This is a genomic window from Nonomuraea sp. NPDC049655 (genome assembly GCF_044465465.1).
In the GTDB taxonomy this organism is placed as follows: domain Bacteria; phylum Actinomycetota; class Actinomycetes; order Streptosporangiales; family Streptosporangiaceae; genus Nonomuraea.
Genome location: NZ_JBITLS010000005.1, coordinates 1 through 56439, shown reverse-complemented (window position 1 = coordinate 56439; position 56439 = coordinate 1). Strand labels below are relative to the sequence as shown.

The window sequence follows — 56439 nt, the reverse complement described above, 5'->3', positions numbered from 1 at the left end:
CTGCGCGGGCGCGAGGAGTCGCTGCGGGACGTGCTGTACGCCATGAGCGCCTGATCCGGCGGCCTGCTCACTGGTCCTTGCGCCGGGCCTTGATGCCGGTGATGCGGCGGAACACGTCCCACCAGAAGGGGGCGCCGAACAGCAGGGCCACGTACGTCAGCAGGTAGCCGGGCCAGTGGCTGGGGGTGGTGAGCCGGCTCCACCAGGCGGCGCCGTTCCAGTGCAGCGTGGGGTCGCCCTCGGCCGGGATGGCGATGCTGACCAGCGCGTGCTGGAGCATCTGGACCATCGCGGGCTCGCTGAGCGTCTCGGTGATGCACGGCACGGGGTCGGACCCGCCGCACCGGGCCTTGAGCTCGTCGTAGGCCGCCGGGCCCGCCTCGGCCACGGCGGTCACCGAGGCGCGGAAGGCGTTGTCGCGCAGCAGCGTCTTGCCGTACTCCAGGCCGTCCATGGTGAACAGCAGCGTGACCAGGAGGCCGAGGACGGCCACCACCCACTTGACGTAGCGCTTGTACAACATCGACAGGCGTTCCATCTCGCCGTCGAACCAGGTCTCGACGCCCTGCCTGAACCGGTCGAGGTCGCGCTGCGCGGTCTCCCAGACGCCGCGCAGGTGGCCGTACAGGGGGCTGCCCATCTCCTTGAGCTTGGCCAGGAAGCCCTCGACGCCCTCGGGCTCGGCGGCCGCCATCTCCATCAGGGCGACGGCGAAGCGCCCCGGCGGGAGGTTGGCGATGCTCGTCCGGCCCTTCGTCGGGTGGTCGATCTCCTGGACGCGTTCGTACAGCAGCCTGACCATGGCGTCCTGCGCCTTGGGCTCGGCGACCGGCAGCGTGCCGGGCTCGGCGGGGGCGGGCTGGTCGCTGTGGACCGGCCGGGGATCACGGGTGAACGGCAGCGCGGCGAACACGTCGCGCACCTTGGCGGGCAGCCACGACCTGCCCTGCGCGTCGGCGCCGTCGAGGGTGTCCCTGAGGTAGGCCCACAGGAACTTGCTGCGGATCGCGAGCAGGCGCACGAACGCCTCGTTGACCCCGCTCACCAGCAGTGAGAGCAGCAGGAACGACACCACCAGGCCGAGGGCCAGGTCCACGTAAACGGATAACACCTGCGCCTTGATACACCCGGCCCTGGACCGGGATCAACCCCCGTAGAAGACGCGCTCGACGACCTGGCGGGCGCGGCGGGTGACGCGGCGGTAGTCGTCGAGGAAGTCCTCCGAGCCGTCCGGCGGGTAGCCGAGCGTACGGGCGATGAGCCGGCGCTCCCCCGCCTCGGCCGGCACGCTGTCCCCCGGCCTGCCTCTGACCAGCATGATCGCGTCGCGGACCCGGGAGGCGAACCGCCACGCCTCGGCCAGCACGCGCTCGTCGGCCGGGTCCAGCAGCCCCTCGGCCGCCGCCGCGCGCAGCGCCCCGATGGTACGGGTGGTGCGCAGGGCCGGCACTTCGCCCGCGTGGCAGAGCTGGAGCAGCTGGGCCACCCACTCCACGTCCGACAGCCCGCCGGGGCCGAGCTTGGTGTGCAGGGCGGGGTCGGCGCCGCGCGGCAGCCGCTCGGCCTCCATGCGCGCCTTGAGCCGCCTGATCTCCCTGATCGCGTCCTCGCGCAGCCCGCCGGCCGGGTAGCGCAGCTCGTCGATCACGGACGTGAACGCGGCGCCGAGCGAGGCGTCGCCGGCCGAGAAGCGGGCGCGCAGCAGCGCCTGCGCCTCCCACGGCGACGACCAGCGGGCGTAGTAGGCCCGATAGGAGGCCAGCGTGCGCACCAGCGGCCCCTGACGGCCCTCGGGGCGCAGGTCGGGGTCGATGAGCAGCGGCGGGTCGGGCGCGGGCAGCGACAGCAGCCGGCGCAGCTCGTTGGCCACGGCGAAGGCGGCGTCGGTGGCCTCCCGCTCCTCCACGCCGGGCAGCGGCGAGTGCACGAACATCACGTCGGCGTCGCTGGCGTACGAGCACTCCATGCCGCCGAGCCGGCCCATGGCGACGACCGCGAACCTGGTCACGTCGGGGGCCTTGGCCAGCGCGGCGTCGAGCGCGGCCTGCAGGGTCACGTCGGTGAGCGACGACAGGGCCGTGCCGACGGCCTCGACGTCGAGGAGCCCCGAGATGTCGGCGACGGCCGTGCGGAACAGCTCCCTGCGGCGCAGCCCGCGCACGGCCGCCACCGCGGTCTCCGGGTCGCCGGCGTGCCGGGACACCGCGGCCGACGCCTCGCCGCGCAGCGACTCGGGCGGGCGCACGGCCAGCTCCGCGTCGGAGCCGAGCATCGCGACCGCGTCGGGGGCGTGCATGAGCAGTCCGGTGGCGTAACGGCCGGTGCCGAGCACCCGGGCCATGCGGGCGGCCACCGCCGTCTCGTCGCGCAGCAGCCGCAGGTACCAGGGGGTGCTGCCGAGCTTGTCGCTGACCTGGCGGAAGCCGAGCAGCGCCGCGTCGGGGTCGGGCGTGTCGGCGAACCAGCCGAGCATGACGGGCAGCAGCGTGCGCTGGATGGCCGCGCGCCTGGACACGCCCGTGGTCAGCGCGGCGATGTGCCGCAGGGCGCCGTTGGGATCGACGTAGCCGAGCGCCTCCAGCCGGGCCGCCGCCGCGGCCGTGGACAGCCGCGCCTCCGACTCCGGCAGCCGGGCCACCGCCTGGAGCAGCGGCCGGTAGAACAGCTTCTCGTGCAGCCGCCGCGCCTCCATGGCGTGCCGGCGCCACCGGGCGGTGAACTCCCCCACCGGGTCGGCCTGCATGCCGAGGGCGCGGCCGAGCCTGCGCAGGTCGGCCTCGTCGGTGGGCAGCAGGTGGGTCCGCCGCAGCCGGTGGAGCTGCAACAGGTGCTCGACCTGGCGCAGGAACGAATACGCCTCGGCGAGCCCGCGCGAGTCGTCGCGGCCGACGTAGCCGCCGCGGGAGAGGGCGGCCAGGGCCGGGAGGGTGGCCCGGCGGCGCAGCAGCGGGTCGAGCCTGCCGTGCACGAGTTGCAGGAGCTGGACGGCGAACTCGATGTCGCGCAGCCCGCCGGGCCCCAGCTTGAGCTGCCGCTCCCCCTCGGCGCGCACGTGCGACTCGACGCGGCGGCGCATGGCCTGGACGTCCTCGACGAAGTGCTCGCGGGTGGCGGCCGTCCAGACCAGGTCGTTGACCGCCTGGACGTAGGACTCGCCGAGCTCCTGGTCGCCCGCCACCGGACGGGCCTTGAGCAGCGCCTGGAACTCCCAGGTCTTGGCCCAGCGGCGGTAGTAGGCCAGGTGGCTGGCCAGGGTGCGGACCAGCGGGCCGGACCGCCCCTCGGGGCGCAGGCCGGCGTCGACCTCCCACAGCGAGCCCTCCTGGGTGGCCGCCGTGCAGGCCCGCATCATGGCCTGGGCCAGCCGGGTCGCCGACCGCAGCGCCTTGGTCTCGTCGGCGCCCTCCCGCGGCTCGGCGACGAAGATCACGTCGACGTCGCTGATGTAGTTGAGCTCGCGCGCGCCGCACTTGCCCATGCCGATGACGGCCAGGCGCGCCTCGGAGTCGTCGACCTCGGCGCGGGCGATCGCCAGGGCGGCCTCCAGCGCCGCGCCGGCCAGGTCGGACAGCTCGGCCATGACCTCCGGGAGCGTGGCCTGCCCGGTGAGGTCGCGGGCGGCCAGGTGCATGAGCCGGCCCCGGTAGGCCACCCGCAGCGCCACCAGCGGGTCGGGGTCGCCGGCGCGCGGCTCGGGCTCGCCGGGCTCGGCGCCGACGGCGCGCAGCAGCGCGGCGCGCGCCTCGCCCAGCTCGGGCTCGGCCAGCAGGGCCGTCTGCCCGGGATGGCGGACCAGGTGCTCGCCGAGCGCGGCGCTGACGCCGAGCACGGCGAACAGGCGCGCCCTGAGCCGCTCGTCCTCGCGCACGGCGGTCAGGACGGCCGGCTCGCGCTCGGCCAGGCGGGTCAGCGAGACCAGGGCCAGGTCGGGATCGGCCACGGCGACCAGGAACTCCAGGAGGTCGTCGAGGTCGGCCGGGGTGCGGTCGAGCAGCTGGGCGGCTCTGGCACCGTCGGCGAAGCCGAGCTTGGCCAGGCGTGCGGCGGTCGATTCGATCCTGGGCACCTGCTCATCTTGACAGGTGGCTTCCGGAAAGCCGTAGAGTACAACGCAACGTAGCGTTGTGTTTTGTTGAGGAGGGGGACGACATGAGCCGGATGCCCGCGGCGGTGACGTGGGGACTGCTGGCGGCCTGGGCCGTGCACGACGCCGAGGAGCTGGCGACCATGGCGGGATGGGCGCGGCGGGCCCGTCCCCGGCTGGAGCGGCTGTACCCGGGGGTGCCGTGGGAGCGGCTGGAGGTGTCGCAGGCGCGGGTGAACGTGGCGATCGGGCTGATGGGCGGCGTGGTGGCGGGGGCCTCGGCGCTGGGGGCGCGCAGCGGCGGGCGCAGCCCGGTGTTCCAGGCGGTGCTGGCCGGGTTCGGGCTGCACGGGGTCGTCCACCTGGCGCAGGCGGCCGCCACGCGGGGGTACACGCCCGGGGTGGCGACGGCGCCGCTGGTGGTGATCCCCTTCTCGGCGTGGGCCTGGCGGCGGTTGCGGCGGGCGGGGGTGGTGGCGGCGCCGGGGCGGTCGGCCGCGTTCGGGCTCGCGGCGCTGCCGCTGACGGTGGGGGGCGTGCACGCGATCGCCCACCTGCTCGCCCGCCGCCGCGAGCGGGCCGCCGAGCCATCGGCTGCTGAGTCATCGGCCACGGACGGCCTCGGCCACGACCGCTGGTTCTGACCCGCGCCGGCGTCCGGCTCCTGGCCGGCCGGGCTGGGCTGTCAGACCGGGCGGGAGGCTTCGGCCGCCTGGGCGACCACCTGGGCGAACGCCTGTGCGACCGGGCGCCAGGTCGCGACCAGGGCGGGCTCGGCGGCCTCGACGGCGGCGTTCAGGTCCTCGGCCGCCGCCAGGTCCGACTCCGCCGTCCAGGAGGTGAAGATCTCCGGGGTGGCCTCGGGGTGGAACTGCACCGCCCAGGCGCGCTCGCCGACCCGGTAGGCCTGGTTCGGGTACTGGGCCCCGGTCATCAGCGGCACCGCGCCCTGCGGCAGCCGCGTCATGGCGTCCTGGTGGTACTGGATGGCGGTGGCCCGGGCCGGGACGCCGGACAGCAGCCGGTCGGAGGCGGCGGCGGGCAGCGCGACCACCTCGCACGCCCCCACCTCCAGGCCGTTCCCGCCGCGCTCGACCGTGCCGCCGAGCGCCATGGTGAGAAGCTGGGCGCCGAGGCAGATGCCGAGCGTGGGCGTGCCCTCCGCCACGGCGCGGCGCAGCAGGGCGCGGGTGGCGGGCTGCCAGGGGCTGCGCTCGTCCTCCCAGGCGGCCGCGGCGCCGCCGAGCACGATCAGGCCGTCGGCGGCCCGCTCCGGCACCGGCTCGCCCCGGTACGGCCGTACGACGTCGCAGGTCAGGCCCAGCCAGTCCGCCAGGTGGCCGAGCCCGGCGCCGGCCTCGTGCTCGATCACGGTGATGCGCATATCGGGTAATTTATCCGCATTTTTTGGTGAAAACGCCCTTACGCCCGCTGTGCGAAGTGCCCGCGCGACGGCCGGTGACTCCCGGCCCCGGACGGCGTCCCTAAGATCCGGCTATGAGATTCGACGAAGTGGACGGGCTCCGCGTCGCCACGTTCGGCACCGGCCCCCGCAAGGTCATCGCGGTCCACGGCATCAGCGCCTCGCTGATGGCCTGGGGCGCGGTCGGACGGCGGCTGCCCGAGGAGTGGTCGCTGATCGCGATGGACCTGCGCGGCCGTGGTCACAGCGCCTCCCTGCCCGGCCCGTACGGGCTGCCCCGGCACGCCGAGGACGTCCTGCGCGTCGCCGAGCACGTCGGCGCGGGCCCGGACGCGGTGCTGGCCGGCCATTCGATGGGCGCGTACGTGGCCGTGCTGGCCGGGGCCCGGCGCGACTTCGACCGGGTCGTCCTGGTGGACGGCGGCCTCCCCCTCCCCCTGCCCGAGGGCGAGGACCCCGACGCCGCGCTGGCGGCCACGCTCGGCCCCGCGCTGGCCCGGTTGCGCCGGACGTTCGCCTCGCCGGAGGAGTACGTGGACTTCTTCAAGGCCCACCCGGCCTTCGTCGGCCGCTGGAGCCCCGACGTGGAGGCGTACGTGCGCTACGACCTCGACGGCCCCGAGGGCGCGCTGCGCTCGCGGGCGGTCGGCGAGGCCGTGATGGCGGACGGGCGCTGGATGCGCACCGAGACCGCCGAGATCGGCGCCGCGCTGGCCGCGATCAAGGCTCCCACCTACCTGCTCAGGGCCCCGCGCGGCCTGCTGAACCAGGACATCGGCATGCTCCCCGACGAGGTCGCCCGCACCTGGACCGCCCGCGTGCCCGGCCTGCGCGACGAGGTCGTGCCCGACTGCAACCACTACACGATCCTGTTCGACGAGCAGCCGGTGACGACCGTCCTGGAACGGATCATCGGGGCATGAGAAAGGCCCCCGAGCCGAGCTCGGGGGCCGTTCGCAGAGGCGGGTCAGCGTGGAGCGATCCACGTGGCGCGGGCGGCGGCCACCAGGGTGCCGTCGTCCTCGTAGATGCCGCTCTCGCCGTACATCTTGCGGCCGTCGCGGCCGGTCGGACGGGCCACGACGGAGTAGCGGCCACCCGGCAGCACCGGGCCGTTGATCTGCACGACCAGGCGGCCGAGCAGGGCCGACTCGCCGGGGCCGAAGTGCGCCCAGCCGGTGATGCAGTCGAGCACCGCGCCCACGATCGAGGCGGGCACGCCGTCCTCGCCGCTCACCGTGAACGGCACCCGCCAGCCGGCGGCGACCAGGTCGGAGCCCTCCACCGGGCCGGGGAAGATGCGCAGGCCGTCGCCCGGCTCGCGCAGGCCGCAGGCGAAGCACTCGGCGAACGGGTGGGCCTTCAGGCCGACGAACCCGGCCTCGGCGCGGGCGGCGTCGGTGAACGGCACGAACCCGGGCCCGGTCAGGGTCTCGGCGACGGGGATGGCCTCGACCAGGACCTTGTCGCCGTCGGACAGCGAGACGCTGTTGGCGACGTGCTCCAGGCGCAGCTCGGTCTCCAGGGGCGTGGGCGCGTGCAGCGTGACCTCGACCGCTGATCGGCCGCCGTTCAGCGCCTCTGCCATGGTGCCCGCGATCCAGCCGCCGTTGGCGACTCCCACCGGGCCCCGGAAACGCTCGGGAACGGTCAACACGGTCTGCAGGGCAGCCGTCGTCATGCCACACCCTCCAATATCGCCCTAGAAGGCGAGAAGTCCGGAAATATCGTAAAGAGTAGGCCGATTTTACTGGACTCCCGGATTACCACGATGCTGGGGGTCCCTGAGCGACGGCCGACTCATGCCATAACGCCACAGGCGTGGCCGAAACTTCCCCGGCCGCCCCCGGCCGTCCCCTCCCAGGGTCGGCGCCGTCGATGGCACGGATGTGACTCGGGGGTGAGGAACAACGAAAATCGGCCCCAACCCGGAGCCGCATCTGTATCCGGGGTGAGACCGATCAAGGCGTCGGCAGTACCTTATCCCGTGATTTCCCCGCCCCGGGCCCATTCCCGGTGAATCCCGTCGGACCGTTCCGGCGGCCGGGCCCGCCCGCCGCCCGCCCCCGCGCCCTATGCTGGCGCGAACAGGGGTCGAAGCGAATCCGATCGGGCGGGGTGGGTCTGTGCAGCGGGCGACGTTACGCTTTCCGCCCGGGTCGCTGGTCGTGCTGACCGGGCTGCCCGGCGCCGGCAAGACCACGCTGCTGCGCCGCCTCTACGGCCTCCACGGCGCCGAGAGCGCGCCCGTCGCCGCCGACGCGGTCGTCGTGATCGACTCGGGGCAGTCCCGCCTGCGCTGGGACGGCCGGATCCTCTGGGCCCCCCGTCCGGTGCGCCGCGCCGTGGTGTTCGCCACCCACCTGAGCCGCATCAGCCGGGCGCTGGCCGGCGGTCGGGCGGTCCTCGCGCACAACCGGGGCTGCGCCACGTACGTGCTGAAGGGGTTCGCCTGGCTGGCCCGCAGGCAGCGGGCGAGCTTCCACCTGCTGCTGCTCGACGCGCCGCCGGAGGCGGCGGTCGCCGGGCAGCACGCCAGGGGCCGGGTGGTCGCGCCCCGCACGTTCGCCCGCCACCGCCGCCGCTGGGAGAGCCTGCTGGCGCGGGTGACCGGCGGCGACCCGGCCCCGGCCGTCAGCGCGCACGTGCTCACCCGCGCCGAGGCCGACCTGCTGACGCACATCGTCTTCGACAGCGCCGACCGCGCCCCCGCCGACTGACGGCGTCCGGGGGATGCGGACGCACGAGGAAGGACCACGACCCATGAAGCAGTACCTGCTCACCCTGTTCGAGCCCGACGGCCCGCCGCCCGAGCCCGCGGTCCTGGAGCCGATCATGCGCGACATCGGCGCGGTCGAGACGGAGATGCGCGCGGCCGGCGTGTGGGTCTTCTCCGGCGGCCTGGCCCCGGCCGGGCAGGCGTCGGTGATCCGGATGCGCGCGGACGAGCCGTTCACCACCGACGGCCCCTACACCGAGGGCAAGGAGCACGTCGGCGGGTTCACCGTCATCCGGGCCCCCGACCTGGACGCCGCGCTGGAGTGGGGACGCCGGCTCGCCCGCGCCGTGGGCGTGCTGCCGGTCGAGGTGCGCGAGTTCAAGGGCTGAACCGGGCGGGTCTCCCCCGCCCGGCCTCACAACACCGGCAGGTAGCGGCCCAGCTCGAACTCGGTGACCGTACGGCGGTACTCGCGCCACTCGGCCCGCTTGTTGCGCAGGAAGAAGTCGAAGACGTGCTCGCCCAGCGTCTCGGCCACCAGCTCGCTGCGCTCCATGACGGCGATGGCCTCGTCGAGCGAGCCGGGCAGCGGCTGGATGCCCAGGGCCCGGCGCTCGGCGCTGGTCAGGGTCCAGACGTTGTCCTCGGCCGCCGGCGGCAGCTCGTAGCCCTCCTCGATGCCCTTGAGCCCGGCGGCCAGCACCAGCGCGAAGGCCAGGTACGGGTTGCACGCCGAGTCGAGGGAGCGGAACTCGATGCGGGTCGAGCCGCCCTTGTGCGGCTTGTACATGGGCACCCGGACCAGCGCCGAGCGGTTGTTGTGCCCCCAGCACACGTAGGAGGGCGCCTCGCCGCCCTGCCCCGCGATGGCCTCGGCGCCGCCCCACAGCCGCTTGTAGGAGTTGACCCACTGGTTGGTGATGGCGGTGATCTCGGCGGCGTGCCGCAGCAGGCCCGCGATGAACGAGCGGCCGATCTTCGACAGCCGGTAGTCGGTGCCCGCCTCGTGGAAGGCGTTGCGGTCGCCCTCGAACAGCGACATGTGCGTGTGCATGCCCGAGCCGGGGTGCTCGGTGAACGGCTTGGGCATGAACGAGGCCCAGATGCCCTGCTCCAGGGCGACCTCCTTCATGATCAGCCGGAACGTCATGATGTTGTCGGCCGTGGTGAGCGCGTCGGCGTAGCGCAGGTCGATCTCCTGCTGGCCGGGGGCGCCCTCGTGGTGGCTGAACTCGACGGAGATGCCCATCGACTCCAGCATCATGATCGCCTGGCGCCGGAAGTCGTGGCCGGAGCTGTGGGGCGTGTGGTCGAAGTAGCCGCCGGAGTCGATCGGCTCGGGCCGCTGCCCGGCCTCGGGACGGTTCTTCAGCAGGAAGAACTCGATCTCGGGGTGGGTGTAGAAGGTGAAGCCCATGTCGGCGCACTTGGCGAGGGTGCGCTTGAGCACCCAGCGCGGGTCGGCGTGCGACGGGGTGCCGTCGGGCATCAGGATGTCGCAGAAGATGCGCGCCGCGCCCGGCGTCTCGCTGCGCCAGGGCAGGATCTGGAACGTCGAGGGGTCGGGCTTGGCCAGCATGTCGGACTCGTAGACGCGGGCGAAGCCCTCGATCGCCGAGCCGTCGAAGCCGATGCCCTCGGCGAAGGCGCCTTCCAGCTCGGCGGGCGCGATCGCGACGGACTTGAGGAAGCCGAGGACGTCGGTGAACCAGAGCCGGATGAACCGGATGTCGCGTTCCTCTAGCGTGCGGAGCACGAACTCCTGCTGGCGGTCCAAGGCGTCCCCTCGTTGAAGACGGTGCGGGTCTTGATATCAGCATGCCGTGCCCGTGTTTCGCACACGTTACGGGGGGTGCCGGTGCGAGCCTCACTGACAAAGGGGCCGCCCAGATCTACTGTGATCACGCAGTTAGTCTCGGGGGAGGCATTGGTGGCTATCGACCTGCTCAATCACAAGCTCGATCGGGCGTTCGACCACATCGACGCGAACGGCAACGGCGTCGTCGAACGGGAGGACCTGCTGGGGCTGGGCGCACGCCTGCTGGTGGGTTTCGGGGAGTCCCCCACCTCGGTCACCGGCAACCGGCTCGTCGGCAGCTTCGACGGCATCTGGTCGACGTTGTCGCGGGCGCTCGACCGCGACGGCGACTCCGGCATCGCGCGCACGGACTTCCGCGGCGGGATGACGGCGGCGTTCGTCACCGGCGACCGGTACGAGCCGGTGTTCCGGCCGGCGACGGTGGCGGTGGCCCAGCTCTGCGACGGCGACGGCGACGGCCTGATCCGGCCGGGTGAGTTCCGGACGATGCTCAGCGCGTTCGGCACCGCCTACGACGACGTGGACGAGGCGTTCGACCGGCTCGACCGGGAGGGCAGAGGCGCGCTCACCGTCGAGGAGCTGATCCGCGCGGCCGAGGACTACTACCGCAGCTCAGACCCGAACGCCGCGGGCAACTGGCTTTACGGTCCGCTGTGAACACGGCCGTGAGCACCACCGTGTTCGCCACGGTGCGCACCGCGCTCCGCTCGGTCCTGCACTGGAAGCCGATGTTGCCGCTGCCGCGCAAGGGCGGCTCGCCCGCGCTGGCGCTGCTGCCGCTCGTCGAGCGGGTGCCGGCGATGGCGGCGCCCTGCCGGATGCACCCGGCCGTGTACGCCATCGAGGCCGCGGTCATCGACTGGGCCAGGCGGACGGGCCTGCGCGCCGACGCCGGGGTGGGCTTCCACCGGATGGCCGGGCGCGCGTTCGCCGAGTTCGACGCGGCCGCGGCGGCGCTGTTCGCCCAGTGGCTGACCTGGCTGTTCCACCTCGACGACGAGCTGGACGAGGGGTCGTGCCCACTGGACATCTTCGGCGGCATGCTCAAGGGCGCGGCCCGGCACCCGCTGGAGGCCGCCTTCGCCGACCTGTGGCGGGTGACCAGCGCGCGGATGAGCGACCAGTGGCGGGCCCGCTTCGCGGTCAACCTGCGCCGCCAGGCCGACGCCTGCCGCACCGAGGCCGACAACCGGGCGGCCGGGCGCATGCCGACGCTGGAGGAGTACCCGGCCCTGCGCAGGGGCACCGTGGGCCCCTACCTGTACGACCTGGTGGAGCCGTGCCTGCGGGTCGAGGTGCCGGCCTGGGTGGTCCAGTGCGACCCGTGGCGGGAGCTGGTGGAGGCCTGCAGCGACGTCACGGCCTGGTGCAACGACGTGGCCTCGCGGCCCAAGGAGCGCGGCGACGTGCACAACCTGGTCGTGCTGGCGGTGCGGCAGCTCGGGCTGGGCGAGCGCGAGGCCGTCGCGTGGGTGCTCGACCGGATCGCCGGGCGCTGCCAGGACATGAACCGGGCGGCCAGGCGGCTGCCGCTCGACGACCTGCCGCCCAAGGCGGCCAGGGACGTCAGCAAGGTCGCCTGCGCCTACCTGGCCGCGCCGCGCGCCCACCTGGACTGGCTGCTGGAGTCGTCCCGGTACGCCTGACCCCCCGGAGGGGAGCCGGTCAGGGGGCGGCGCCGGCGAGCATGTCGCCGGCCGCCGTCCGGCGGTAGACGACCTGCTTGCCGAGGCGCAGGCCCACCGCCAGCCCGCCGTCGCTGAGCACCCCGAGGTGCTGGCTGACCGCGCCCGGGGTGAGCGACATCCGGGCGGCCAGCGCCGAGGTGGTGCTCGGCTCGGCCAGCGCGAGCAGGATCTGCGCCCGGCTGCGGCCGATGAGCGCGGCCAGCGCGCCGGGGGCGGGCGGCGGCCCCTGCTCCCACAGCGTGCCGACGCCGAGCACCGGATAGACGAGCATCGACTGGTACGGAGCCGACATCACGGCCACCGACGGCCAGTAGAACGCGCTCGGCACCAGCAGCAGCCCGTCGCCGTGCAGGCCGCCCGCGTGGCACCAGGGCCGGTCGATGAGCAGCCGCTCCCCCGTCCACTCCACGGCGGGGCCGAGCCCGGCGAACAGCTCCCTGGCCCCGCCCTGGGCGAGCTGGCGGGAGCGGCGCAGCACGTCGCGTTCGAGCAGCCCGTAGACGCGCGGCCAGAACTCCTCGAAGCAGGCCCGCCAGTACGTCTCCAGCGCCCCCGCCACCCGCGCCACGCCGGCCGCCGGGTCCGCCATGAACCGGTCGAGCAGCGCCCGGTCGGCGCCCGCGATGGTCGCGGCCTCCGTGCGGGCGCGTTCCGGCGGCGTGCCGCGGACCTGCTCCAGCTCGGCGGCGAAGTCGGGCAGGGGCGTCTGCGGGGGCGGGGTGATGAAGTCGGCCAGGTAGCCGGTCGGCGGCACCAGCGCGAACAGCTCGTCGAGGTCGAGCCCGGCCAGCCGGGGGCGCACGGCCTTGACCCAGGGCAGGTGGATCGACTGCCTGGAGGGGTCCTGAAGGGTGCGCAGGCTCGCGACCAGCTCCCACATGGGCGAGAACGCGAACCGGATGCGCGCGACGTCCTCCGGCTTGAGGTCCCAGGTGACGGCCATGGTTTTAGTGTGCACTAAATCGATGGCGCCTCGGCCGTCCAGACCTGACCCTTGGTCCGTGTCTAGCACCGCTGTTGAGAAGCCTTCCTTCCTCCGCTCCCAGATCGGCGGACTGCCGCGGCCCTTCTGGGCCCTGTGGAGCGGCACCCTCGTCAACCGCCTGGGCACCCTGGTCATGCCGTTCACCGGCGTGTACCTGACCCACTCCCGCGGCATGTCGGTGACCGCCGTGGGCCTGGTCATGGGCGTCTACGGCGCGGGCTCGCTGCTGTCGCAGATCCTCGCCGGCGTGCTCACCGACCGGATCGGACGCCGGGTCACGCTGGCGGGCGGCATGCTGGCCACCGCGGCCACCATGCTGGCGCTCGGTTACAGCACCTCGCTGCCGGCGATCGTCGCGTCCATGTTCGTGCTCGGGCTGGTGATCGACATCTACCGGCCGGCGTCCAGCGCCCTGGTGGCCGACCTGGTGTCGCCGTCGGAGCGGGCCCGCGCGTACGGGTTGCTGTTCTGGGCGATCAACCTGGGTTACGCGGTCGGCATGACGGCCGGCGGCTGGCTGGCCAGCGTCGGGTTCGCCTGGCTGTTCTGGATCGACGCGGTCTCGTGCCTGGTCTTCGCCGCGCTGGTGTGGCGGGCGGTGCCGGAGACCCGGCCGGCGGCGCGCGAGTCGTCCGGCGGGTTCGGCGTCGTGCTGCGCGACCGGCTGATGGTGGCCTTCACGCTGGTCGTGCTCGGCAACGCGCTGGTCTACCTGCAGACCGTGACCATGCTGCCGGTCGCGATGACGTCGGTGGTGAAGCTGACGCCGGGGCAGTTCGGCCTGGCCATGGCGCTGAACGGGGTGCTGATCGTCGTCGTCCAGCCGCTGGTCTCCGGCTGGCTCGGGCGCAGGGACCCCTCCCGCACGCTCGCGCTCGGGCTGGCGGTCATGGGGGCCGGGTTCGCGCTGACGGCCTTCGTCACCACGACGTTCTGGCTGGCCGTCACGATCGCGGTGTGGACCGTCGGCGAGATCATCACCGCGGGCATCTCCGGGACGATCGTGGCCGCGCTGGCCCCCGAGCACCTGCGGGGGCGGTACTCGGGGCTGTTCGGCTTCGCCTGGTCGCTGGCCTCGGTGCTGGCGCCGCTGATGGGCGGCCCGCTGCTCGCGGCCGGGCCGAAGACGCTGTGGTTCGCCGTGGGCGGCGTCGCGCTGGTCTCGGCGGCCGGCATGCTGGCCCTCGGCCCGGCGATCCGGCGGCGCTGACGCCGGCCTGAGGTCCGGGGCGGCGCCCCACGGAATCCGCCGCCGTTGAGAGAATTTTGATCGGATGTTGGCTTCGTCCCGATAATTTCCTGCCGATCACGGAAGGAAATGGTGGGATGCGCCACGCAGTCTGGGCGCGCCGGGCGGTGACGAGGCTGGCCACTCCCCGCGTCGCGATCGGGATCGCCACGTTCGCCGTCGTGCTGGAGCTGGCCGACATCTGGGTGACCGCCCAGCTGCCGCCGTCGCCGTACACGCCGCTGCCGTTCGCGCCGGAGGACATGGCGGGCACGGCCTTCCCGGTGTTCGGCGCGATCCTCGTGCACAGCAGGCCGCGGCTGGTCATCGGCTGGCTGCTGTGCCTGGGCGGGGCGAGCGCCGCGGCCAACATCCTGTCGGCCAACCTCTACCAGCTGCTCGACGGACGGCCGGGGCCGCGCTGGCCGGTCGTCAACCTGACCTGGAACGTCTGCGAGCTGACCCTCGGCGTCCTGCTGCCGCTGCTGTACCCGGTGGGCAGGCTGCTGTCGCGGCGCTGGCGGGCGGTGATCGCGCTGGCGGTGGCCGGGCAGGCGCTGGACTGGGCCGGGCTGCTGACCGACCGGCCGGAGCTGCGCGAGGCCGGGCACGGCACGCTCTCGGCGAGCATGGTGCTGGCCTTCGCCTCGCTGGTCGTGCGCTTCCGGCGCGGCGACGCGGTCGAGCGGCGGCAGCTCCTGTGGCTGCTGGTGGCCCTGCCGGGCCTGCTGGTGCCCTGGATGCTCGGCGCGGACGTCTGGTGGGTGGCCTCGCTGGCCATTCCGCTGATCCCGGCGGCCATCGCCGTGGCGGTGCTGCGCTACCGGCTGTTCGGCATCGACACGCTGATCAGCAGGGCGCTGGTGGGCACCGGCCTGGCCATGGTGATCACCCTCGTGTACGTGGCGGTCAGCGCGGCGCTCAGCCTGTTCCTGTCGGAGGTGGACCGGATCGCCGGGATCCCGGCGGCCCTGTTCGCCGGGGCGTTCTTCCAGCCGATGCGCCGCGGCCTGCAACGCGGCGTGGACCGCCTGCTGTACGGCAGCACCGGTGTCCCCGGCACGCTGGCCCGGCGGCTGCGGCACCGGCTCCAGCACACCGACCCGGTGCACGGCCTGCTGGCCACGCTCGACGTGCTGCGCGAGGGCCTGTCGGTGACCGGCGTGGCGGTCGAGGCCGACGGCGCGGTCACCACGTCCGGCGTGGTGGGCGCGGCGGCCAGGACGGTCCCGCTGGTGTGGCACGGGGAGCCGGTCGGGCTGCTGCTGATCGGGCCGACGGACCGGCGCAGGTTCCCCGCGGCCCACGACGAGCGGGTGATCGCCACGATCACGCCGTACATCGCCGACGCCGCGCACGCCGTACGGCTGACGGCGGCGTTGCAGCGCTCGCGCGAGCGCATCCTGACCGCGCGGGAGGAGGAACGGCGGCGGCTGCGCCGCGACCTGCACGACGGGCTCGGCCAGTCGCTCACCGGCATGGCCATGTCGATCAACGCCGCCCGGCTGACCGTGCACAGCGCCCCCGAGCAGGCCGACCGGCTGCTGGCCGGGCTGCGCGCCGGCATGGACGCCGTGACCGGCGACATCCGGCAGCTCGTCTACGGCCTGCGCCCGCCCGCCCTGGACGAGCTGGGCCTGGCCGGCGCGATCGAGGAGCTGGCCGGGACGCCGATCGAGACGTCGGGCGAGCTGACCGGCCTGCCCGCCGCGGTCGAGGTCGCGGCCTACCGCATCGTGCAGGAGGCGCTCACCAACGCCCGCAAGCACGCCAGTGCCTCACGGATCACGGTGGCGCTGCGCCGCGACGACCGGCTGCGCGTCACGGTCGCCGACGACGGGATCGGCCTGCCGCCGGACGCGCGGCCCGGCGTCGGGCTGGGCTCGATGCGCGAACGGGCCGCCGAGCTCGGGGGCACCTGCGCCGTACGAGCGGGACCGGAAGGTGGCACGGTTGTCCACGCCGAACTCCCCCTGTGACAATTCGCCATATCCCCGGACGTATTCTCCCTCTACGCTTACCCCTGACATGCTGACATTCACCGCACTGGGACCGTTCCACGCCTGGAGCGACGGCGTCCCCCTCGACCTCGGCGGCCAGCGGCAGCGGGCGGTGCTCGCCCGTCTGCTCGTGGCGGGCGGCCGGGCCGTGCCCGTGCACACCCTCATCGACGAGCTGTGGCCGGGCGATCCGCCCGCGCAGGCCCTGTCCACCATCCAGGGCTACGTCTCCCGGCTGCGGCGTGCGCTGGAGCCCGGCCGCGCGCCGCGTGAGGAGGCCGAGGTGCTGGTCTCGGCCGCGCCCGGCTACGCGCTGCGCGCCGCGCCCGAGCAGGTGGACTCGTGGCGGTTCGAGGGCCTGGTGAAGACCGAGGGGCCGCCGCCGCAGGTGTGGGCGGCCATGGAGAGCGCGCTCGGGCTGTGGCGCGGGCCGGCGCTGGCCGAGTTCGCCGAGCTGACCTGGGCGGCGACCGAGGCGGGCCGGCTGGAGGAGCTGCGGCTGATCGCGGTCGAGCGGCGCGCCGACGCCGGTCTCGCGCTCGGCCGGGCCACCTCCCTGGTCGCCGACCTGGAGGCGCACGCCTCGGCCCATCCGCTGCGCGAGGAGGCGTGGCGGCTGCTGGCCCTCGCGCTGTACCGGATGGGCCGCCAGGGCGACGCGCTGGCCGCGCTGCGCCGGGCCCGCGCGGTGTGGCGGGACGAGCTGGGGCTCGACCTGTCGGCCGGGCTGCGCCGGCTGGAGGCCGACATGCTGGCCCAGCGACTGGAGGAGCCGCCGCCCCCGCCGTCCTCAGCGCCGTCCCCGGCGTCGTCGTCCGCCGCGCCGGCCGCGGCCGCCGGCGAGCGGGTGCTGCGCGTGCTGGTGGCCGACGACCAGGCGCTCGTACGGGCGGGACTGCGCGCCATGCTCGCCAGCGAGGACGGCGTCGCGCTGGCCGGCGAGGCCGCCAACGGCGAGGAGGCCATCGCGGGCGTGCGCGCGCACCGGCCGGACGTCGTGCTGCTCGACATCCAGATGCCGCACCTGGACGGCCTGGCCGCCGCCCGCCGGATCCTGGCCGGGGAACGCCCGCCCAAGGTCGTCATGATGACGACGTTCGGCAGCGACGAGAACCTGTACGCGGCGCTGCGCGCGGGCGTGAGCGGCTTCGTGCTGAAGACCTCGGCCCCCGAGCAGTTCCTGGCCGCCATCAGGGCGGCCGCCGTCGGGGACGCGCTCATCGACCCGGCGGTCACCACCCGGCTGATCTCGGCGTTCGCCGGCCGCACCGACCCGGCCTCGCCGCCGGCGCTGGCCGGGCTCTCCGACGCCCGGCTCGACGTGCTCAAACTCGTCGCGCGCGGGCTGACGAACCGGCAGATCGGCCAGACGCTCGCGCTGCCCGAGGAGGAGGTGTCGGCGCTGGTGAAGTCGCTGCTGGACCACCTGGGGCTGTTCGACCGGGCGCAGCTGGTGATGGCGGCCTACGAGTCCGGATTGGTCACTCCTGGCGACATGGGCCACTTTTCGTCGCTTTGACGATAAAAATCGGGTCGTACTAGGCTAATGACGTGGCACAACTGCGCATAGCCCTGGCACAGACGAACCCGACCGTCGGCGACCTGGCCGCCAACGCCGAGCGGCTGGTCGCGTGGACCCGTGACGCCGCCGAGCGGGGCGCTCACCTCGTCGTCTTCACCGAGATGTTCCTCACCGGCTATCCCGTCGAGGACCTGGTGCTGCGCACGTCCTTCGTGGACGCCAGCATCAGGACCCTGGAGGAGGTGGCGCGCAGGCTCGACCGCGAGGGACTGGGCGACCTCCCCGTGGTCGTCGGCTACGTCGACCGCGCCGGCCTGGCCCCCCGCGTGGGGCAGCCCAAGGGCGCGCCGCTGGACGCGGCCGCGCTGCTGCACAAGGGCGAGGTCGTCACCCGCACGGCCAAGCACCACCTGCCCAACTACGGCGTGTTCGACGAGTACCGCTACTTCGTGCGCGGCGACCGGTTGCCGATCTTCCGGCTGCACGGCGTGGACGTGGCGATCGCGGTCTGCGAGGACCTCTGGCAGGAGGGCGGGCCGGTGTCCGTCGTCGGCCAGGCGGGCGCCGGGCTGCTGGTGGTGCCGAACGCCTCCCCCTACGAGAAGGAGAAGGACGACGTACGGCTGGAGCTGTGCGCCCGCAGGGCGCGCGAGGCCGGCTGCGCGCTCGCCTACGTCAACCAGGTCGGCGGCCAGGACGAGCTGGTCTTCGACGGCGACTCGATCGTCGTGGACGGCTCGGGCGAGCTGGTCGCGCGGGCCGGTCAGTTCCGTGAGGAGCTGCTGGTCGTGGACCTCGACCTGCCGGTCGCCGACGCCGAGCCCGGGACGTTCCCCCACGACGCCCTCGACGGCACCACGATCACCGTGGAGCGCCGGGTGCTCTCGCAGGAGCCCGTGGCGCCCTACCCGGCGGCGCCCGCCCCCGTCGCCGAGCGGCTCGACCTGGCCGCCGAGGTGTACTCGGCCCTGGTGCTCGCGGTACGCGACTACGTGGCCAAGAACGGCTTCCAGTCGGTCATCCTGGGCCTGTCCGGCGGCATCGACTCGGCCCTGACGGCGGCCATCGCCTCCGACGCGATCGGCCCGTCCCGGGTCCACGTCGTGCTCATGCCCTCGCGCTACTCCTCCGACCACTCGCTGGCAGACGCCGAGGACCTGGTGGCCAGGCAGGGCATCAACTCCAGGATCGCGCCGATCGCCGAGATCGTCACGGCCTTCGAGAAGGAGATCGAGCTGTCCGGCCTGGCCGCGGAGAACCTCCAGGCCAGGGTGCGCGGCATGATCCTCATGGGCCTGTCGAACGAGCACGGCCACCTGGTGCTCACCACCGGCAACAAGAGCGAGCTGGCGACCGGCTACTCCACCCTCTACGGCGACTCGGCCGGCGGCTTCGCCCCGATCAAGGACGTGCCGAAGACGATGGTGTGGGAGCTGGCCAGGTGGCGCAACGCGCACACCTGCGAGGGCTTCCTGATGGCCGTCGAGCAGCCGATCCCGGAGAACTCGATCACCAAGGAGCCCAGCGCCGAGCTGCGTCCCGACCAGCGCGACACCGACTCGCTGCCACCGTACGAGGTGCTGGACCGGCTGCTGGACGACTACGTGGAGAAGGACATGGGCTCGCAGGAGCTCATCGCGGCCGGGCACGACCCGGCGCTGGTCACGCGGGTGATCAGGCTGGTGGACCTGGCGGAGTACAAGCGCCGCCAGTACCCGCCGGGCCCGAAGATCACGCCGAAGAACTTCGGGCGCGACCGCCGTCTGCCCATCACCAACCGGTGGCGGGAGACGACCGGCTGACCCACCGCTCTCGTCCACCCGCGAGAGGACGGGCTGCTCCGCCCGCCTTCTTCGGCAGACGACCGGCAGGCTCGCCCGCCCCCGCCACTCCGGAGGGGCGGGCGGATTGTCGGTCGCGCGTGACAGGGTGGGCGCGTGGCACAACCGCTCAAAGACCTGATCAACGCCCGGTCCGTCTCGGTGCTGGCCGGCGGCATGGCCGCCGTGTGGCCGTCGTTCCCGCGCGCCCGGTTCACCGAGCACGCCCTGGCCGGGCTCGGCCCGCTGGAGCTGAAGGGCCGCGTCAGGCACGTCTCCGCGGCCCTCCACGACGCCCTCCCGCTGCCCTACCCGCGCGCCGCCGAGCTGGTGCGGGCCTGCGCCGCGCGGGGGGAGCTCGACCTGTGGAGCGGCTGGCCGCTCACCGACCACACCGCCGTCCACGGGCTCGGCCACCTGGAGGCGGCGATGGCCACGCTGGCGGCGCTCACGCCGTACTCGACGGGCGAGTTCGCCGTGCGCCCCTACCTCGACCGCCACCGCGACGACGCCCTCAAGATCATGTACGGCTGGGCCGAGTCCCCCGACGAGCACCTGCGCCGCCTGGCCTCCGAAGGCTCCCGGCCGCGCCTGCCGTGGGCGCCGCGAGTCGGCTGGCTGATGGCGCCCGGCCCCACCCTGCCCCTGCTCGACCTGCTGCGCGACGACCCGAGCGAATACGTCCGCCGCTCGGTCGCCAACCACGTCAACGACCTGGCCAAGGACCACCCCGACGCGGCGCTCGCCGTGCTGGCCCGCTGGCGGGCGGGCGGCGGCTCGCACGTCGAGCGGGTCGTCCGCCACGCGGTGCGCGGGCTGCTGCGGTCCGGGCATCCCGAGGCGCTCGCGCTGCTGGGCGCCACGCCGGGCAGCGGCTCGGCGCGGGCGCTCACCCTGGAGTCCGACACGGTCGCCGTCGGCGGCAGCCTGACCTTCACCGTCACGGTCACGGCGGGCGCGCCCGGCCCGCTGGTGCTCAAGTACGCCGTCCGCCGGGCGGGCTCGCGCCGCGTCTTCCACCTGGGCGAACGCTCGGCCACCGCCGAGGGGGCGGCGTTCACGCTGCGCAAGAGCCATTCCTTCCGCCCGGTCACCACCCGCAACGAGCCGCCCGGCCCGCGCGAGCTCGACGTCATCGTCAACGGCCGCGTGGCCGCCACCGTGCCCTTCACCCTGACCAGCGCCCCCGGCCCGACGGCGCAGGCGGCGCAGGCGGCGCAGGGCATGGCGCGGCAGTAGGGCACAGGCCCCCGGAACGACGAACGGAGGCCGTCCCGAGGGACGCGCCTCCGTGACGGGTGAGGGCGGTTCAGGGCTCGGCGCGGTCTCCGGCCAGCCCGAGCAGGACCATGTCGACCACCCGTTCGGCCAGGTCGGCCGGGAGGTCGCCAGCCGGACCCCACTTCGACTGCCACATCATCGTGCCGGAGAACAGGGCCATCGCCAGGTCGACGTCGAGGCCGGGCCGGAGCTCGCCGGTGGCGACGCCGCGCTCGACCACCGAGCGCAGCGCCTCCCTGCGCGGTTCGACGGCCCGCTTCACGAAGCGCTCCATCAGCCGGGGATAACGATCGGCCTCGCTCATCGCGATGTTCATCACGCACCGGGTGCGGGCCTGGCCCGCCTCCCGGCGCATCGCGTCGAGCAGGACGATCAGGTCGTCGCGCACGGAGATGCCGGACAGCGGCGGGAGCGGCGCCTTCAGCGTGGACAGGGCGTCGACGACCAGGTCCTCCTTGTTGGACCAGCGCCGGTAGATCGTGGTCTTGCCGACGCCCGCCCGCGACGCGATGGCCTCGATCGACAGCTCCGACACCCCCATGCCCTCGCCGATCAGGTCGAGGGTCGCGTCGATGATCGCCTTCTCGGCCTTCTCGCTGCGCGGACGGCCCGCCGGGCGGGCAGTCCCTGAATCCTGGATCGTCATCGCGGCCTCACACTACCGCTGGTTCCTTCTGTTCCGCCTGCTGGACCGGGCGCGCCTTGCCCGGCATCCACTTGGCCACCACCGCGACGCCCACCAGGCCGATCACGGCCGACACGATCGCCGTGACGTGCATGCCGTCGACGAAGGCGGCGAAGGCGGGCTTGATCAGCGCATGGCCGCGCTCGCCGAGCTTCCCGGCGAACTCCATCGTCGCCATGATCGACTCACCGGCGGCGTGCGGGGCGCCGGCCGGGAGCGCCGAGGCGATCTCGCCGCGGTAGCTGCTGGACAGGACCGAGCCGAGCACGGCCACGCCGAGCGCGCCGGCGACCTGGCGGACGGTGTTGCTCATGGCCGAGCCCACACCGGCCTTCTCCCTGGGCAGCGCCTCCATGATGGCGGTGGTCGCGGGCGGCATGATGTTCGCCATCGCCGCACCCTGGACGAAGAAGATGATCTCGATCAGCACCACGGGCGTGTCGACGTCCATCAGCGCGTAGCTGCCCAGCGCCGCGGTCACCACGAGCATGCTGACCGTGGCCGACAGCTTGGCGCCGAAGAGCTGGTTCACCCGCTGGCTGAGCGGCGCGAAGATGAGCTGCGCGGCGGCGAACGGGATCATCAGGGCCCCCGCCTGGATCGGGCTGAAGCCCAGCACGATCTGCAGGTAGAAGGTCAGGAAGAACATCCCGCCCATCATCGCGAAGAAGACCAGGCCCATCATCCCGATGGCCGAGCTGAACCGTACGTTGCTGAAGTTGCGCACGTCGAACACCGGGTTGTCGATGCGACGCTCCCACCACACGAACACGCCCAGCACGAGCAGGCCGGCCACCGTCGGGACGATCACCTCGGCGCTGGCCAGGGTGCCCAGGTCGCCGCCGCGGATGATGCCGTAGACCAGCGCGACCAGACCGATGATCGACAGCAGCACGCCCACCGGGTCGAGCCTGGACGGCTTCGGGTCACGCGACTCGGGCACGAAGGCGGCGATGAGGAACATGCTGATCACCACGATCGGCACGTTGATCAGGAACACCGAGCCCCACCAGAAGTGCTCGATGAGCAGGCCGCCGGTGATCGGGCCGATCGCCACCGCGAGCCCCACGCCGCCGGCCCAGATGCCGATCGCCTTGCCACGCTCGCCGGGCGGGAACACGTTGGAGATGATCGCCAGCGTGGCCGGCATGATCGCCGCGCCGCCGATGCCCATCGCCGCCCTGGCGAGGATCAGCTGCATCGGGTCCTGGGAGTAGGCGCTGGCCAGCGAGGCCAGGCCGAACAGCGCCATGCCGATGAACAACATGCGCTTGCGGCCCGTGCGGTCGCCGATCACGCCGAAGGTGAACAGCAGCCCGGCGAACACCAGCGTGTAGGAGTTGATCGCCCACTCCAGCTGGCCCTGCGTCGCGCCCAAGCCGGCATGGGGGTCGGCGATGGTCTTCATCGCCACGTTGAGGATCGTGTTGTCCAGCACGACCGCCAGGAGGCTGAACACCAGCACTCCCAGGATGCCCCACCTGCGTGGATGCCCCGCGTTCTGATCCATGAGAACGTCCTTAATTTCGATACGACCAAGTTTCGCAACGACACCGTATCGCAAGGTATTCCGATACGCAACGGTCTCGTTTCGTAACTTTCGCCTGACGGGCGGAGTGCGCACGGGGAAACAAACGGGAAACCCCGTTCACCCCCCGCACAGGGCGTCACAAGGCCCTGCGGACACCGCTGACAGGCCCCCCGGCCCGAACGGCCGGCAGGCCGGAACCGCCGCCGGATCAGCTCTTGGTCGCCGCCGGAGGCAGCACGTGCTCCTTGGCGTCGCCCGGCAGGCCCGCGACCGGCGTGCCGGCGGCCGGCGGACGCCGCCGCCACAGCGGCAGCGCGACCACCACCATGACCACCCCGACCAGCCCCGCCACCACGAACGCCCACGTCGGCCCGCTGCCGTCGATGATCGCCCCGGCGATCGGCGAGGACGCGGCACCGCCGATGAGCAGGGCCGTGCCGTGCAGGCCCATCGCCTCACCCCTGGCCGCGGCGGGCACCCAGCGGCTGAGCACGTCGACGGTGGAGGACAGCGCCGGGGCGCACAGCAGGCCGGCGGGCAGCATCGCCAGGATCAGCCACCGCCAGTCGGCGCCGGCCAGGCCCACGGGGATGGTCAGCAGACCCATGCCCGCGATGAGCACCAGGGGCGAGAAGCCGCGCGACAGCCCGCCGTAGACGAAGCCCCCGACCAGCGAGTAGAGGCACCAGATCGCCACGGCGAGGCCCACCCACTGCGTCTCGCCCGCGGTGTTGATGGTGGCCACCAGCCCGAGCTCGGTCGCGGTGAGGATGAACGTGGCCGCCGCCGTGGTGCCGAGCAGCGCGACGAAGCCCGGCGTGAGCCACTGCCGCCGCGGCACCTTCACCACCGGCTCCTCCAGCTCGACGGCCGACCGGGTGGGCGGGTTGAACACGATCAGGCCGAGGCCCGCGGCCGTGATGCCGACGCCGATGAGGGCCAGCGTCGTCGTGCTGCCCAGCGTGGTGATGCCGGCCGCGGCGAGCGCGGGACCGGTCATGTACGACAGCTCGACCAGCATCGAGTCGAGCGTGAACCCGGTGCGCCGCTGCTCCGGCGGCACCAGCGCGGCCAGCGACTGCCTGGTCACGCTGAACACCGGCAGGTTGAGCAGGCCCGCCACGGCCGCCGCGACGGCGAGGGCGGGCAGCGGCAGCGCCCACGCGCACGACCAGAACACCGCCTGGGCCAGGGTGGTGACGACGAGCACGGGACGCACCCCGTGGCGGTCGACGAACCGGCCCGACAGCGGCGAGCCGACGGCCATGCCGACCGTGCTGGCCATCGTCACCACGCCGGCCTCGACGTAGCCGAGGCGCAGCCCGAAGACCACGTGGAGGGTGAGCGCCATTCCCATGGCGGTGGCCGGGACGCGCGCGAGCATCCCCACCAGGAGCAGAGTGCGGACGCCGGGCAGCCGGAAGAGCCTGCGGTATTGGTCGAGAGCCATGGTGTGTCGTTTACCTCCGCGTCGATTGTGTCAAGAGGCACCGACAGTTTCGCCACTGGATTTCCCCTCATGACATCATCGAAGGAGTCCGGGGACGTCACTGGGACGCCTCGAGACGTTTCTGGAGGTAGTCCATGTCATCTACCACGTCTTCCACCACGCTGTACGGCGGCGCGTCGGGCCGCCGGGTCACCGTCCGCGACCTCGCGGCGGCCAAGGAGCGCGGAGAGCGGTGGCCCATGGTCACCGCCTACGACGCGATGACGGCCCGGGTGTTCGACCAGGCGGGCGTGCCCGTGCTGCTGGTCGGCGACTCCGCGGCCATGGTCGTCTACGGCTTCGACTCCACTCTCCCGGTCACCCTCGACCACCTCGTCCCGCTCACCGCGGCCGTGGTGCGGGGGTCGTCGCGGGCGCTGGTCGTGGCGGACCTGCCGTTCGGGTCGTACCAGGGGTCGCCGCAGCAGGCGCTGGAGTCGGCGGCCAGGTTCATGAAGGAGGCGGGGGCGCACGCGGTCAAGCTGGAGGGCGGCCGGCGGGTGCTGCCGCAGGTCGAGGCGCTGGTGTCGGCGGGCGTGCCGGTCATGGCGCACCTCGGGCTCACGCCGCAGTCGGTCAACGCGCTCGGCGGCTACCGGGTGCAGGGGCGCGGCCAGTCGGGCGACGAGCTGATGGCCGACGCCAAGGACCTGGAGCGGGCCGGGGCGTTCGCGGTGGTGCTGGAGTGCGTGCCGGCCGATCTGGCCCACCGGGTGACCACGTCGCTGTCGATCCCCACGGTCGGCATCGGGGCAGGGCCGTCCACGGACGCGCAGGTCCTGGTGTGGCAGGACATGATGGGGCTGACGCCGCGCCCGGCCAAGTTCGTCAAGCGCTACTTCGACCTGGCCTCGGAGATGGACCGCGCGGTGCGGGCCTTCGCCGACGAGGTGACCTCGGGGGCCTTCCCGGCCCCCGAGCACACCTACTGCTGACGCCTACAGCCGGCCGCGCGCCCCGCGCATCCGGGACGGGCTCACCCCGCCGCGCCGGAGAGCGTGGCGGGGTCGGTGTTGGAGCCGCAGACCACGACGGCCACCCGCTCACCCGCCGCGGGCCGGTAGGCCCCCGACAGCAGCGCCGCGTACGCCGCCGCGCCCGCGGGCTCGGCCACCAGCCGGTGCCGCTCCCACAACGTCCGCCGGGCCGCGACGATCGCGTCGTCGTCCACCAGGACGCTGTCCACCCCGGCCCCCGACAACACCTCGAACGCCAGCCCGCCGAGCTGCGTGGCGCCCAGCGCGTCGGCCGCCACGCCGCCCACCTGCACCGGCACCGGACGGCCGGCGCGCAGCGCCTCGTGCAGCGTGGGGATGGCGTACGGCTCCACCGCCACGATCCGCGGCGCGTCACCCCCGGCCCGGGCCCCCAGGGTGATCCCGCCGGCGAGCCCGCCGCCGCCCACGGCCACCACCACCGTGTCCACGCCCCCGGTCTGCTCCATGATCTCCAGCCCGGTCGTGCCCTGCCCGGCCAGCACCTCGGCCTGGTCGTAGGCGTGCACGGCCAGCGCGCCCGTCTCGGCGGCCCGCTTGGCGGCGGCCTCCGCGGCCTCGGAGTAGATCGCCCCGGTCTGGGTGGTGTGCGCGCCGAGCGCCTTGAGCCCGGCCACCTTCACCGGGTTCGTCACCTCCGGCACGAAGATCTCGGCCCGCACGCCGAGCGCCCTGGCGGCATGGGCGACGGCCAATCCGTGGTTGCCGCCGCTGGCCGCGATGACCCCGGCGGCGGGCAACGGGCCGGCCGACAGGATGCGGTTGAAGGCCCCCCGCACCTTGAAGGAGCCCGAGTGCTGCAGCAACTCCAGTTTCAGTGACAGGCCCGGCGAGATCTCCAGGACGGGCGTGCGCAGCACGTGCCCTTCGATCCGGCCGGCCGCGTCGAGGACGTCCTGGTAAGTGACGGTGGTCACGGCTCTCCTTCGGTCGTGCGCCCGCGATCGGCGGGCATGAGCCGACGCTATCCGAGCGCCTGGGCCACGTCTGCCCACAGGTCCTCGGGATGCTCGATGCCCACGGCCACGCGCACCATGCCCTCGCTCACGCCGTGCCTGGCCAGGTCCTCGGGGCCGAGGAAGCGGTGGGAGGTGGTGGCGGGCTGCATGACGCGGGTCTCGACGCCGCCGAGCGAGGGGGCGATGCGCGCCAGCCGTACGGACCGCATGAACGCCTCCCCCGCCGCCCGCCCGCCGGCCAGCTCGAAGGAGAACACGCCGCCGAAGGCGGGCAGCAACTTGGCGGCCAGCTCGTACGACGGATGCGCGGGCAGCCCCGGCCAGTGGACGGCCGACACGGCGGGGTGCTCGGCGATCCGCCGGGCCAGGAGGTCGGCGTTGGCGCAGTGGCGTTCCATGCGCAGCGGCAGCGTCTGGATCCCGCGCAGCGTCAGCCATGCCGTGAAGGGCGCGGCCGCGGCGCCCAGTTCGGTGGCGAAGTGCCAGACCCTGCCGTACAGGTCGGGGTCGGCGAAGACGGCGATGCCGCCGATCACGTCGCCGTGGCCGGACAGGTACTTGGTGGCGGAGTGCACGACGACGTCGGCGCCGTGCTCAAGGGGGCGGCAGAGCACGGGCGTGGCGAAGGTGTTGTCCACCACCGACAGGACGCCCAGCTCGCGGGCCGTGGCGCACATCGCGGGCAGGTCGGCGACCAGCCCCATCGGGTTGCTGATGGTCTCCAGGTAGACCAGCCGCGTCTCGGGCCGGACGGCGGCGCGCAGCGCGGCGGGGTCGTTCTCGGGGACGTGGGTGACGGCGATGCCGAACCTGCCGGCCAGGTCGTTGAGCATCGTGGCGGTGCCGCCGTACAGGGAGCGCTGGGCGATGAGGTGGTCGCCGGGCTTGAGCAGGGCGAGCAGCACGGTGTTGATCGCGCCCATGCCGGAGGCGGCGGCCAGCGCGGCGGCGCCGCCCTCCAGGCCGGACACCGCCAGCTCCAGGGCGCGCACGGTGGGGTTGGTGTCGCGCCCGTAGACGAAGGCGTCGTCGGGACGGGTCATCGCCACGCCCATCAGCTCCGGGTCGTCGAAGGCGAACCCGGCGCTCTGGTAGATGGGCATGCCGATCGGCCGGCTGCCCTCGACCGGGGGCTGCGGCAGGTGGACGGCACGCGTCTCAGGGCGAAAATCACTCATGTCATCGAATATCCCCCGGATTGGTGTGCGGGTGCAGAGCCAATACCGCAGAATTGGTCCATGAATAGAGCCAATCCCGATGACCTCGTCCACCTGCTGGGCCGGTGGGCCTCCGGGCGCGGGCCGCTCTACCTGCTGCTCGCCGCCCGGCTGCGGGCGCTCGTCGACGACGGCGTGCTCCCGCCCGGCGAACGGCTGCCGCCCGACCGGGTGCTGGCCGACCGGCTCGCCGTCGGCCGCGGCACGGTGGTCGCCGCCTACGAGCTGCTCCAGCAGGAGGGCCGGGTGACGCGCCGCCAGGGCAGCGGCACCCGCGTCGCGCCGGGCGACCCGCCGGCCACCAGGACGGCCGACGGCGTGGCGGCCAACCCGCTGATGCTGAACCTCCTGCACGACTCCGACGGCGTGCGGCTGCTGACCTGCGCGGCGCCGGACGACCCGCCGCCGGCGCTGTCCGAGGCGTACCAGGAGGCGGGGGCGCGGGTGGCGGGCCTGCGCGACCTGGGCTACCACCCGGCGGGCCACCCCGCGCTGCGCGAGGCGCTGGCGGGCTACTACGGCGCGCGCGGCCTGCCCACCACGGCGGACCAGATCATGGTGACGACGGGCGCACAGCAGGCGCTCACGCTGCTGGCCGGGCTGCTGGTGGCGCCGGGCGACACCGTGCTGACCGAGTCGCCGACGTACCCGGGGGCGCTGGAGGTGTTCCGGCACGCGGCGGCCGTCGTCAAGCCCGTCGACCTGGGTGAGGACCAGGCACGGCGGGCCGTGCGCGAGCGGCCGGCGCTGGTCTACGGCGTGCCCACCGCGCGCAACCCCGACGGCGCGGTCATGGACGACCCGGGCCGCAGGCGGCTGGCCGCCCTGGCCGCCGCGCACGACGTGCCGCTGATCGACGACGAGGTCTGCGCCGAGCTGCGCTTCTCGGGCGGGACGCCGGCGCCGGTGGCCGCCTTCGGCGGGGGCGAGCGGGTCGTCACCGTCGGCTCGCTGAGCAAGCTGGTGTGGGGCGGGCTGCGGGTGGGCTGGATCCGCGCGGCGGCGCCGGTGGTCTCGCGGCTGTCCCGGCTGCGGGCCGTGCACGATCTCGGCGGCGAGGTCTTCAGCCAGCTCGCCGCCGTCGCGCTGCTGCGCCGCCTCGACGAGGTGCGCGAGACCCGCGTACGCGCCCTGCGCCGGCGGCACGACCACCTGTGCGCCGAGCTGCGGGCGCGCCTGCCGTCCTGGACGTTCGAGCCGGCCCAGGGCGGCCAGACCGTCTGGGTGCGCCTGCCGCGCGGCGACGCCGGCTCCTTCGCCCAGGTGGCGCTCCGGCACGGCGTCGCGGTGCCGCCGGGCGGCTCCTTCGACCCGCTGGGCGGCCACGCCGCCCACCTGCGCCTGCACTTCCTGTTCCCCGAGGAGGAGCTGTCGCGGGCGGTGTGCGACCTCGCGGCGGCCTGGGCGGCCTACGACGGCGCCGGGAAACCCGTCTCCCGGCACGCCCTCGTCGTCTGACAGGGTGGGGGCCATGGAAACGACCTTCGTGCTGGTGCACAGCCCTTCCGTCGGGCCCTCGACGTGGGCTCCGGTGGCCGAGTCGCTGGGGCGGCGCGGCCGGGCGGCCGTCGTCCCCGACCTGACCGGCGTGTCCGCCGGCGGGGCGCCGTACTGGCCGCGCGTGGTCGCGGCGGTGCGCGCGGCCGTGCCCTCCGACGGGCCGCTCGTGCTGGTGGCGCACAGCAACGCCGGGTTCTTCGTGCCGGTGATCAAGGAGGGGCTGGGCGACCGGGTGGTGGCCTGCGTGTTCGCCGACGCGCACGTGCCGCCGTCCCAGGGGCTGGTCAGGACGGCCGAGGAGGGCTTCCTGCCGTTCCTGCGCGGCCTGGCGGGCCCCGACGGCGTGCTGCCACGCTGGACCGACTGGTGGGACGAGGAGGACATCGTGGCCATGCTCCCCGACCCCGCCCAGCGGCTGCTGGTCACGGGCGAGCAGCCGCGGCTGCCCCTCGACTACTACACGCAGCCCGTCCCCGTGCCCGCGGGCTGGGACGCGGTCAGGTGCTCGTGCCTGTGGTTCGGGCCGCCGTACGAGGAGGTGGCCCGCGACGCGGCCGGGCGCGGCTGGCCGGTGACCCGGCTGCCCGGCCTCCACCTGCACCAGGTGATCGACCCCGAGGGGGTCACGGACGCGCTGCTGAAGCTGTCCAGGAAGTCGTGAATTCTTCACTGTCGGCCCCCTGACCCGTCCGGCCATAGTCGGACACATGATCGAGGTGAACGAGCTCAGGAAGAACCACGGGACATTCGCGGCGGTCAGGGGCGTCTCGTTCCGGGTGGGCGAGGGCGAGATCTTCGCCCTGCTCGGCCGGAACGGCGCCGGCAAGACCACCACGGTCGAGGTGCTGGCCGGCTTCCAGCGGCCGGACGGCGGCGCCGTCCGGGTCGCCGGCCTCGACCCCTGGTCCGACCGCGCGGCCGTCCGGCAGCGCGTCGGCATCATGCTCCAGGAGGCCGGGTTCTTCCCCGACCTGACGGTCGCCCAGACGGTCGCGGTCTGGCGCGACTTCACCCCCGCGCCGCGCCCGGCCGGGGAGGCGCTCGACCTGGCCGGCCTGACGGACAAGGCCGGGACCAGGGTGCGCCAGCTCTCCGGCGGCGAGAAGCGCCGGCTCGACCTGGCGCTCGCCCTGCTCGGCCGCCCCGACGTGCTGTTCCTCGACGAGCCCACGACCGGCATGGACCCCGAGGCCCGCGCGAACACGTGGGAGGTCGTCTCCGGCCTGGCCGCGCGCGGCACCACGATCCTGCTCACCACCCACTACCTGGAGGAGGCCCAGCGCCTGGCCTCGTCCATGGCGATCATGGACAGGGGCGAGATCGTCGCGGCCGGCGGGATGGCCGAGACGCTGGCCGCGCGGGGCGGACGGGTGACGTTCCGGCTGCCCGCCGGGGTCGCCGCGGACGACCTGCCGGTGCCGGCCACGGTGGAGTCCGGCACCGCCGTCTGCCGGGCCGAGGACCCCGACCTGGCCGCGCAGACGCTGCTGACCTGGGCGGCCGGCCGCGGGCTGCGGCTGACCGGCCTGGAGGTCCGCGCGGCCACCCTCGAAGACCTCTTCCTCGACCTGCCCAGGAGCGCCCGATGAGCCTGACCGCCACCTACCGTCTCGGCACCCGCCTGTTCTGGCGCGACCGCGCCATGCTGGCCGCCTCGGTGATCACCCCCGTCGGGCTGACCGTGGGCATGCCGGCGCTGATGCGGCACGTCACCGGGGGCGGCGTGCCGTTCGCGACGGCGGTGTTCCACAGCTCGCTGGCGATCGTGCTGGCGCTCACCGCGTTCATGAACATCGCGGTCGCCCTGACCAACCGGCGCGACCAGCTCGTGCTCAAGCGGCTGCGGGCCGGGCTGCTGACCGACGCGCAGATCCTGGCCGGCCAGGTCGCCGCCACGGCCACGCAGACCTTCCTGGTGATCGTGCTGTGCGCGGTGGCCGTGCGGTTCGCCGCCGGGGTGCCGCTGCCGGACGACCCGCTGCTGTTCGCCGCCGTGACCGCCGCGGGCTCGGCCGTCATGGCGCTGCTGGGGGCGGCGTACACGGCGGCGATCCCGCGGAGTGAGCTGGCCGGGGCGTTCGCCATGCCGGTGTTCCTGGTCGCCGCGGTGTCGGCGGGCGCGATGGGGCCGATCCCGCTGCCCTCGTGGCTGAGCCCGGTGCTGGACCTGCTGCCCACCTCGGCCGTGGTGCACGCGGCGAAGACCGGGGAGGCGCTCGTGCCGGCGCTCGTCCTGGCCGGGTGGGCGGTGGCGGGCGTGGTGGCGATCCGGCTGTGGTTCCGCTGGGAACCGCGCCGGTCCTGAGTCGGACATAATCGCTGCTGTGGTGGTCTCGTCCTCGGCGCAGAGGCTCGCGCGCGTGCTCATCACGGGCGTCTCGGTCGTCTATTCGCTCATCGGGCTGCTCTACTTCATGGGCGGCCCGGCGATCGGGCTGCTCGCGGCGGCCGTGACGGTCGCCGTCGTCTCCACCCACTACGTCAACATGCGGGCCGCCCTGCGCGGCGGGCGCCCGCCGCTGTTCCCGGCCACGCTGGCGCTCCAGGCCGTCGTCACCTACGCGGGCGACTACCTGCTGCCGAGCGGCTGGTCGTCGATCGCCGCCCCGCTGCTGGCCGGGACCCTGCTGGTGTTCCTGGGGCTGCGCTGGGCCGTGCCGCTGGTCGTCCTCATGATGCTGTACGAGGGCGCCATCATGTGGATCGGCCCCCACTACGCCGTGGTCACCCTGTTCTACGTGATCGCCGTCCCCATCACCGGCTCGATGATCTACGTCCTGGTCCGGCTCGTCCGCGTCGCCGCCGAGCTGGAGGAGGCCAGGGCCGAGCTGGCCGACGCCGCCGTGCTCAAGGAACGCCTGCGCATCTCCCGCGACCTGCACGACGGCCTGGGCCGCAGCCTCACCGCCATCGCGCTCAAGGGCGACTTGGCCGCCCGCCTGATGGACCGCGACCCCGCCTCCGCCCGCGGCGAGGTGGGCGAGCTGGTACGCGTCGCCCGCGAGGCCGCCCAGGACGTCCGCCACGTGGCCCGCGGCTACCGCGCGATGTCGCTGAGCGGCGAGACCGACCGCGCGGCGGCGCTGCTGGAGTCGTCGGGGGTGAGCTGCCAGGCGCACCTGGCCGACGTAGCGCTGCCCCGGCGGGCCGAGGAGGCGCTGGCGTGGGGGGTGCGCGAGGCGGTCACCAACGTCCTGCGCCACAGCAGGGCCACCACCTGCACGATCACCACGTCGCTGCGGGACGGCCGGGTCCGCCTGGAGGTCGCCAACGACGGCGCGGCCGGCGGCGAGCCCGGCGCTGAGCCCGGCGTGCCCGGCGGTGGCCTCACCGGGCTCGCCGAACGGGCCTCCCAGGCGGGCGGCACGTGCGCCGCCGCCGCCACGGACGGCGGCGGCTTCCTGCTGGCCATGGAGGTTCCGGCGTGATCCGGGTGCTGCTGGCCGAGGACATGCACATGATCCGCGCCGCGCTCACCGCCCTGCTCCGGCTGGAGCCGGACATCGAGGTGGTGGCGGAGGTCGTGCGCGGCGACGAGATCGTGCCGGTCGCCCTCGACGTCCGGCCCGACGTGGCGGTCGTGGACATCGACCTGCCGGTGACCGACGGCATCACCGCCGCCGCCGAGCTGCGCGAACGGCTCCCGTCCTGCCGGATCCTGGTGCTCACGGCCATGGGGCAGCCCGGCCACCTGCGCCGGGCGCTGGCCGCGGGCATCGAGGCGTTCCTGGTCAAGGACGCGCCGGGCGACCGCCTGGCCGAGGCCATCAGGCGCACCGCGGCCGGTCTGCGCGTGCTGGAGAGCGAGCTGGTCTCCTCGGCCATGGAGTACGGCGAGAGCCCGCTCACCCCCCGCGAGACCACCGTGCTCCGGCAGGCCGCCAGGGGCGCGACCGCCGAGGAGATCGCCGCCGGCCTGCACCTGTCGGCGGGCACGGTGCGCAACTACCTCACGGCCGCGATCACCAAGACGGGCGCCCGGAACAAGATCGACGCCGTCCGCGTCGCCGAGGACGCGGGCTGGCTCTAGACGTCGGTGACGCGCAGCCCGGCGTGGGCCTTGTAGCGGCGGTTGATCGAGATGAGGTTGGCGGTCAGCGCCTCGACCTGGTGGGCGTTGCGCAGCCGGCCGCCGTAGACGCCGCGCACCCCCGGGATCAGCTCGGCCAGCGCCTGCACGGTGTCGGTGGCCTCGCGGTCGTCGCCGAGCACCAGCACGTCGAGGTCGACCTTCTCCACGGCCGGGTCCATCAGCAGCACGGCCGACACGTGGTGGAAGGCCGCCACGACCCGGCTCTCGGGAAGCACCGCGGCGGCCTGCTGGGCGGCGCTGCCCTCTTCCACCGGCAGCGCGTAGGCGCCCTGCTTGTCGAAGCCGAGCGGGTTGACGCAGTCGACCACGATCTTCCCGGCCAGCTCGGCGCGCAACGACTCCAGCAGCGCCTTGTGCCCCTCGTACGGCACCGCCACGATCACGACGTCGGCCTCGGCCGCCACGTCGGCGTTGGCCCCGCCCCGCGCGCCCGAGCCGATCGAGCCGGCCGCCTCCTGGGCCCGCTCGGCGCTGCGCGAGCCGATCAGCACCGTGTGCCCGGCCAGCGCGAACCGCCGCGCCAGCCCCTTCCCCTGGTCGCCGGTGCCGCCGAGGATCGCGATGGAGAGCCCGTTCACATCTGTCATGGCTCCGATCATGCCAGCCCCGGCGGCGCGGGCCGCAGGCCGGGGGCGGCACCCGGCGGCGAACGGGCCACCTCCGCCGCGCTCCTCGTGCACCATGGAGGCATGGACTCAGGTTCGGTGGCATTCCTGCGCGAGCTCCTGGCCACGACGGGCTGGCTCGAACGCACCCGCGAGCTGGGCCTGGCCCTGCGGACCACCCGCTCGCCCGGCGGCCTGCTGCTCGTCGGCCCCCCGGACGACGAGCCCTGGCACGTCACCGCCCACCTCAGCGACGAGGCCAGGTTCTCCGGCCTGCCGCAGCTCGCGCCCACCCTGATCCGCTGGTCGCCGCCCGCCGACGCCCCCGCCCACCTGCGTGTCGGCCTCGACCGCCTGCGGCAGGCGGGGCGCGGCGAGACCCTGTTCGTGCTGTCGGAGCAGGCGGCGCCCGTCCCGCTGCTGGAACGCGTCGACGACGCCCGCCGTACGGGGGCCACCATCCTGGCGATCGAGGGCGCCGACTCCGAGCTGAGCGGGCTGGCCCACGACTCCATCGCCGTCCCGGCCACCGGGCTGATCACCTTCGACGGCGCCCAGCACCTGGTCAGCGCGGCGGCCGGTGAGGTCGAGCGGCGGGCGGGGCTGCGCGAGCGCCTGGCCCGCCTGCTGGAGAAGGTCAGCGGCCCCCGCCTGTCGGAGTAGCGCGCGGCTACGGGTCAGGTACGGCCGCGGGTCAGGGCTGGGCGGCGAGGCGGGGGCCGAGGGCGGCCCGCAGGTTCTCGGTGGCCTCCTCGATGGCGCCGATCACCACCGCCTGCACCGGGTCCGGCTCGCCCGACCGCGTCCTGCTCACCCGGGTGACCGCGTCCAGGCGGCGCGCCCCCACCTCCCGTACCTCACTCACCCGCACCTCGCCCTCCGGCACGTCGAGCAGGGCCAGCGCGGGCACGATCGCCACCCCGTGCCCGGCCGCCACCAGCGCGAGCACCGGCGAGAAGTCGGTGACGACGTGCGTCCTGCGCGGCTCGACGCCGTGGATCCCGGCGAGCCGGTCGAGCGCCTGCCCGCACGCCTGGTCCGGCTCGGCGGCCACCCAGGGCAGGCGCATCAGGTCGGCCGTCGACTCCGGCTCGGGCCAGTCGGGCGGCAGCACGACCCGGAACTCGTCCACGTGCAGCGGCCGGACGTTCAGCGACGGCTGCGCCGGGACCGGCAGGCTCATGTCCTGCTCGGTGATGAGCAGGTCGACCGCGCCCAGGCGCAGCTCCTGGAGGGCGGGCTGGCCGTAGACCTCGTGGATGACCGGCGTGATGCGGGGGTGACGCTCGGCCAGGGCGCGCATCGCGGGCACCAGCATGTGCTTGATCGCCGTGGGGAAGGCGGCGATCCGCACCGGCCCGGCCAGGCGTTCGGTGAACCTGGTCAGCTCCTTCCTGGCCTCGCTCAGCTCCTCCTCGACCCGCTCGGCGTACCCGGCGAGCACGCGTCCCGCCGGGGTGAGCGAGACGCGGCGCTGGGAGCGGTCGATGAGCGCCAGCCCGACCTCGCGTTCGAGCTGGGCGAGCTGCTGGGAGACCGCGGAGGGGGTGAGGAACAGCGCCTCGGCCGCGCGCATCACGCCGCCGCGGCGGGCGACCTCGTGCAGGACACGCAGGCGTCGAGGATCAATATCCATGCAGGTCAGCTTACGTCTACCTTTAGCTTTCTTTATTTGTGCTTTAAGGCCAAAAATCCAGAGAATATCGGCCATGGATCTCCTCCTCGACGCCGTCGGCTGGGCCGGAGCCGCCCTGCTGCTGGCCGGGTACGCCCTGGTCTCGTCCGCGCGGCTGTCCGGCGACGGCGCGACGTACCAGGTCGTCAACCTGCTCGGCGCGCTCGGGCTCATGGTCAACAGCGCCTACAACGCCGCCTGGCCCTCGACCGGGCTGAACCTCGTCTGGGCCGCCATCGGCACGGTGGCCCTCGTCCGACTCGTCCGGGTGGGAGCCGCCAAATGATCGTCGAACTCAGCCACCGCATCACCGAGGGCATGACCACCTACCCCGGCGTCCCGGGGCCGACGCTGGGCACCCACCTGAGCAGGGAGGACTCACGCGAGGTCTACGCCCCGGGCACCGAGTTCGAGATCGGCGTGATCACGCTGGCCGCCAACACCGGCACCTACCTGGACACCCCGCACCACCGCTACGCCGGCGGCCAGGACCTGGCGCAGGTGCCGCTGAGCAGCCTGGCCGACCTGCCCGGCCTGGTCGTACCGGCCTCGGGGGACGGCCGCGAGGTGGTGCTCGACACCGCGCTCGACACCGCGCTCGACGTACGCGGCCGGGCGGTGCTGATCCACACCGGCTTCGACCGCCACTTCGGCACCGGCGCCTACTTCCGCGACCACCCGTACCTGGCGCCCGAGTCGGCGGCGTGGCTGGCCGAGCAGGGCGCGGCGCTGGTCGGCATCGACTCGCTCAACATCGACGACACCCCGCCGCACGGCGAACGCCCCGCCCACACGATCCTGCTGAAGGCGGGGATCCCGATCGTCGAGCACCTGACGGGGTTGTCGGCGCTGCCCGCGGAGGGGTTCAGGTTCCATGCCGCGCCCCCGATGATCGCGGGCATGGGCACCTTCCCCGTGCGGGCCTACGCCGTCGTGCCGTAGGCGGGGGTCACTCGTCCTCCTGCTCGGCCTCGTCCCACGCCTTGTTGCGGTCGGCGGCGCGCTGCAACGCGCCCGCCGCCTCCTCCTCCGAGGCGTAGGGACCCATCCGGTCCTTGTTGGGGCAGCCCTGGTCGGGCTCGACCCGCATGTGCTTGAGACAGAACCACCACTGGCCTTCGCTCACATGGTCAATTCTGCCCCGTAGACTCGTGTTTCATGACGACACTGCTCCAGCCCGGGCGAGTCTCGCCCGTCCGGAAGGTCCCCGCCCACATCGAGCGGCCGGAGTACGTCGGCAAGAAGCGCCCCACGACCGGCGAGTCCGACGTGAAGACCCCCGAGATCATCGAGCGCATGCGCGTGGCGGGCCGCATCGCCGCGCAGGCGCTCGAAGAGGTCGGCCGGCACATCGCCCCGGGCGTCACCACCGACGAGCTCGACCGCATCGGCCACGAGTTCCTGATCGACCACGGCGCCTACCCCAGCACGCTGGGCTACAAGGGCTATCCCAAGTCGCTGTGCACCTCGATCAACGAGGTCATCTGCCACGGCATCCCCGACGACACCGTGCTGCGCGACGGCGACATCGTCAACATCGACATCACCGCCTACATCGGCGGCGTCCACGGCGACACCGACGCCACCTACCTGGTGGGCGAGGTCGACGAGGAGTCGCGCCTGCTGGTCGAGCGCACCCGCGAGGCCATGATGCGGGCCATCAGGGCGGTCGCCCCCGGCCGCCAGCTCAACGTGGTCGGCCGCGTCATCGAGGCGTACGCCAAGCGCTTCGGCTACGGCGTCGTGCGCGACTTCACCGGCCACGGCATCGGCACGAGCTTCCACTCCGGCCTCATGGTCCCCCACTACGACGACCCGTCGCTGCGGGTGGAGCTGGTGCCGGGCATGACGTTCACCATCGAGCCGATGCTCACGCTGGGCACGATCGACTACGACATCTGGCCCGACAAGTGGACCGCGGTGACCAAGGATCGCAAGCGCACGGCCCAGTTCGAGCACACCATCGTGGTCACCGAGACGGGCAGCGAGATCCTGACCCTCCCCTGACCGGCCCCGGCCGTCAGCGTCGTCTGGGGATCGCCCCGCTCACCGTCGTGCCCTCGCCGGGCACGCCGTTGACCGACAGGGTGCCGCCGAGCTCGGCGAACGCGGCCCGCATCCGGGCGATCCCGCGCCCCGCGCCGCCCTCGGCGAAGCCCTGGCCGTCGTCGCTGACCGTCAGGCGCAGGCCGCTCGGGCCCGTGGTCACCGCCACCGCGACCGTACGGGCCCGGCTGTGGCGCTCGACGTTGGACAGCGCCTCGCGCATCGTCTCCATGACGCCGCCGGACACCCGCGAGGGCACGTCGGTGCCGGGCAGTGCCCAGGTCTCGACGGTGATCCCCGTCCGCTCCGACCATTGCGCCAGGAGGCCTTCGAGCGCCTCGGCCAGGCTCTGCCCCCCGCGCATGCGTGTCTCTTCCGCCAATGGTCTCGCCTTCCTCGGCACCCCGGGCCCGCGCCGGTCCCCACTCCGGCGCCCCGCACGCGTCGCGCAATCCCCCCTCAAGGTCTGCGCACGCTAGCTGATGAGGTTATGCCCTTCTCCCCTGTGAGACAGGCTACCCGGCGGTCCTGAGACCTGTGAGCCGAGGATAGGGTGCCATGGCCGAACCGCTACTCGCCCTTGTCAGCGCGGTTGAGACGGGCGAGATAGTCGTTGTAGGAGTCGAGTTCGGTGTCGCGTGCGCCGCCCCGGTCGGCCTTGCGGTCGGCCCGCCGGGCCTGCCGTTCGTCGTCGCGGTACCACTGGGCCGCGATGGCCAGCAGCACGAGCAGCGTCGGGATCTCGCCGAAGCCCCACGCGATGGCCCCGCCGTCCTGCTGGGTCTGCAGCAGGTTGTCGCCCCACGTGCGGCCGAGCGGCTCGTACCAGCCGGCGGCGATCACCGAGCCGGTCATCATCAGCGCGATGCCGAAGAAGGCGTGGAAGGGCATGGTGACGAAGAGCATCAGCAGCCGGCCGACGTACGGCAGCCGGCTCGGGCCCGGGTCGACGCCGATGATCACCCAGAAGAACAGCGAGCCGCTGAGCAGGAAGTGCAGGGTCATCCAGATGTGCCCCAGGTGCTCCTGCATGGCCGACTCGAACAGCGGCGTGAAGTAGAGGGCGTAGGTGGAGGCGACGAAGATGGCCGTCGCCACGACCGGATGGGACAGGACCTTGACCGCCCGGCTGTGCAGGATCGTGGTGATCCACTCCCGGGGGCCCCTGTCGCCCCGCCTGGCCGCCGGCTTGAGCGCCCGCAGCGCCAGCGTGACCGGGCCGCCCAGGACCAGGAAGATCGGCACGATCATGGACAGCGTCATGTGCTCGATCATGTGCACGTCGAACAGGACCTTGGCGTAGCGGGCCAGGCCGCTCTGGGTGGCGAACACCAGCAGCGCGATGCCGATGAACCAGGCGGCGGTGCGCCCCCACGGCCAGGAGTCGCCGCGCCGCATCAGCCGGTAGACGCCGGCGCCGTAGAGCCCGGCGAGCACGGCGGCCACCGCGGCGAAGAACAGGTCGAACCACCACAGCGAGAACACGTTCGCGATCGTGATCTCCGGCGGGACGGGGAAGCCGAGCAGCTCGAAGGCCCGGTCGGCGGGCACGCTGAACTCGGGGGGCGGCGTGCGCGACAGCGCGACGGCCAGCCCGACGGTGGCCAGCATGAGCAGCGTCTCGCCGCCGGCCAGCCGGGTGAACGCCCTGGGCCGGCCCGCCTCCAGGTCGACGAGCGTGCGCTGCCGGTGCCAGTAGCCGACGTAGCCGAGCAGCACGAAGGCGACGATCTTGGCCAGGGCCAGCAGGCCGTACTGGGTGGTCCACAGGTCGGACAGCGCGCCGAGCCGGGCGACCAGGCTGAACACGCCGGACAGGCCGACCGCGACGAAGCACCACAGCGCCAGCGCGGAGAACCGGGCGGCGGCCACGGTGAGCTGCGGCTGCCCGCGCATCGCGTGCGCGGCCAGCACGACCAGGCCGCCCACCCACAGGGCCAGCGCGAGCAGGTGCAGCGAGACCGCCGAGGTGGCCAGGTCGTGGTTGGGCGAGGAGGAGGTGTGGCCGGTCAGCGGCGGCGGCAACATCGTCACCAGCGCGAACACCAGCAGGCCGGCCGCGGCCCCGGCGGTGATCGCGCCGCGCGAGAACAGCGCGATGGCCACCCCGAACAGCACCACCAGCGTGAGCGCCACGCCCTGGGTGGTCTGGGTGGCGGTGCTGGTCAGGTATTCCCGGTTGAGGATCTGCGGGACCGTACGGCCCCAGGAGTCGGCCGTGGTGAACACGATGGCCAGGAACGCCGAGGCGGCCCAGCCGAGCGCCGTCCAGGACGAGGCCCTGACGTAGAGCAGGCCCGGCTTGCCGAGCATGCCCTTGTCGTTGGGCAGCAGCAGGGCGGCCGTGAGCAGCAGGCCGACGGTGAGCACGCCGGTGACGTCCATCAGCAGCTTGGACACCGGCAGGCCCCACCTGACCACCGCTCCGGCGTCGGGCAGCCCGGGGATGATCCTGGGGAAGGCCCGGCCGCCGGCGATCATGCCGATCACCAGGGCGGCGACCGCCGCCACCGCACCCGCGAGCGCGAGCCGCGCCGTTCTGCTCATGGCTTCTTCTTCCGCGCGCTGAACAGGAACCCGATGCCGATGCCGACCAGCGCGCCGATCACGATGACCAGCCAGGTCGGGAAGCCGCCCTTCGGCGTGGCCGCCGCCTGGTCGGCCGCGGGAGCGACCGGAGCGGCGGAGGAGGGAGCGGGAGCGGCGGTGGAGGGCGCGGCCGACGCCGCGTCGGTGGCCGACGCGCTCGGCGAGGCCGCCGGAGCCGCCTTGACCGTGAAGGGGATCTCGCCCTCGATGGGATGGCCGTCGGAGGAGACGACCCGGTAGGCGAGAGTGTACTTCCCGCCCGGCAGCGGCCCCTTGACCGCCTGCCGCACCACCGCGCCGTCGACCTCGGGCTTGCCCTCCTGGAAGACGGCCTCATCCGCGCCCCGGACGATGACGAACGGCATGCGCACCTTGGCGGTGAACTCCAGCCTGACCTCGTCGAGGGCCTCGACCTCGGCGCCCTTGGCCGGGTCGCTGCTCTTGAGTGAGTCGTGGGCCAGCGCCGGGGTGGCGGTGCCGAGCACGAACAGGGCGGCGAGAATCGCGGTGAGTGCCGCGAGCGGGGAACTCTTCATGGCACCCCCAAGGCTACCGACGCCACCGCCCGGTCCTGACCTCGCTACAGCCCCGCGCAGGCGAGAGCCCGCTGGTAGGCGTCCACGGCGCCGTCGGAGTCGCCCAGCTGCTCCATCGTCTCGGCGGTGGCGTACCAGGTGGCGGCCGACCGGCGGGAGTCGGGCAACGGCGAGAGCGAGTCGCGCACGGACGACAGCTGCCGCTCGGCCTGGTCCATGCGGCCGACCGAGCCGTAGACCCTGGCGAGCAGCAGTTCCGCCTCGGCCCTGAGGGCGGAGGCGGTGTTGGGCACCAGCCCTCTGCCCCTGTCGGCATGCTCCACGGATTCGTCGAGGTCACCGGTCATGCACTCGGCACGGGCCAGCTCCACGAGGAGCCGCGCCCGCTCGACGGTGCTGGTGGCCGTCTGCTCGAACTCGACGATCGCGCCACGCAGCACGTCTCGTACGGCCGCGGCCTCCTGGGGGCGGGCCAGCAGGCGCTTGCGGGCGTGCGCGAGCCGCATCCGGGCGATGCTGCCCGGCTGACCGGTCTCCAGCTGCACGGCCATGGCGCGTTCGGCGAAGGACAGCGCCTCCTCCGCGTGCCCGGTGGCGGAGGCCGTGTTGGAGGCCATCCAGTTGGCGGCCACGATCGAGCGCGGCGTGCCGAGGGCGTCGGCGGCGTTCAGCAGCTCGGCCGCGAACTGCCGGGCGCGCAGCAGGTCGCCGCGCTCCATGTACGCCGCGAGCAGGCCGGCGCCGAGCTCCACGAGCAGATCGTTCCACGCGGGTCGCGTGGTGCTGCTCAGCATCTGCTCGCCGACCTCCACCGCCTCGGTGAGCCGCTCGCTCTCGCGGTAGGCGCGGCACAGGTTGGAGGCGATCTCGACGCGGCGGTCGGCAGGCAGCTCCTCCTCCGACAGCCTGAGCAGGATCGCGATCGCGCCGTCGAAGTCTCCGCTGGCCTGGGCGGCGAAGGCGAGTCCGAATTCGGTCTCTTGACGCAAAGCTGTCAAGCCTGTCAGATTGTTGTTCGCCAGCAGCTCGGTGTAGCGCGTCCGGGCCTCGGCGACCTCACCGTTCTCGAGCGCGAGACGCGCGTAGCCGAGCGCCAGCTCGATGTCCTCCATCTGCTCGGCGGTCACGCCGTTGATCAGATAGGACAGCGAGCAGTCGAGTTTCTGGGCCAGCAGCTCCAGGACGGCGGGGGTAGGGGTACGCTTGCCACTCTCGATCAAGGAGACATAGCTGTCCGACAACTCTGGATGCGCCAGCTGTGCCTGTGACAGGCCACGCTGTCGCCGAACGGTCTTGATGCGGAGTCCGACCAGGTCAGATGTGGTCACAGTCGTTGCTCCCTGAGATGATGAAGTCCGAGCAACCCCACACAGGCGAGGGAGAACCCCCCATGCGCATGCGTATTGCCCTGTCCGCGCTAGTCACCGCGATTGTCGCCTTGGTGACTATAGGAGGCAATGTTACGGCCGCGAACGCCGCGACGTCTGCCCTCTCTTCCTTCCAGGAAGATCAGCACTGCTGCTGAGGCTCGCAGCAAGAGGGGGTACGGCGCGTGGCTGTGCTCCGAACCGCACCGATCCCATGGACGAGCGCTCTCCAGCAGCAGGGAACGATGAGGCCCGGTCCGCGGATGTGCCCCCTCTTCTCACCACCGGGCCGAGCGTACCCGAATCCTTCTACATTTGATCTACAGTCGCGTGATCGCCATACCGCCACGGGATTCTGAATACGCTGCCCTGGTAAGGGGGACGCCGGGGCTGTGTGAACGGGGAGGACGCGTGAGCGACGACATCTACATCCGCCTTCTCGGAACCGTTCACGCCGAACGCGGATCGCGGCCCGTCGATCTCGGGCCGGCCCGGCAGCGGGCCGCCCTGGCCGTCCTCGCCTCGGCCGCCGCGCGGCCCGTCCCGATGAGCCGGCTCGTCGAGGGGATCTGGGGCGACGAGCCGCCGCGCAACGCCGAGCAGAGCGTCTACACCTACGTCGCCGGCCTGCGCCGCGCCTTCGAGCCCGACCGCGGGCGGCGCGCCCCGTCGCGGCTGTTGTCGGGCACCGGCGCGGGATACGCCCTCAACGTCGGGCCCGTACAGGTCGACTCCCTGTGCTTCGCCGAACGCCTGGACGAGGCCCGCACGTGCCGCCGCGAGGGTGACGACCGCCGCGCCGTACAGCTCCTGGACGAGGCCCTGGCGATGTGGCGCGGCACCGCGCTGAGCGGCCTGACCGGCCCGTTCGCCGAACGGGAACGCTCCCGTCTGGAGCTGTTACGCCTGGCCGCGCTGGAACAGCGGCACGAGAGCCTGTTACACCTGGGCCGCCACCACGAGATCACCGACGACCTGCGCGACCTGACCGTCCGCCACCCGTTGCGCGAGCGCACCCGCGAGCTGCTCATGCTGGCCCTCTACCGCTCGGGCCGTCAGGCCGAGGCGCTGAAGGTCTACGAGGAGGGCCGGGTCCTGCTCCTGGAGGAGCTGGGCCTCACACCGGGCGAGGGGTTACGCAAGTGTCACCAGCTGGTTCTGCGCGGGGAGCCCGGGCCGTGGCGGGGCGACGGGGTGCCGCACCAGCTCCCGCGCCACCTGGCCGGGTTCGTGGGCCGCTCGCGTGAGCTGGACGAGCTGGAGCGGCGGCTGGCCCCCGGCGGCGGGCGTCCGCCGACGCCGCTGGTGATCGTCTCCGGGCCGCCGGGCGTCGGGAAGTCCGCGCTGGCCGCTCAGGCCGCCCACCTGGTCCAGGACCGCTTTCCCGACGGCCAGCTGTTCGTCAACTGCCGCGGCGCGACGCCGGAGCTGCCCGCGCTGACCGGGCTCGACGTGCTCGGCCGGTTCCTGCGGGGGCTGGGGGTGGCGGCCGACGCCGTACCCGCCGACCTGGACGAGGCGGCGGCGACGTGGCGCAGCCTCCTGCACGGCCGCCGGGTCCTCGTCCTGCTGGACGACGCCGCCGACCTGGCGCAGATCCGCCCGCTGCTGTCCACCCCCTTCGGCACCGCGCTGCTGGTGACCAGCCGCGAGAGCATGACCTGGGGCGAGGACTCCTACCAGCTCGAACTCGGCCGGATGTCCCCCGCCGAGTCGGCCGCGATGCTGGCCGGGCTGGCCGGGGAGGAGCGCGTGCGGGCCGGCGCGGGCGACACCGCCGAGCTCGTCCGGCTCTGCGAGGGCCTGCCCCTGGCGCTGCGCATCGCGGGGGCCCGCCTGGCCAGCCGCCCCGACTGGAGCGTCGCCACGATGGCCGGCCGGCTGGGCGACGAACGCCGGCGGCTGCACGAGCTCGTGGCCGGCGACCTGGCCGTACGCGCCGGTCTGGCGGCCAGCTTCACCGCGCTCGAACGCAGCCCCCGCCCCCTCGACCGGCTGGCCGCCCGCGCGCTGTCCCTGCTGGGCCTCCTGCACGTGCCCGAGATCACCGTCGAGGCCGCCGCGGCCCTGCTCGACGCCGACCCCGCCGACGCCGACCTGGCCCTGGAACGGCTGACCGACGCGCACCTGCTCGACCGCCCCCGGCCGGGCCACTACCAGCTCCACGACCTCGTCCGCCTGTTCGCGGGCGAGCTGCGTCCTGCTGACCCCAAGAAGCCGGTGCTGCGCGCGCTCGCGTACTACGCGGCCTCCGCCCGGCTGGCCAGCCAGGTCATGGACCCGCACCGCGTCCAGCGTGGCCCGGTCGCCGAAGCCGTCACGCACCAGGTCGGCACGCGGGAGGAGGCGACGGCCTGGCTGCTGGAGGAGGAGGCCGTGCTGCTGGCCGCGGCCCGCCAGGCGCTCACCACCGACGACGACGACATCGCCGCGCTGGGCCTGGCGCTCGCCTTCGCCCTGCATTGGCCCCTGCAGCGCGCCTACCGTACGACGGACCTGGTGGAGCTCGGCCTGATGGTGCTGCGGGTCTGCGAACGGCTCGGCGACGCGGAGATCGCGATGCACGCGCACGGCGAGCTGGCCACGGCCCTGAGGATGAAGGGCAGGAGGGACGAGGCCGTCGAGCACCTGCGGATCGAGCTGGCGATCGCCAGGCGGCTGGGCGACGCCTTCTCCGAGCAGCGCGCGCTGGGCAACCTCGCCAACGTGCACTACCACGATGAGGACTTCGAGCAGGCGATCGTCCTGGCGGAGCAGCAGCTTGCCGTCGCGGGGCCGATCGGCGCGCGGGTGGGCGTCCGCTACGCGAGGCTCATCCTCGGGGAGGCCCACCACAGATGCGGCCGGCTGGAACAGGCCCGCGAGATCCTCTGCCTGGCCCTGGCCGACGCCGAGGAGGTCGGCGACACCACCCACCAGGCCCACCTTCGAGGGGTGCTCGGCAAGGTCCACCTCGACCTGGGCATGCCGGACCAGGCCCTGCCGAACTTCCTCCTCGCCCTGAAGCTGATCGAGCCCGCCGGCAACCGGGTGTCGCGGCTGCGGTGCCTCCTCGGACTGTCACGCACCTACCGGGCTCTGGGCGAGCTGGACAGCGCCACCGGTTGTGTCACCGCGGCCCTGACCGCGGCCGTGACCGACAGGCTGGCCTCGGAATGGCAGCAGGAGGCCAGGAGCGAGCAGGAGGCCGTACGAGAGGCACGGCAGGCCGCGGGTGCCCGGGGCGCATGAGCGAGGTGCGGGGATGAGCGACAGTCTGAGCATCGGCCTGCTCGGCCCGGTGACCGGCGCCCACGACGGGGTGGCGTTCGACCTGGGGCCCGCCCGCCAGCAGGCCGTCCTGGTCATGCTGGTCTCCCCGCCGGGCCGGGTCGTGACCATGGATCAGCTGGTGGAGGGGCTATGGGGGGAGAAGCCCCCGGCCAGTGCCGGGCAGAGCGTCTATACCTACGTCGCGGGGCTGAGGCGCACCCTGGAGCCGGGCCGCAGGCCGGGTGAGCGGTCGAAGCTGCTGATCAGCAAGGCGGGCGGCTACCAACTGCTCGTCGAACCGCACAAGGTGGACGCCTTCGCCTTCTCCGAGCTGGTGAACGCGGCACTGCGCGCGCGGGGCACGGGTGCTCACGAAGAGGCGTTACGCCTGTTCGACGAGGGGCTCGGTCTCTGGCGGGGCGTGGCGCTGAGCGGGGTGACGGGCCCCTTCGCCGAGACCGAACGCGCCGTGCTGGACGAACTGCGCCTGGTCGCCTTCGAGGGCCGCTCCGAGCTCCTCCTGCATCAGGGCCGCGCCGGCGAAGCCATCGCCACGCTGCGGGAACTGGCCGCCCGCCATCCCCTGCGCGAGCGTCTGCACGAGCTGCTCATCCTCGCCCTGGGCCGGTCGGGCCGCCAGGCGGAGGCGCTCAGGGCGTACGAGGACGTCCGGGTGAGCCTGGCCGAGGAGCTGGGCATCGACCCCGGTCAGGGGCTGCGCGAAGCTCATCGGGTCGTGCTGGCGGGCGATCGGGCGTCCGTCCGCGTCGCCGCCGAGACGGTTCCCCGCCAGTTGCCGCGCGAGCTCATCGGCTTCGTGGGCCGGGCGCAGGAGACCGACCGGCTGGCAGCGCTGCTGGCTCCCCGTGACGACGTCCCGCCGCATCCGCTCGTCGTGATCTCCGGACCGCCCGGCGTGGGCAAGTCGGCCCTCGCCGTACGGGTCGCGCACGCCGTGCGGGACCGCTTCCCCGACGGCCAGCTCTACGTGGGCCTGCGCGGTAGCACCCCCAACGTGCCGCGTCTGTCCGCCCATGGGCTCGCGGGCCGGCTCCTGCGCGGGATCGGGACGCCTCGCGAGGACGTCCCGGCCGAGCTGGACGAGGCGGCGGCCATGTGGCGCAGCAGGTTGCACGGCAAGAACCTGCTCGTGGTCCTGGACGACGCCTCCGGGCTGGACCAGATCCGGCCGTTCCTGTCCACGCCGCTCGGTGTCAGCGTGCTCGTGACCAGCAGGGAGTCGCTCAACGTCGGCGACGACTGCGTCCAGCTCCGGCTGGGACGGCTGTCGGAGGCGGAGGCGACGACGATGTTGTCCAAGCTGGCCGGCGACGGACGGGTGGGCGCCGACCCGGCCGGAACCTCGACGCTGGTCCGACTCTGCGACGGCCTCCCGCTCGCCCTGCGCATCGCGGGCGCCCGCCTGGCCGATCATCCGGAGTGGAGCGTGGGCACCCTCGGCAGGCGGCTGGCGGACCAGCGCAGACGGCTGCACGAGCTGGCCGCGGGAGACCTGGCCGTACGGTCCAGCCTGGCCGCCAGCTACGACGGGCTCACCGGCGGCAGCCGTCCCGTGGACCGGCTGGCGGCCGGCGCCCTGCCTCTCCTCGGACGGCTGCACGTGCCGGACATGACCGCGGACGTGGCGGCGGTGCTGCTGGACAGAACGCCGGACGAGGCACGGCGCGCCCTGGACCGGCTGGCCGAGGCGAACCTGATCGAACGTACCGGGGACGGTCGTCATCAGCTGCACGACCTCGTCCGGCTGTTCGCCGGCGACCTGCCCGTACGCGATCCAGAAAAGCCGCTCCTGCGGGTGCTCGGGTACTTCGCGGCCTCCGCCCGGCAGGCGAACGTCGTCATCGACCCTCACCGCGTCCAGCTGGGGCGCCCGGTGGACGAAGCGACGTCCCGGGCGTTCGCCACGCCCGAGGAGGCGCTCGCCTGGCTGCGGGCGGAGGAGCACGTCCTGAACGCGGTGGCCGTCCAGGCCCTCTCCTCCCCGGACGACGGGATCGCCGAACTCGGCGTGCGGCTCACGTTCGCGATGTTGTGGCATCAGCAGCGGTCGCACGAGGGCCACGACATGCTGACGCTCAACACCATGGCACTGCGGGTGTGCGAACGGCTGGGCGACGACGCCGGCGCACAGATCGCCCACGGCCACATCGCCAACGGGCTGCGCCTGACCGGACGTCCCGAGGAGGGGATCCCCCACCTGGAGGCCGAGCTGGCCATCGCGAGGCGACTCGGCGACGGCTTCGGGCAGATGCGGGTGCTGGGGAACCTGTCGAACGCCTACGTCGCCAGACAGCTCTACGAACAGGCGCTGCCCCACGCCGAACAGCAGCTCGCGGTCGCCAGGCAGATCGGCTCCGAAGTCGGCGTCCGCTTCGCCTGCTTGATGCTCGGCACGGCCCGCCAGGGCATGGGGCACCACGCGCAGGCGCGGGACCCTCTGGAGCTGGCCCTGGCCGCGGCCCGCCGGAGCGGTGACACGACGCATGAGGGACACGCGCGGGTCGTGCTCTCGCAGGTCCTGCTCGACCTGGGCGATCCCGAGCTCTCCCTGGAGCACGTGAGCGAGGGGATGAAGCTGCTCGGCAGAACCGGGTACCGGTTCATGGTCGAGTGTCTCATCACCATGTCGAGGGCCTGCAGAATGCTCGGCCGGCTGGACGAGGCGCTGGCCCACGCGACCGAGGCGGTGGCCAACGCGGAGTCCGGGGGCAACGCCCTGTGGGAGCGGCGGGCCGACGCCGAGCTGACGGCCGTGCGGGAGGCGATGGGGGCGGCGGAGCGGGAGGCGTGAGGTCAGCGGGGCGGGGTGGTGTCGCGGAGTGCGAGGAAGAAGTCGACGCGGTCGGACATCGCCGACAGGTTCCTGCCGGTCAGCTCCTCGATCCTGCGGATGCGGTACCGGACCGTGTTGACGTGCACGTGGAGCCGTTCGGCGCAGGCGTTCCACGAGCCCGAGCAGTCGAGGAAGACGTCGAGCGTGCGCACGAGGCCCGACTGGTGGCGGCGGTCGTAGGCGAGCAGCGGGGACAGCAGCCGGTCGGAGAAGGAGCGGCGCACGTCGCCCGGCACGGTGGCCAGCAGCAGCGCGTGGGTGTAGATCTCGTCGCTGGTGACCACGCCGCCCTCGCGGGCCTCGGCCAGCCGCCTGGCGTGCCCGGCCTCCTCCACGCCGCCCTTGAGCGCGGCGGCGCCGGTCAGCGCGCCGCTCAGGCCGACGCTCAGGCGGGTGCCGGGCAGCGCGGCCAGTACGGCGGCGCCGGCCCGCAACCGCGCGGCCAGCTCCCCGACGCTCCTCCCCCGCAACGCGACCACCGCCACCGCCCCGCCGCCGCCGCTGCTGCGACCGCCACCGTCGACGGCCGTGCCGCCGCTGCCCTGAGGTGGTTCGGCGGGGACGGGGGCGGCGACGACCTCGCGGGCGAGCAGTTCCTCCAGGATCCGGCCGCCGAGGACGGCGGGGGCGGCGGGGGCGGCGGGGGCAGCGGTGGCGCCGGGGCGTGGGGCGGTGGCGCTGACCACGGCGTACGGTTCGTCCGCGTCGATGCCGCACGTGCGCAGCCGGGCGTTGAGCTCGGCCGCGTCGGAGTCGGCCAGGGCGGCCGCCACGAGCTGCCCGGCCAGGCGGCGCTCGACCCGGCGGCCCTCCTCCAGGCGGCCGCGTTCGAGTGCCACGCAGGCGGCCAGCTCATAGCCGAGGTCGGCGCGGCCGAGCAGGTCGCCGTCGCAGGCCAGGACCCAGCCGGCCGCCCGGTGGCCGCGTCCGACGGCGAAGAGCGTCGCGCCGCCGGCCAGCGCGGGCAGCCGGGGCGCGGTCAGGTACGCCCTGGCCAGCCCCGCCGGATCGGCGGCCGTACCGACGACCACCTCACCGGACGCGGACAGGACGGCGCCCGTGACGCCCAGCTCGGCGGCGGTCAGCTCGAACAGCCCGCGCAGGTCGGCGCCCTCGGCCAGGGCCGCCACGAGCCTGCGGTGACGCCCGAGCGCGTCGCGCACGTCGCCGGACAGCCGGGGCGCGACCAGCTCGGCCAGCGTGCGGAAGGAGACCTCGACCGGCACCTCGACCAGCGGCAGCCCGGCCCGTCGGCAGGCCGAGACGAGGTCGGCGGGCACGTGCCCGAGCCGGGCCGCGCCCGCGCCGAGCGCGGACACCCCGCCCTCGACCAGGGCGGTGACGAAGCGGGCGGAGTCGGCGGCGGTGTCGCGCCACATCAGGCCGGTCAGGACCAGCTCGCCGCCGGACAGGTAGCGCCCCGGCTCGGGCAGGTCGGTGATGTGGACCGTGCCGAACTCGCGCTCCGGGTCGCCGGCCAGCAGCCTGAGACCCAGCTCGTCGATCGCCAGCAGGTCACTGATGCGCACTTGGAGGAATATACAAGCCCGCTCTGTCAAGCGATGACCGGGATTTCACGTCACGGGCATAGGAGGCCGGGCCGGGCCGGTGCTCTACTCGGAGGATGACGGAGACGGTCCACTCCACCAGGTCCGAAGGCGTCGGCGGGGCCGAGGGGGTCGGCACGAGCGCGCGGCGGCCGGACGCGACGCTGAAGGTGACCGGCGAGTTCGCCTACGCCTCCGACCTGTGGCTCGACGGCATGGTGTGGGGCGTGACGCTGCGCAGCCCGCACCCGTCGGCCTGGATCCGGTCGATCGACGTGGGCCCGGCGCTGCGCATGCCGGGCGTGCTGGCCGTCCTGACGCACGAGGACGTGCCCGGCGAGAAGTTCTACGGGCTCGACCACAAGGACCAGCCCGTGCTGGCCATCGACCAGGTCCGCCACCAGGGCGAGCCGGTGGCGCTGGTGGCCGCCGACCATCCGGAGACCGCGCGCAGGGCGGCGCGGGCCATCGTGGTCGACTACGAGCCGCGCCCGGCGGTGACCGATCCGCGCGAGTCGCGCGAGTACGTCAGGCGCCAGCCGGTGCGCAAGGGCGACACGTTCGAGGCCGAGGTCGTCGTCACCGGCGAGTACGAGGTCGGCATGCAGGACCAGGCGTTCCTCGGCCCGGAGTCGGGTCTCGCGGTCCCGGCCGAGGACGGCGGCGTGGACCTGTACATCGCCACCCAATGGCTGCACGTGGACCGCGACCAGCTCGCCCCCTGTCTGGGCCTGCCGCCGGAGAAGGTACGGCTGACGCTGTCGGGCGTCGGCGGCGCGTTCGGCGCCCGCGAGGACCTGTCGATGCAGGTGCACGCGTGCATGCTGGCCCTGCGCCTGAACCGCCCCGTCAAGATCGTCTACGGCCGCGAGGAGTCGTTCTTCGGCCACGTGCACCGCCATCCGGCCCTGATGCGCTACGAGCACGGCGCGACCCGCGACGGCAGGCTGGTCTACGTCAAGGCCGACATCCTGCTGGACGGCGGCGCGTACTGCTCCTCCTCCCCCGCCGTGGTCGGCAACGCCGCCTCGCTGGGGGCCGGGCCGTACGAGGTGCCGAACGTGTGGATCGACGCCGCGGGCGTCTACACCAACAACCCGCCGTGCGGGGCGATGCGCGGGTTCGGCGCGGTGCAGGCGTGTTACGCCTACGAGTCGCAGATGGACCGGCTGGCCGAGGCGTGCGGCCTGTCGCCGGTCGAGATCCGGGCGCGCAACGCCGTCTCCCAGGGCTCGGCGCTGGCGACCGGCCAGGTGATCGACTCCCCCGCGCCGCTGGCCGGCATGTTGCGCGAGCTGGAGGCCATGCCGCTGCCCGCCCCGCGGACGGGGGCGGACCTGCGCGCGCTGCCGGGCGGCGTCTCGCAGACCACGCACGGCGAGTCGGTGCGGCGCGGGATCGGCTACGGCGTCGGCATCAAGAACATCTGCTTCTCCGAGGGCTTCGACGACTACTCCACGGCCCGGGTGCGGGCCGAGCTGGTCGGCGGCGAGCCGCGGGTCACCGTGCACACCGCCGCCGCCGAGGTGGGCCAGGGCCTGGTCACGGTCCAGGCCCAGATCGCGCGGACCGAGCTGGGCATCGAGGACGTGACCGTGGCGACCGCCGACACCGCCGTGGGCTCGGCGGGCTCGTCGTCGGCCTCGCGGCAGTCCTACGTGACGGGCGGCGCGGTCAAGGCGGCCTGCGAGGCGGTGCGCGAGCGGTTCGAGGGGCTGCCGCCGCGGGAGGCGCTGGCCAGGTTCGGGCCGATCGAGGAGACCCGCGAGTACCGGCACCGGCCCACGAAGCCGATGGACCCGGTGACCGGGCAGGGCGACTCGCACACGCAGCTCGCGCTGTGCGTGCACCGCGCGGTGGTGGACGTGGACGTCGAGCTGGGGCTGGTCAAGGTGGTGGAGCTGGCCGCGGTGCAGGACGTGGGCAAGATCATGAACCCGCAGGCGCTGGAGGGCCAGATCCACGGCGGCACGGCGCAGGGCCTCGGGCTGGCGCTCATGGAGGAGATCCAGGTGCGCGACGGCCGCGTGCTGAACCCGTCGTTCACCGACTACCTGATCCCCACCATGCTCGACATGCCGCCCATGCAGCTGAAAATCCTGGAAAATCCGGACCCGTCCGCACCGTACGGCCTCCGCGGCGCCGGCGAGCCGCCCACGCTCTCCTCCACCCCGGCCGTCGCCGCCGCCGTACGCGCCGCGACCGGGCTCCGGTTGACTCGCGTTCCGATCAGGCCGGAAGATATCGCCTTGTCCAATCACGGGGAGGTATCCGATGGCAAGCGGTCGTGAAGCCGCCGAGGCGGAGTTCAGTCGCTTCGACACCGACGGCGACGGTCTGCTGACCGCGGCCGAGATCAGGCAGGCCAACGAGGCGCTGGGGGTCCACGGCGCCTCCGAGGAGGAGATCGAGGCGTTCATCAACGCCGCCGACACCGACGGCGACGGCCGGATCGGCCTGGAGGAGTTCGTCGGCCTGGTCGGCCACGGGCGGCACGAGAAGGCGTGATCATGTCCCCCGCCGGGTAGGTGACCCGCACTCCCCTCGCCATGACGAGGGGGACGTGTGGTGCTCGACAGACTCTTCGAGCTGACCGGGCGGGGGACGACCGTCGGACGCGAGGTCCGCGGCGGCCTGACCACTTTCATGGCGATGGCCTACATCATCCTGCTCAACCCGATCATCCTGGCCGGCGCGAAGGACGTCACCGGCGCCCGGCTGTCCATCGCCGAGCTGACCACCTCGACCGCGCTGGCGGCCGCGCTGTCCACCCTGCTCATGGCCTTCGTCGGCAACGCGCCGTTCGCGCTGGCCGCCGGGCTCGGGCTGAACGCGGTGGTCGCCTACCAGGCCGCGCCGCACATGACCTGGCCGCAGGCGATGGGCCTGGTCGTGCTGGAGGGCGCGGTCATCATCGTCCTGGCCGTCACCGGCCTGCGCACCCTGATCATGAACGCGATCCCGCTGGCGCTCAAGCACGCGATCAGCGTCGGGATCGGCCTGTTCATCGCTCTGATCGGCCTGGTGGACGCGGGTTTCGTCGCCCGGGGCACCGGCACCCCCGTGCAGCTCGGCGCGACCGGCCATCTCACGGGCTGGCCGGTCACGCTGTTCTGCTTCGGCCTGCTGCTGATGATCGTCCTGTACGTGCGCAGGACCCCGGCCGCCATCCTCATCAGCATCGCGGTCACCGCGGTGCTGGCCGTCCTGGTCAACGCGCTGGTGCCGGTGCCCGCCAAGGAGTGGGGGGTGGTCGTGCCGCACATGCCCGAATCGCTGGTCGCGGCGCCGAGTTTCGGGCTGGTGTGGCAGTTCGACCTGTTCGGCGGGTTCGCCAGGGCGGGCGCGCTGACCGCGACCGTGGTGCTGTTCACGCTGGTGCTGTCCGGCTTCTTCGACGCGATGGGCACCATCATCGGCGTCAGCGACGAGGCCGGGCTCGTGGACCAGGTCGGGCGGGTGCCGCGGCTGGGCCGCATCCTGACCGTCGACGGCGTCGCGGGCATGATCGGCGGCTCGGTCAGCGCCTCGGCCAACACCGTCTTCGTCGAGTCGGCCGCCGGTGTGGGCGAGGGGGCGCGCACCGGTCTGGCCAGCGTCGTGACCGGGGCGCTGCTCGGGCTGACGCTGCTGTTCACGCCGATCGCCGCGGTGGTGCCGGCGGCCGCGGCGGCGCCCGCGCTGGTGCTGGTCGGGGCGCTGATGATGACGCAGTCCAAGAACGTGCCCTGGACCGACATCGAGCTGGCCGTGCCGGCGTTCCTGACGATCGCGCTGATGCCGTTCACGTACTCGATCACGAACGGGGTGGGGGCCGGGGTGATCTCGTACACGCTGATCAAGGCGGCCAGGGGCCGGTTCGCGGAGATCCCGTGGCTGTTGTGGGCCGTCTCGCTGGTCTTCCTGGCCTACTTCGGCATCGACGCCCTCCGGGCCCTGTTCGGTTAGCGGATGTCAGCGCTGTTGCAGGCCACGCCGTTGTGGTCGAGGTCGGGATACCAGGAGTACTCCTCATGCCGTCCGCGCGTGTAGGGGCCGTCGCCGGCGGCCTGGGCCTCCTTGCAGCTCGCGTACCGCTTGTCGGGGACGCGGGCGACGCCCGCGGGGGCGGTCGTGCCGGTGGTCGCGGTGCCCTGGCCGGGGTCCGTGGGCTGCTGCGGCTGCTGGTTCGGCTGCTGCTGGTTGGGGGGTTGCTGGTTCGTGGGCTGCTGCTGGTCCGTCGGCTGCTGGTTCGTCGGCTGCTGGGGCTGCTGGTCGGTGCCCGGCTGGGACGACTGCGGCTGCGCGGGCTGCGACGGCTGGGACGGCGGCGCGCCGAGCATCCGGACCACCAGCGCGTCGGCCTCCTCCTTGGTGAAGCCCGCGATGCTCAGGCTGTCGCCGTCCATGCTCTGGGTGACGACCGGCGCGGCCAGGACCGTCTTCGGCGTCTGCTCGCCTTCGGGCGCCAGCACGATCGCGACCTGCCGCTGCGTGGGCTGGAGCTCGTCGATGAGCCGCACCAGCCGGTCCTTGAAGACGGGCGCGACCGCGATGCGCACCGAGTAGGAGTTGTCGGCGCCCCGGACGGCCTCGATCCGCTGCACGGCGCCGACCGTGACACCGTCCTCCAGGAGGTAACAGGTGGTCTGCTGCTCGTCGAGCACGGCCGGGTCGCCCGGACAGGGCGCGGTCTTGGTCTCCTTGACCGGCGCGAAGTGGATGGGGGTGGCCAGGCGCTGCGGCGGCGCGCCGCCGAGGAGCGGGCTGTCGGGGCTCTTGGTCATCAGGACGGCGACCGTGCCGAGCACGCCCGCCACGACGACGACGAGCACCAGCGAGACGGTCAGCACGATGGTGGTGAGGCGGCTGGCCTTCGGCTCCTCCGGCTCTTCCGGCTCCGCGGGAGGCGCCTCTACCGGTCTGTCCATCGTTGACGACCCCATCCTGACGTTCGGGCTGCCGGTGAGCTTATCGAGGACGGGCAGCAGCGGGGTAATCAGCCGAAAAATCCTCACCTATCTGTGAGATCGGAGGAAAAATGGAAATGAGAACGCAGGTTGTCGGCAACTTTCCACGCGAACGAGGGATGACCCCATGAAGGTCGGAGTTCCCCGCGAGGTCAAGAACAGCGAATACCGCGTCGCACTCACCCCCGCGGGCGTCCACGAACTGGTACGCCACGGGCACCAGGTCCACGTCGAGCGGCAGGCGGGCCTCGGCTCGGCCATCCCGGACGAGGACTACGCCGCGGCGGGCGCCGTCATCGCGCCGCACGCCGACGAGGTGTGGGCCACGTGCGACCTGATCATGAAGGTGAAGGAGCCGGTGGCCGAGGAGTACCACCGGATGCGCAAGGGCCAGATCCTGTTCACCTACCTCCACCTGGCCGCCTCGGGCCCCCTGACCAGGGCCCTGCTCGACTCGGGCGTCACGTCCATCGCCTACGAGACCGTGCAGAACAGGGACGGCTCGCTGCCCCTGCTCGCCCCGATGTCGGAGGTGGCCGGACGGCTGGCGCCGCAGGTCGGCGCGTACCACCTGATGCGCTCGCAGGGCGGCAGGGGCGTGCTCATGGGCGGCGTGTCCGGCGTGCGGGCGGCGAACGTCGTGGTGATCGGCGCCGGGGTGTCCGGCATGAACGCCGCCGCCATCGCGCTCGGCATGCAGGCCGAGGTGCTGCTCCTCGACCGCAACATCGACAAGCTGCGCCAGGCGGACATGATCTACCAGGGCCACTGCCAGACGGTCGCGTCGAACACCCTGGAGATCGAGAAGGCCGTGCTGGAGGCCGACCTGGTCATCGGCGCGGTGCTGGTGCCGGGGGCCAAGGCGCCCATGCTGGTCACCGACGACCTGGTGAGCCGGATGAAGCCGGGCTCGGTGCTGGTGGACATCTCGATCGACCAGGGCGGCTGCTTCGAGGGCTCGCGGCCGACCACGCACGCCGAGCCGACGTACCGGGTGCACGAGTCGGTCTTCTACTGCGTGGCCAACATGCCGGGCGCGGTGCCGCACACCTCGACGTTCGCGCTGACCAACGTGACGTTGCCGTACGCGCTGGCCGTCGCGGGCAAGGGGTGGCGCGAGGCGGTCCGCACGGACGCCGCCCTGGCCGCGGGCGTGAGCACCCACGAGGGACGCCTGACCAGCCGGCCGGTGGCCGAGGCGCACGGGCTGGAGTGGACACCGCTGGAGGAGGCGCTGACCTGAGCCGCGGGCCCGGTCGCGCGGAACGGGACCGGGCCTTGGCCGTCACGGATCCGCACGTTACGGTGAGTCACGAGACCATGACGATCCGTGACAACGGAGGCTTGGATGGATCCGGTGCTCCTGCGCGGCAGCGCGGAACGCAACTTCGACGACCTCGACACCGACGGCGACGGCTTCCTGACCAAGGACGACTACCTCGCGCTGGCCCGCCACCGCATCCGGCGGGCCGGCGCGCGGCCGGACAGCCCCGAGGGCGAGAAGGTCGTGGCGGCGTTCCTCGACACCTGGGACGTCCACGTGCACGCCCTCGACGCCGACCACGACGGCCGGATCAGCAGGGAGGAGTACGTCGAGTCCTTCCAGGCGCTGGTGCGCACGGGCGCGCTCGACGGCGTGCTGAACCCCATGTTCCGCGCCACCTTCGACCTCGCCGACCACGACGGCGACGGCGAGCTCACCGCCGCGGAGTTCCGCACGCTGTGGAACCGCGACGACGGGCTCTCGGCCGCCTTCCAGCGGGCCGACGCCGACGGCGACGGCCGCATCTCCTTCGAGGAGTACGCCCGCCTGCGCCGCGGCCTGCTCGTCGGCGACCTCTAGCGCGAGCCCCCGGACACACGTCGAGGGGCCCGCCGGCGCCCGGCCCCCGACGGGTGGCGAGCCGGGGTTGCATGGTCTTTCAGGGGGCGGTCGCCAGCCGGCACCACGGGGTGGTGCCCTTCGGCGCCGGCGGCTCAG

The 56439-nt window shown here is 73.4% G+C and carries 50 protein-coding genes (1 of these 50 only partly in view); 30 read left to right on the top strand and 20 right to left on the bottom strand.

The window, feature by feature from the left end; all coding sequences use genetic code 11:
- Positions 1-54, top strand: partial view of a LysR family transcriptional regulator gene (locus tag ACIBQ6_RS17230; RefSeq protein WP_364331905.1) — the end only. The gene continues 774 nt to the left of window position 1, outside the view; only the last 54 of its 828 coding nucleotides appear in the window; its start codon lies off the left edge, out of view; the stop codon is at positions 52-54.
- 13 nt (positions 55-67) lie between these two features.
- On the opposite strand, the gene ACIBQ6_RS17225 is transcribed toward ACIBQ6_RS17230, so the two are convergent.
- Together ACIBQ6_RS17225 and ACIBQ6_RS17220 are read right to left on the bottom strand one after the other, a co-directional pair.
- A complete protein-coding gene (locus tag ACIBQ6_RS17225) occupies positions 68-1111 on the bottom strand; it encodes a hypothetical protein (protein WP_397212909.1) in 1044 nt (347 codons plus the stop codon).
- 33 nt (positions 1112-1144) lie between these two features.
- Complete coding sequence (locus tag ACIBQ6_RS17220) at positions 1145-4066, bottom strand: bifunctional [glutamine synthetase] adenylyltransferase/[glutamine synthetase]-adenylyl-L-tyrosine phosphorylase (RefSeq protein WP_397212907.1); 2922 nt, start codon at positions 4064-4066, stop codon at positions 1145-1147.
- 83 nt (positions 4067-4149) lie between these two features.
- Here ACIBQ6_RS17220 and ACIBQ6_RS17215 point away from each other — a divergent pair, with 83 nt between their 5' ends.
- Entirely contained in the window at positions 4150-4728 is a 579-nt protein-coding gene (locus tag ACIBQ6_RS17215) for an HXXEE domain-containing protein (RefSeq protein ID WP_397212905.1), read from the top strand.
- Between the two features lie 41 nt (positions 4729-4769).
- On the opposite strand, the gene ACIBQ6_RS17210 is transcribed toward ACIBQ6_RS17215, so the two are convergent.
- Positions 4770-5468 (bottom strand): type 1 glutamine amidotransferase, encoded by a 699-nt coding sequence (locus tag ACIBQ6_RS17210; RefSeq protein WP_397212903.1) that lies wholly within the window; start codon positions 5466-5468, stop codon positions 4770-4772.
- 113 nt (positions 5469-5581) lie between these two features.
- Between ACIBQ6_RS17210 and ACIBQ6_RS17205 the strand changes: the two genes are divergently transcribed.
- Positions 5582-6430 (top strand): alpha/beta hydrolase, encoded by an 849-nt coding sequence (locus ACIBQ6_RS17205; RefSeq protein ID WP_358294212.1) that lies wholly within the window; start codon positions 5582-5584, stop codon positions 6428-6430.
- Positions 6431-6474: 44 nt separating this feature from the next.
- On the opposite strand, the gene ACIBQ6_RS17200 is transcribed toward ACIBQ6_RS17205, so the two are convergent.
- Complete coding sequence (locus ACIBQ6_RS17200; RefSeq protein WP_358294213.1) at positions 6475-7188, bottom strand: hotdog fold domain-containing protein; 714 nt, start codon at positions 7186-7188, stop codon at positions 6475-6477.
- Between the two features lie 445 nt (positions 7189-7633).
- On the opposite strand from ACIBQ6_RS17200, the gene ACIBQ6_RS17195 reads away from it, so the two are divergent.
- Together ACIBQ6_RS17195 and ACIBQ6_RS17190 are read left to right on the top strand one after the other, a co-directional pair.
- The gene (locus ACIBQ6_RS17195) at positions 7634-8227 is read left to right on the top strand and encodes an ABC transporter ATP-binding protein (RefSeq protein WP_358294215.1); all 594 of its coding nucleotides are present in this window, start codon (positions 7634-7636) and stop codon (positions 8225-8227) included.
- Positions 8228-8270: 43 nt separating this feature from the next.
- Positions 8271-8615: a YciI family protein gene (locus tag ACIBQ6_RS17190; protein ID WP_397212900.1), complete on the top strand. Its 345-nt coding sequence runs from the start codon at positions 8271-8273 to the stop codon at positions 8613-8615.
- 26 nt (positions 8616-8641) lie between these two features.
- Here ACIBQ6_RS17190 and glnA read toward each other — a convergent pair whose 3' ends face one another.
- On the bottom strand, positions 8642-10003 hold the full coding sequence (gene glnA / locus ACIBQ6_RS17185; RefSeq protein ID WP_352353441.1) for a type I glutamate--ammonia ligase: 1362 nt from the start codon (positions 10001-10003) through the stop codon (positions 8642-8644).
- 153 nt (positions 10004-10156) lie between these two features.
- Here glnA and ACIBQ6_RS17180 point away from each other — a divergent pair, with 153 nt between their 5' ends.
- The gene (locus ACIBQ6_RS17180; protein ID WP_364331930.1) at positions 10157-10702 is read left to right on the top strand and encodes an EF-hand domain-containing protein; all 546 of its coding nucleotides are present in this window, start codon (positions 10157-10159) and stop codon (positions 10700-10702) included.
- An 8-nt stretch (positions 10703-10710) separates the two neighbouring features.
- The gene (locus ACIBQ6_RS17175; protein WP_358294221.1) at positions 10711-11691 is read left to right on the top strand and encodes a terpene synthase family protein; all 981 of its coding nucleotides are present in this window, start codon (positions 10711-10713) and stop codon (positions 11689-11691) included.
- Between the two features lie 19 nt (positions 11692-11710).
- On the opposite strand, the gene ACIBQ6_RS17170 is transcribed toward ACIBQ6_RS17175, so the two are convergent.
- Complete coding sequence (locus ACIBQ6_RS17170; protein WP_397212898.1) at positions 11711-12676, bottom strand: DUF5937 family protein; 966 nt, start codon at positions 12674-12676, stop codon at positions 11711-11713.
- A 58-nt stretch (positions 12677-12734) separates the two neighbouring features.
- Between ACIBQ6_RS17170 and ACIBQ6_RS17165 the strand changes: the two genes are divergently transcribed.
- From ACIBQ6_RS17165 to ACIBQ6_RS17145, 5 genes are all read left to right on the top strand, one after another.
- Positions 12735-13928 carry an MDR family MFS transporter gene (locus ACIBQ6_RS17165; RefSeq protein ID WP_397212896.1) on the top strand — a complete coding sequence of 398 codons (1194 nt, stop codon included), beginning with the start codon at positions 12735-12737 and terminating at the stop codon, positions 13926-13928.
- A 116-nt stretch (positions 13929-14044) separates the two neighbouring features.
- Positions 14045-15925, top strand: coding sequence for an ATP-binding protein (locus ACIBQ6_RS17160; RefSeq protein WP_358294227.1), 1881 nt, complete (start codon positions 14045-14047; stop codon positions 15923-15925).
- 49 nt (positions 15926-15974) lie between these two features.
- Positions 15975-17465 carry a BTAD domain-containing putative transcriptional regulator gene (locus tag ACIBQ6_RS17155; RefSeq protein WP_397212894.1) on the top strand — a complete coding sequence of 497 codons (1491 nt, stop codon included), beginning with the start codon at positions 15975-15977 and terminating at the stop codon, positions 17463-17465.
- Between the two features lie 32 nt (positions 17466-17497).
- Positions 17498-19270, top strand: a complete 1773-nt coding sequence (locus ACIBQ6_RS17150) for an NAD+ synthase (protein ID WP_358294231.1) — start codon at positions 17498-17500, stop codon at positions 19268-19270.
- 135 nt (positions 19271-19405) lie between these two features.
- Positions 19406-20527 carry a DNA alkylation repair protein gene (locus ACIBQ6_RS17145; protein WP_397212892.1) on the top strand — a complete coding sequence of 374 codons (1122 nt, stop codon included), beginning with the start codon at positions 19406-19408 and terminating at the stop codon, positions 20525-20527.
- 70 nt (positions 20528-20597) lie between these two features.
- Here the strand turns inward: ACIBQ6_RS17145 and ACIBQ6_RS17140 are convergent, their stop codons facing one another.
- From ACIBQ6_RS17140 to ACIBQ6_RS17130, 3 genes are all read right to left on the bottom strand, one after another.
- Positions 20598-21215: a TetR/AcrR family transcriptional regulator gene (locus ACIBQ6_RS17140; protein WP_397212889.1), complete on the bottom strand. Its 618-nt coding sequence runs from the start codon at positions 21213-21215 to the stop codon at positions 20598-20600.
- A gap of 7 nt (positions 21216-21222) precedes the next feature.
- Complete coding sequence (locus tag ACIBQ6_RS17135) at positions 21223-22764, bottom strand: MFS transporter (RefSeq protein WP_397212887.1); 1542 nt, start codon at positions 22762-22764, stop codon at positions 21223-21225.
- Positions 22765-22993: 229 nt separating this feature from the next.
- Positions 22994-24235 (bottom strand): MFS transporter, encoded by a 1242-nt coding sequence (locus ACIBQ6_RS17130; RefSeq protein WP_397212885.1) that lies wholly within the window; start codon positions 24233-24235, stop codon positions 22994-22996.
- A gap of 134 nt (positions 24236-24369) precedes the next feature.
- Here ACIBQ6_RS17130 and panB point away from each other — a divergent pair, with 134 nt between their 5' ends.
- Positions 24370-25209, top strand: coding sequence for a 3-methyl-2-oxobutanoate hydroxymethyltransferase (gene panB, locus ACIBQ6_RS17125; protein WP_397212883.1), 840 nt, complete (start codon positions 24370-24372; stop codon positions 25207-25209).
- A gap of 41 nt (positions 25210-25250) precedes the next feature.
- Here panB and ACIBQ6_RS17120 read toward each other — a convergent pair whose 3' ends face one another.
- A complete protein-coding gene (locus tag ACIBQ6_RS17120) occupies positions 25251-26186 on the bottom strand; it encodes a serine/threonine dehydratase (RefSeq protein WP_358294240.1) in 936 nt (311 codons plus the stop codon).
- A gap of 47 nt (positions 26187-26233) precedes the next feature.
- A complete protein-coding gene (locus ACIBQ6_RS17115) occupies positions 26234-27406 on the bottom strand; it encodes an aminotransferase class I/II-fold pyridoxal phosphate-dependent enzyme (RefSeq protein ID WP_357992889.1) in 1173 nt (390 codons plus the stop codon).
- Between the two features lie 60 nt (positions 27407-27466).
- On the opposite strand from ACIBQ6_RS17115, the gene ACIBQ6_RS17110 reads away from it, so the two are divergent.
- The 6 genes from ACIBQ6_RS17110 to ACIBQ6_RS17085 are packed head-to-tail and all read left to right on the top strand — an operon-like array spanning position 27467 to position 32975.
- Complete coding sequence (locus tag ACIBQ6_RS17110; RefSeq protein ID WP_397212880.1) at positions 27467-28903, top strand: PLP-dependent aminotransferase family protein; 1437 nt, start codon at positions 27467-27469, stop codon at positions 28901-28903.
- A 13-nt stretch (positions 28904-28916) separates the two neighbouring features.
- On the top strand, positions 28917-29606 hold the full coding sequence (locus ACIBQ6_RS17105; RefSeq protein WP_358294246.1) for an alpha/beta hydrolase: 690 nt from the start codon (positions 28917-28919) through the stop codon (positions 29604-29606).
- Positions 29607-29652: 46 nt separating this feature from the next.
- Entirely contained in the window at positions 29653-30534 is an 882-nt protein-coding gene (locus tag ACIBQ6_RS17100; RefSeq protein ID WP_397212878.1) for an ABC transporter ATP-binding protein, read from the top strand.
- The gene (locus ACIBQ6_RS17095) at positions 30531-31250 is read left to right on the top strand and encodes an ABC transporter permease (RefSeq protein WP_397212876.1); all 720 of its coding nucleotides are present in this window, start codon (positions 30531-30533) and stop codon (positions 31248-31250) included. Before ACIBQ6_RS17100 ends, ACIBQ6_RS17095 begins: the two co-directional genes overlap by 4 nt.
- 19 nt (positions 31251-31269) lie before the next feature.
- Positions 31270-32373: a sensor histidine kinase gene (locus ACIBQ6_RS17090; RefSeq protein WP_397212874.1), complete on the top strand. Its 1104-nt coding sequence runs from the start codon at positions 31270-31272 to the stop codon at positions 32371-32373.
- Positions 32370-32975, top strand: a complete 606-nt coding sequence (locus ACIBQ6_RS17085; RefSeq protein WP_358294254.1) for a response regulator transcription factor — start codon at positions 32370-32372, stop codon at positions 32973-32975. Before ACIBQ6_RS17090 ends, ACIBQ6_RS17085 begins: the two co-directional genes overlap by 4 nt.
- Here the strand turns inward: ACIBQ6_RS17085 and npdG are convergent.
- Positions 32972-33625 carry an NADPH-dependent F420 reductase gene (gene npdG / locus ACIBQ6_RS17080; protein WP_358294256.1) on the bottom strand — a complete coding sequence of 218 codons (654 nt, stop codon included), beginning with the start codon at positions 33623-33625 and terminating at the stop codon, positions 32972-32974. The genes ACIBQ6_RS17085 and npdG overlap by 4 nt on opposite strands.
- A 102-nt stretch (positions 33626-33727) precedes the next feature.
- Here npdG and ACIBQ6_RS17075 point away from each other — a divergent pair, with 102 nt between their 5' ends.
- A complete protein-coding gene (locus ACIBQ6_RS17075) occupies positions 33728-34306 on the top strand; it encodes a hypothetical protein (protein ID WP_358294258.1) in 579 nt (192 codons plus the stop codon).
- Positions 34307-34337: 31 nt separating this feature from the next.
- Here ACIBQ6_RS17075 and ACIBQ6_RS17070 read toward each other — a convergent pair whose 3' ends face one another.
- The gene (locus tag ACIBQ6_RS17070) at positions 34338-35279 is read right to left on the bottom strand and encodes a LysR family transcriptional regulator (protein ID WP_352353485.1); all 942 of its coding nucleotides are present in this window, start codon (positions 35277-35279) and stop codon (positions 34338-34340) included.
- 73 nt (positions 35280-35352) lie between these two features.
- Between ACIBQ6_RS17070 and ACIBQ6_RS17065 the strand changes: the two genes are divergently transcribed.
- A complete protein-coding gene (locus ACIBQ6_RS17065; RefSeq protein WP_364331991.1) occupies positions 35353-35604 on the top strand; it encodes a hypothetical protein in 252 nt (83 codons plus the stop codon).
- The gene (locus ACIBQ6_RS17060; RefSeq protein ID WP_397212871.1) at positions 35601-36260 is read left to right on the top strand and encodes a cyclase family protein; all 660 of its coding nucleotides are present in this window, start codon (positions 35601-35603) and stop codon (positions 36258-36260) included. Before ACIBQ6_RS17065 ends, ACIBQ6_RS17060 begins: the two co-directional genes overlap by 4 nt.
- Before the next feature lie 7 nt (positions 36261-36267).
- Here the strand turns inward: ACIBQ6_RS17060 and ACIBQ6_RS17055 are convergent, their stop codons facing one another.
- Positions 36268-36444 (bottom strand): hypothetical protein, encoded by a 177-nt coding sequence (locus ACIBQ6_RS17055; protein ID WP_352323881.1) that lies wholly within the window; start codon positions 36442-36444, stop codon positions 36268-36270.
- A gap of 32 nt (positions 36445-36476) precedes the next feature.
- Between ACIBQ6_RS17055 and map the strand changes: the two genes are divergently transcribed.
- Complete coding sequence (gene map / locus ACIBQ6_RS17050) at positions 36477-37325, top strand: type I methionyl aminopeptidase (RefSeq protein WP_352353489.1); 849 nt, start codon at positions 36477-36479, stop codon at positions 37323-37325.
- A 13-nt stretch (positions 37326-37338) separates the two neighbouring features.
- Here map and ACIBQ6_RS17045 read toward each other — a convergent pair whose 3' ends face one another.
- The 4 genes from ACIBQ6_RS17045 to ACIBQ6_RS17030 all read right to left on the bottom strand — a co-directional run bounded on the left by ACIBQ6_RS17045 (position 37339) and on the right by ACIBQ6_RS17030 (position 41817).
- Positions 37339-37728 (bottom strand): ATP-binding protein, encoded by a 390-nt coding sequence (locus ACIBQ6_RS17045; protein WP_358294264.1) that lies wholly within the window; start codon positions 37726-37728, stop codon positions 37339-37341.
- A gap of 206 nt (positions 37729-37934) precedes the next feature.
- Entirely contained in the window at positions 37935-39911 is a 1977-nt protein-coding gene (locus ACIBQ6_RS17040; protein ID WP_397212870.1) for a cytochrome c oxidase assembly protein, read from the bottom strand.
- Entirely contained in the window at positions 39908-40489 is a 582-nt protein-coding gene (locus ACIBQ6_RS17035; protein ID WP_358294267.1) for a copper resistance CopC family protein, read from the bottom strand. The genes ACIBQ6_RS17040 and ACIBQ6_RS17035 overlap by 4 nt, the downstream gene beginning before the upstream one ends.
- Positions 40490-40533: 44 nt before the next feature.
- Positions 40534-41817, bottom strand: a complete 1284-nt coding sequence (locus tag ACIBQ6_RS17030) for a tetratricopeptide repeat protein (RefSeq protein WP_397212869.1) — start codon at positions 41815-41817, stop codon at positions 40534-40536.
- Positions 41818-42267: 450 nt separating this feature from the next.
- On the opposite strand from ACIBQ6_RS17030, the gene ACIBQ6_RS17025 reads away from it, so the two are divergent.
- Positions 42268-45087, top strand: a complete 2820-nt coding sequence (locus tag ACIBQ6_RS17025) for a BTAD domain-containing putative transcriptional regulator (RefSeq protein WP_397212867.1) — start codon at positions 42268-42270, stop codon at positions 45085-45087.
- Positions 45088-45100: 13 nt separating this feature from the next.
- Positions 45101-47920 (top strand): BTAD domain-containing putative transcriptional regulator, encoded by a 2820-nt coding sequence (locus tag ACIBQ6_RS17020; RefSeq protein WP_397212865.1) that lies wholly within the window; start codon positions 45101-45103, stop codon positions 47918-47920.
- A 2-nt stretch (positions 47921-47922) separates the two neighbouring features.
- Here the strand turns inward: ACIBQ6_RS17020 and ACIBQ6_RS17015 are convergent, their stop codons facing one another.
- The gene (locus ACIBQ6_RS17015) at positions 47923-49491 is read right to left on the bottom strand and encodes a PucR family transcriptional regulator (protein ID WP_397212863.1); all 1569 of its coding nucleotides are present in this window, start codon (positions 49489-49491) and stop codon (positions 47923-47925) included.
- 95 nt (positions 49492-49586) lie between these two features.
- Between ACIBQ6_RS17015 and ACIBQ6_RS17010 the strand changes: the two genes are divergently transcribed.
- From ACIBQ6_RS17010 to ACIBQ6_RS17000, 3 genes are read left to right on the top strand one after another with little or no spacing between them, the layout of a single operon-like run.
- Complete coding sequence (locus tag ACIBQ6_RS17010) at positions 49587-51800, top strand: molybdopterin cofactor-binding domain-containing protein (protein ID WP_358294276.1); 2214 nt, start codon at positions 49587-49589, stop codon at positions 51798-51800.
- Positions 51784-52017 carry an EF-hand domain-containing protein gene (locus tag ACIBQ6_RS17005; protein WP_352323877.1) on the top strand — a complete coding sequence of 78 codons (234 nt, stop codon included), beginning with the start codon at positions 51784-51786 and terminating at the stop codon, positions 52015-52017. Before ACIBQ6_RS17010 ends, ACIBQ6_RS17005 begins: the two co-directional genes overlap by 17 nt.
- Positions 52018-52077: 60 nt before the next feature.
- On the top strand, positions 52078-53457 hold the full coding sequence (locus tag ACIBQ6_RS17000) for an NCS2 family permease (protein ID WP_358294278.1): 1380 nt from the start codon (positions 52078-52080) through the stop codon (positions 53455-53457).
- Here ACIBQ6_RS17000 and ACIBQ6_RS16995 read toward each other — a convergent pair.
- A complete protein-coding gene (locus tag ACIBQ6_RS16995; RefSeq protein ID WP_397212861.1) occupies positions 53454-54419 on the bottom strand; it encodes an excalibur calcium-binding domain-containing protein in 966 nt (321 codons plus the stop codon). The genes ACIBQ6_RS17000 and ACIBQ6_RS16995 overlap by 4 nt on opposite strands.
- Before the next feature lie 166 nt (positions 54420-54585).
- Between ACIBQ6_RS16995 and ald the strand changes: the two genes are divergently transcribed.
- On the top strand, positions 54586-55701 hold the full coding sequence (gene ald / locus ACIBQ6_RS16990; protein ID WP_358294282.1) for an alanine dehydrogenase: 1116 nt from the start codon (positions 54586-54588) through the stop codon (positions 55699-55701).
- A 105-nt stretch (positions 55702-55806) separates the two neighbouring features.
- Positions 55807-56301 (top strand): EF-hand domain-containing protein, encoded by a 495-nt coding sequence (locus ACIBQ6_RS16985; protein ID WP_358294284.1) that lies wholly within the window; start codon positions 55807-55809, stop codon positions 56299-56301.
- The last annotated feature ends 138 nt before the right edge of the window (positions 56302-56439 follow it).

Excerpts from the sequence above, each read along its gene's own strand:
- ACIBQ6_RS17045 (WP_358294264.1), bottom strand. The coding sequence starts at position 37,728 with ATGCGCGGGGGGCAGAGCCTGGCCGAGGCGCTCGAAGGCCTCCTGGCG.
- ACIBQ6_RS17075 (WP_358294258.1), top strand. The coding sequence starts at position 33,728 with ATGGACTCAGGTTCGGTGGCATTCCTGCGCGAGCTCCTGGCCACGACG.
- panB (WP_397212883.1), top strand. The coding sequence starts at position 24,370 with ATGTCATCTACCACGTCTTCCACCACGCTGTACGGCGGCGCGTCGGGC.
- ACIBQ6_RS17060 (WP_397212871.1), top strand. The coding sequence starts at position 35,601 with ATGATCGTCGAACTCAGCCACCGCATCACCGAGGGCATGACCACCTAC.
- ACIBQ6_RS17205 (WP_358294212.1), top strand. The coding sequence starts at position 5,582 with ATGAGATTCGACGAAGTGGACGGGCTCCGCGTCGCCACGTTCGGCACC.
- ACIBQ6_RS17110 (WP_397212880.1), top strand. The coding sequence starts at position 27,467 with ATGAATAGAGCCAATCCCGATGACCTCGTCCACCTGCTGGGCCGGTGG.
- ACIBQ6_RS16985 (WP_358294284.1), top strand. The coding sequence starts at position 55,807 with ATGGATCCGGTGCTCCTGCGCGGCAGCGCGGAACGCAACTTCGACGAC.
- ACIBQ6_RS17040 (WP_397212870.1), bottom strand. The coding sequence starts at position 39,911 with ATGAGCAGAACGGCGCGGCTCGCGCTCGCGGGTGCGGTGGCGGCGGTC.
- ACIBQ6_RS17215 (WP_397212905.1), top strand. The coding sequence starts at position 4,150 with ATGAGCCGGATGCCCGCGGCGGTGACGTGGGGACTGCTGGCGGCCTGG.
- ACIBQ6_RS16995 (WP_397212861.1), bottom strand. The coding sequence starts at position 54,419 with ATGGACAGACCGGTAGAGGCGCCTCCCGCGGAGCCGGAAGAGCCGGAG.
- ACIBQ6_RS17190 (WP_397212900.1), top strand. The coding sequence starts at position 8,271 with ATGAAGCAGTACCTGCTCACCCTGTTCGAGCCCGACGGCCCGCCGCCC.
- ACIBQ6_RS17070 (WP_352353485.1), bottom strand. The coding sequence starts at position 35,279 with ATGGATATTGATCCTCGACGCCTGCGTGTCCTGCACGAGGTCGCCCGC.
- ACIBQ6_RS17115 (WP_357992889.1), bottom strand. The coding sequence starts at position 27,406 with ATGAGTGATTTTCGCCCTGAGACGCGTGCCGTCCACCTGCCGCAGCCC.
- ACIBQ6_RS17105 (WP_358294246.1), top strand. The coding sequence starts at position 28,917 with ATGGAAACGACCTTCGTGCTGGTGCACAGCCCTTCCGTCGGGCCCTCG.
- ACIBQ6_RS17210 (WP_397212903.1), bottom strand. The coding sequence starts at position 5,468 with ATGCGCATCACCGTGATCGAGCACGAGGCCGGCGCCGGGCTCGGCCAC.
- ACIBQ6_RS17130 (WP_397212885.1), bottom strand. The coding sequence starts at position 24,235 with ATGGCTCTCGACCAATACCGCAGGCTCTTCCGGCTGCCCGGCGTCCGC.
- ACIBQ6_RS17065 (WP_364331991.1), top strand. The coding sequence starts at position 35,353 with ATGGATCTCCTCCTCGACGCCGTCGGCTGGGCCGGAGCCGCCCTGCTG.
- ACIBQ6_RS17140 (WP_397212889.1), bottom strand. The coding sequence starts at position 21,215 with ATGACGATCCAGGATTCAGGGACTGCCCGCCCGGCGGGCCGTCCGCGC.
- ACIBQ6_RS17155 (WP_397212894.1), top strand. The coding sequence starts at position 15,975 with ATGCTGACATTCACCGCACTGGGACCGTTCCACGCCTGGAGCGACGGC.
- ACIBQ6_RS17200 (WP_358294213.1), bottom strand. The coding sequence starts at position 7,188 with ATGACGACGGCTGCCCTGCAGACCGTGTTGACCGTTCCCGAGCGTTTC.
- ACIBQ6_RS17170 (WP_397212898.1), bottom strand. The coding sequence starts at position 12,676 with ATGGCCGTCACCTGGGACCTCAAGCCGGAGGACGTCGCGCGCATCCGG.
- ACIBQ6_RS17020 (WP_397212865.1), top strand. The coding sequence starts at position 45,101 with ATGAGCGACAGTCTGAGCATCGGCCTGCTCGGCCCGGTGACCGGCGCC.
- ald (WP_358294282.1), top strand. The coding sequence starts at position 54,586 with ATGAAGGTCGGAGTTCCCCGCGAGGTCAAGAACAGCGAATACCGCGTC.
- npdG (WP_358294256.1), bottom strand. The coding sequence starts at position 33,625 with ATGACAGATGTGAACGGGCTCTCCATCGCGATCCTCGGCGGCACCGGC.
- ACIBQ6_RS17160 (WP_358294227.1), top strand. The coding sequence starts at position 14,045 with ATGCGCCACGCAGTCTGGGCGCGCCGGGCGGTGACGAGGCTGGCCACT.
- map (WP_352353489.1), top strand. The coding sequence starts at position 36,477 with ATGACGACACTGCTCCAGCCCGGGCGAGTCTCGCCCGTCCGGAAGGTC.
- ACIBQ6_RS17135 (WP_397212887.1), bottom strand. The coding sequence starts at position 22,764 with ATGGATCAGAACGCGGGGCATCCACGCAGGTGGGGCATCCTGGGAGTG.
- ACIBQ6_RS17010 (WP_358294276.1), top strand. The coding sequence starts at position 49,587 with ATGACGGAGACGGTCCACTCCACCAGGTCCGAAGGCGTCGGCGGGGCC.
- ACIBQ6_RS17005 (WP_352323877.1), top strand. The coding sequence starts at position 51,784 with ATGGCAAGCGGTCGTGAAGCCGCCGAGGCGGAGTTCAGTCGCTTCGAC.
- ACIBQ6_RS17095 (WP_397212876.1), top strand. The coding sequence starts at position 30,531 with ATGAGCCTGACCGCCACCTACCGTCTCGGCACCCGCCTGTTCTGGCGC.
- ACIBQ6_RS17035 (WP_358294267.1), bottom strand. The coding sequence starts at position 40,489 with ATGAAGAGTTCCCCGCTCGCGGCACTCACCGCGATTCTCGCCGCCCTG.
- ACIBQ6_RS17100 (WP_397212878.1), top strand. The coding sequence starts at position 29,653 with ATGATCGAGGTGAACGAGCTCAGGAAGAACCACGGGACATTCGCGGCG.